The 56,562-nt window shown below is 68.6% G+C and carries 52 protein-coding genes and 1 pseudogene (1 of these 53 only partly in view); 18 read left to right on the forward strand and 35 right to left on the reverse strand.

Annotated features, from left to right (window positions below):
* On the forward strand, positions 1–257 hold a 257-nt coding region (locus ACWFR4_RS22920), incomplete at its 5' end, for a galactose oxidase early set domain-containing protein (RefSeq protein ID WP_453654225.1).
* Positions 258–317: 60 nt separating this feature from the next.
* Here ACWFR4_RS22920 and ACWFR4_RS22925 read toward each other — a convergent pair.
* The 11 genes from ACWFR4_RS22925 to ACWFR4_RS22975 all read right to left on the reverse strand — a co-directional run bounded on the left by ACWFR4_RS22925 (position 318) and on the right by ACWFR4_RS22975 (position 11,432).
* The gene (locus tag ACWFR4_RS22925) at positions 318–1,364 is read right to left on the reverse strand and encodes a glycoside hydrolase family 6 protein (RefSeq protein ID WP_453654227.1); all 1,047 of its coding nucleotides are present in this window, start codon (positions 1,362–1,364) and stop codon (positions 318–320) included.
* A gap of 355 nt (positions 1,365–1,719) precedes the next feature.
* Positions 1,720–2,394 (reverse strand): class F sortase, encoded by a 675-nt coding sequence (locus ACWFR4_RS22930; protein ID WP_453457087.1) that lies wholly within the window; start codon positions 2,392–2,394, stop codon positions 1,720–1,722.
* Positions 2,395–2,407: 13 nt separating this feature from the next.
* The gene (locus ACWFR4_RS22935) at positions 2,408–2,971 is read right to left on the reverse strand and encodes a hypothetical protein (RefSeq protein WP_453457090.1); all 564 of its coding nucleotides are present in this window, start codon (positions 2,969–2,971) and stop codon (positions 2,408–2,410) included.
* Between the two features lie 99 nt (positions 2,972–3,070).
* Entirely contained in the window at positions 3,071–3,850 is a 780-nt protein-coding gene (locus ACWFR4_RS22940; protein ID WP_453457092.1) for an HAD-IIA family hydrolase, read from the reverse strand.
* A 139-nt stretch (positions 3,851–3,989) separates the two neighbouring features.
* On the reverse strand, positions 3,990–5,051 hold the full coding sequence (locus ACWFR4_RS22945; RefSeq protein WP_453457095.1) for a 2-aminoethylphosphonate ABC transporter substrate-binding protein: 1,062 nt from the start codon (positions 5,049–5,051) through the stop codon (positions 3,990–3,992).
* A gap of 39 nt (positions 5,052–5,090) precedes the next feature.
* Positions 5,091–5,888, reverse strand: a complete 798-nt coding sequence (locus ACWFR4_RS22950) for an ABC transporter permease (RefSeq protein ID WP_453457098.1) — start codon at positions 5,886–5,888, stop codon at positions 5,091–5,093.
* The gene (locus tag ACWFR4_RS22955; RefSeq protein WP_453457100.1) at positions 5,875–6,747 is read right to left on the reverse strand and encodes a 2-aminoethylphosphonate ABC transporter permease subunit; all 873 of its coding nucleotides are present in this window, start codon (positions 6,745–6,747) and stop codon (positions 5,875–5,877) included. The genes ACWFR4_RS22950 and ACWFR4_RS22955 overlap by 14 nt, the downstream gene beginning before the upstream one ends.
* Positions 6,740–7,795 carry an ABC transporter ATP-binding protein gene (locus ACWFR4_RS22960; protein WP_453457102.1) on the reverse strand — a complete coding sequence of 352 codons (1,056 nt, stop codon included), beginning with the start codon at positions 7,793–7,795 and terminating at the stop codon, positions 6,740–6,742. The genes ACWFR4_RS22955 and ACWFR4_RS22960 overlap by 8 nt, the downstream gene beginning before the upstream one ends.
* A gap of 186 nt (positions 7,796–7,981) precedes the next feature.
* Positions 7,982–8,740 carry a GntR family transcriptional regulator gene (locus ACWFR4_RS22965; RefSeq protein WP_453654229.1) on the reverse strand — a complete coding sequence of 253 codons (759 nt, stop codon included), beginning with the start codon at positions 8,738–8,740 and terminating at the stop codon, positions 7,982–7,984.
* 109 nt (positions 8,741–8,849) lie between these two features.
* On the reverse strand, positions 8,850–9,950 hold the full coding sequence (locus tag ACWFR4_RS22970; RefSeq protein WP_453654231.1) for a hypothetical protein: 1,101 nt from the start codon (positions 9,948–9,950) through the stop codon (positions 8,850–8,852).
* A gap of 123 nt (positions 9,951–10,073) precedes the next feature.
* Positions 10,074–11,432, reverse strand: coding sequence for an ROK family transcriptional regulator (locus ACWFR4_RS22975; protein ID WP_453654233.1), 1,359 nt, complete (start codon positions 11,430–11,432; stop codon positions 10,074–10,076).
* On the opposite strand from ACWFR4_RS22975, the gene ACWFR4_RS22980 reads away from it, so the two are divergent.
* Positions 11,419–12,528: a Gfo/Idh/MocA family oxidoreductase gene (locus ACWFR4_RS22980; protein WP_453457111.1), complete on the forward strand. Its 1,110-nt coding sequence runs from the start codon at positions 11,419–11,421 to the stop codon at positions 12,526–12,528. The genes ACWFR4_RS22975 and ACWFR4_RS22980 overlap by 14 nt on opposite strands.
* The gene (locus ACWFR4_RS22985; RefSeq protein ID WP_453654235.1) at positions 12,525–12,989 is read left to right on the forward strand and encodes a heme-degrading domain-containing protein; all 465 of its coding nucleotides are present in this window, start codon (positions 12,525–12,527) and stop codon (positions 12,987–12,989) included. The genes ACWFR4_RS22980 and ACWFR4_RS22985 overlap by 4 nt, the downstream gene beginning before the upstream one ends.
* 108 nt (positions 12,990–13,097) lie before the next feature.
* Here the strand turns inward: ACWFR4_RS22985 and ACWFR4_RS22990 are convergent, their stop codons facing one another.
* From ACWFR4_RS22990 to ACWFR4_RS23005, 4 genes are all read right to left on the reverse strand, one after another.
* Positions 13,098–13,955, reverse strand: coding sequence for a fumarylacetoacetate hydrolase family protein (locus tag ACWFR4_RS22990; protein ID WP_329435043.1), 858 nt, complete (start codon positions 13,953–13,955; stop codon positions 13,098–13,100).
* A gap of 114 nt (positions 13,956–14,069) precedes the next feature.
* Positions 14,070–14,843, reverse strand: a complete 774-nt coding sequence (locus ACWFR4_RS22995) for a YidC/Oxa1 family membrane protein insertase (RefSeq protein WP_453457117.1) — start codon at positions 14,841–14,843, stop codon at positions 14,070–14,072.
* Between the two features lie 106 nt (positions 14,844–14,949).
* On the reverse strand, positions 14,950–15,261 hold the full coding sequence (locus tag ACWFR4_RS23000; protein WP_453457120.1) for a DUF6412 domain-containing protein: 312 nt from the start codon (positions 15,259–15,261) through the stop codon (positions 14,950–14,952).
* Positions 15,262–15,373: 112 nt separating this feature from the next.
* Complete coding sequence (locus ACWFR4_RS23005) at positions 15,374–16,171, reverse strand: class E sortase (protein ID WP_453654400.1); 798 nt, start codon at positions 16,169–16,171, stop codon at positions 15,374–15,376.
* Positions 16,172–16,499: 328 nt separating this feature from the next.
* Here ACWFR4_RS23005 and ACWFR4_RS23010 point away from each other — a divergent pair, with 328 nt between their 5' ends.
* From ACWFR4_RS23010 to ACWFR4_RS23045, 8 genes are all read left to right on the forward strand, one after another.
* Entirely contained in the window at positions 16,500–16,949 is a 450-nt protein-coding gene (locus tag ACWFR4_RS23010; protein WP_453457123.1) for a DUF3592 domain-containing protein, read from the forward strand.
* A gap of 40 nt (positions 16,950–16,989) precedes the next feature.
* Positions 16,990–18,036 carry an SEC-C metal-binding domain-containing protein gene (locus ACWFR4_RS23015; protein WP_453654237.1) on the forward strand — a complete coding sequence of 349 codons (1,047 nt, stop codon included), beginning with the start codon at positions 16,990–16,992 and terminating at the stop codon, positions 18,034–18,036.
* A 213-nt stretch (positions 18,037–18,249) separates the two neighbouring features.
* Complete coding sequence (locus tag ACWFR4_RS23020) at positions 18,250–19,806, forward strand: ATP-binding protein (protein WP_453654239.1); 1,557 nt, start codon at positions 18,250–18,252, stop codon at positions 19,804–19,806.
* 88 nt (positions 19,807–19,894) lie between these two features.
* Positions 19,895–22,873 carry a Z1 domain-containing protein gene (locus tag ACWFR4_RS23025; RefSeq protein ID WP_453654241.1) on the forward strand — a complete coding sequence of 993 codons (2,979 nt, stop codon included), beginning with the start codon at positions 19,895–19,897 and terminating at the stop codon, positions 22,871–22,873.
* 12 nt (positions 22,874–22,885) lie between these two features.
* A complete protein-coding gene (locus ACWFR4_RS23030; RefSeq protein ID WP_453654243.1) occupies positions 22,886–23,932 on the forward strand; it encodes a NaeI family type II restriction endonuclease in 1,047 nt (348 codons plus the stop codon).
* Between the two features lie 99 nt (positions 23,933–24,031).
* Complete coding sequence (locus tag ACWFR4_RS23035; protein WP_453654245.1) at positions 24,032–25,438, forward strand: PIN-like domain-containing protein; 1,407 nt, start codon at positions 24,032–24,034, stop codon at positions 25,436–25,438.
* Between the two features lie 37 nt (positions 25,439–25,475).
* Positions 25,476–26,081, forward strand: coding sequence for a hypothetical protein (locus ACWFR4_RS23040; protein WP_453654247.1), 606 nt, complete (start codon positions 25,476–25,478; stop codon positions 26,079–26,081).
* Positions 26,074–26,529 carry a very short patch repair endonuclease gene (locus ACWFR4_RS23045; RefSeq protein WP_453654249.1) on the forward strand — a complete coding sequence of 152 codons (456 nt, stop codon included), beginning with the start codon at positions 26,074–26,076 and terminating at the stop codon, positions 26,527–26,529. The genes ACWFR4_RS23040 and ACWFR4_RS23045 overlap by 8 nt, the downstream gene beginning before the upstream one ends.
* On the opposite strand, the gene ACWFR4_RS23050 is transcribed toward ACWFR4_RS23045, so the two are convergent.
* Positions 26,464–27,660: a DNA cytosine methyltransferase gene (locus tag ACWFR4_RS23050; protein WP_453654251.1), complete on the reverse strand. Its 1,197-nt coding sequence runs from the start codon at positions 27,658–27,660 to the stop codon at positions 26,464–26,466. The two genes, ACWFR4_RS23045 and ACWFR4_RS23050, sit on opposite strands and share 66 nt — an antisense overlap.
* Positions 27,657–28,403: a hypothetical protein gene (locus ACWFR4_RS23055; protein ID WP_453654404.1), complete on the reverse strand. Its 747-nt coding sequence runs from the start codon at positions 28,401–28,403 to the stop codon at positions 27,657–27,659. The genes ACWFR4_RS23050 and ACWFR4_RS23055 overlap by 4 nt, the downstream gene beginning before the upstream one ends.
* Between ACWFR4_RS23055 and ACWFR4_RS23060 the strand changes: the two are divergent.
* Positions 28,380–28,433: pseudogene (locus tag ACWFR4_RS23060) on the forward strand (hypothetical protein); the annotation flags it as partial. The gene ACWFR4_RS23055 and the pseudogene ACWFR4_RS23060 overlap by 24 nt on opposite strands.
* Before the next feature lie 157 nt (positions 28,434–28,590).
* Here the strand turns inward: ACWFR4_RS23060 and ACWFR4_RS23065 are convergent.
* Entirely contained in the window at positions 28,591–29,223 is a 633-nt protein-coding gene (locus ACWFR4_RS23065; RefSeq protein WP_453654253.1) for an ATP-binding protein, read from the reverse strand.
* 213 nt (positions 29,224–29,436) lie between these two features.
* Here ACWFR4_RS23065 and ACWFR4_RS23070 point away from each other — a divergent pair, with 213 nt between their 5' ends.
* Together ACWFR4_RS23070 and ACWFR4_RS23075 are read left to right on the forward strand one after the other, a co-directional pair.
* Entirely contained in the window at positions 29,437–30,303 is an 867-nt protein-coding gene (locus ACWFR4_RS23070; RefSeq protein WP_453654255.1) for a helix-turn-helix domain-containing protein, read from the forward strand.
* Positions 30,284–30,493: a DUF397 domain-containing protein gene (locus ACWFR4_RS23075; RefSeq protein WP_453654257.1), complete on the forward strand. Its 210-nt coding sequence runs from the start codon at positions 30,284–30,286 to the stop codon at positions 30,491–30,493. Before ACWFR4_RS23070 ends, ACWFR4_RS23075 begins: the two co-directional genes overlap by 20 nt.
* A 63-nt stretch (positions 30,494–30,556) precedes the next feature.
* On the opposite strand, the gene ACWFR4_RS23080 is transcribed toward ACWFR4_RS23075, so the two are convergent.
* From ACWFR4_RS23080 to ACWFR4_RS23125, 10 genes are all read right to left on the reverse strand, one after another.
* Positions 30,557–36,088 carry a DEAD/DEAH box helicase gene (locus ACWFR4_RS23080; RefSeq protein ID WP_453654259.1) on the reverse strand — a complete coding sequence of 1,844 codons (5,532 nt, stop codon included), beginning with the start codon at positions 36,086–36,088 and terminating at the stop codon, positions 30,557–30,559.
* Positions 36,089–36,102: 14 nt separating this feature from the next.
* The gene (locus ACWFR4_RS23085) at positions 36,103–37,068 is read right to left on the reverse strand and encodes a hypothetical protein (protein ID WP_453654261.1); all 966 of its coding nucleotides are present in this window, start codon (positions 37,066–37,068) and stop codon (positions 36,103–36,105) included.
* Positions 37,065–39,182, reverse strand: coding sequence for a hypothetical protein (locus ACWFR4_RS23090; RefSeq protein WP_453654263.1), 2,118 nt, complete (start codon positions 39,180–39,182; stop codon positions 37,065–37,067). The genes ACWFR4_RS23085 and ACWFR4_RS23090 overlap by 4 nt, the downstream gene beginning before the upstream one ends.
* 563 nt (positions 39,183–39,745) lie before the next feature.
* Positions 39,746–40,162: a DUF4440 domain-containing protein gene (locus ACWFR4_RS23095; RefSeq protein WP_453457163.1), complete on the reverse strand. Its 417-nt coding sequence runs from the start codon at positions 40,160–40,162 to the stop codon at positions 39,746–39,748.
* A gap of 168 nt (positions 40,163–40,330) precedes the next feature.
* Positions 40,331–41,032, reverse strand: a complete 702-nt coding sequence (locus ACWFR4_RS23100) for a contact-dependent growth inhibition system immunity protein (protein ID WP_453654265.1) — start codon at positions 41,030–41,032, stop codon at positions 40,331–40,333.
* Positions 41,033–41,066: 34 nt separating this feature from the next.
* The gene (locus ACWFR4_RS23105; RefSeq protein WP_327577744.1) at positions 41,067–41,375 is read right to left on the reverse strand and encodes an RNase A-like domain-containing protein; all 309 of its coding nucleotides are present in this window, start codon (positions 41,373–41,375) and stop codon (positions 41,067–41,069) included.
* A complete protein-coding gene (locus tag ACWFR4_RS23110; RefSeq protein WP_453654267.1) occupies positions 41,372–42,025 on the reverse strand; it encodes a hypothetical protein in 654 nt (217 codons plus the stop codon). The genes ACWFR4_RS23105 and ACWFR4_RS23110 overlap by 4 nt, the downstream gene beginning before the upstream one ends.
* A 14-nt stretch (positions 42,026–42,039) precedes the next feature.
* A complete protein-coding gene (locus ACWFR4_RS23115) occupies positions 42,040–43,755 on the reverse strand; it encodes an RNase A-like domain-containing protein (RefSeq protein ID WP_453457172.1) in 1,716 nt (571 codons plus the stop codon).
* A complete protein-coding gene (locus ACWFR4_RS23120; RefSeq protein ID WP_453654269.1) occupies positions 43,755–44,108 on the reverse strand; it encodes a WXG100 family type VII secretion target in 354 nt (117 codons plus the stop codon). The genes ACWFR4_RS23115 and ACWFR4_RS23120 overlap by 1 nt, the downstream gene beginning before the upstream one ends.
* Before the next feature lie 98 nt (positions 44,109–44,206).
* Positions 44,207–44,611, reverse strand: coding sequence for a WXG100 family type VII secretion target (locus ACWFR4_RS23125; RefSeq protein ID WP_453457178.1), 405 nt, complete (start codon positions 44,609–44,611; stop codon positions 44,207–44,209).
* Positions 44,612–44,814: 203 nt separating this feature from the next.
* Between ACWFR4_RS23125 and ACWFR4_RS23130 the strand changes: the two genes are divergently transcribed.
* A complete protein-coding gene (locus ACWFR4_RS23130) occupies positions 44,815–45,117 on the forward strand; it encodes a hypothetical protein (RefSeq protein ID WP_453654271.1) in 303 nt (100 codons plus the stop codon).
* 22 nt (positions 45,118–45,139) lie between these two features.
* On the opposite strand, the gene ACWFR4_RS23135 is transcribed toward ACWFR4_RS23130, so the two are convergent.
* Both ACWFR4_RS23135 and ACWFR4_RS23140 read right to left on the reverse strand, forming a co-directional pair.
* Positions 45,140–45,505, reverse strand: a complete 366-nt coding sequence (locus tag ACWFR4_RS23135; RefSeq protein WP_372562548.1) for a VOC family protein — start codon at positions 45,503–45,505, stop codon at positions 45,140–45,142.
* A gap of 127 nt (positions 45,506–45,632) precedes the next feature.
* Positions 45,633–46,667, reverse strand: a complete 1,035-nt coding sequence (locus ACWFR4_RS23140) for a GlxA family transcriptional regulator (RefSeq protein WP_453654273.1) — start codon at positions 46,665–46,667, stop codon at positions 45,633–45,635.
* A gap of 71 nt (positions 46,668–46,738) precedes the next feature.
* On the opposite strand from ACWFR4_RS23140, the gene ACWFR4_RS23145 reads away from it, so the two are divergent.
* Positions 46,739–48,016, forward strand: a complete 1,278-nt coding sequence (locus tag ACWFR4_RS23145) for an MFS transporter (RefSeq protein ID WP_453654275.1) — start codon at positions 46,739–46,741, stop codon at positions 48,014–48,016.
* Here the strand turns inward: ACWFR4_RS23145 and ACWFR4_RS23150 are convergent.
* A complete protein-coding gene (locus tag ACWFR4_RS23150) occupies positions 47,946–49,274 on the reverse strand; it encodes a DUF445 domain-containing protein (protein ID WP_453457231.1) in 1,329 nt (442 codons plus the stop codon). The genes ACWFR4_RS23145 and ACWFR4_RS23150 overlap by 71 nt on opposite strands.
* A gap of 290 nt (positions 49,275–49,564) precedes the next feature.
* Between ACWFR4_RS23150 and ACWFR4_RS23155 the strand changes: the two genes are divergently transcribed.
* A complete protein-coding gene (locus ACWFR4_RS23155; RefSeq protein WP_453457187.1) occupies positions 49,565–50,887 on the forward strand; it encodes an SGNH/GDSL hydrolase family protein in 1,323 nt (440 codons plus the stop codon).
* A gap of 11 nt (positions 50,888–50,898) precedes the next feature.
* On the opposite strand, the gene ACWFR4_RS23160 is transcribed toward ACWFR4_RS23155, so the two are convergent.
* The 4 genes from ACWFR4_RS23160 to ACWFR4_RS23175 are packed head-to-tail and all read right to left on the reverse strand — an operon-like array spanning position 50,899 to position 54,364.
* Complete coding sequence (locus ACWFR4_RS23160) at positions 50,899–51,735, reverse strand: DUF1707 SHOCT-like domain-containing protein (protein ID WP_453654277.1); 837 nt, start codon at positions 51,733–51,735, stop codon at positions 50,899–50,901.
* A gap of 9 nt (positions 51,736–51,744) precedes the next feature.
* Positions 51,745–52,734 (reverse strand): ABC transporter ATP-binding protein, encoded by a 990-nt coding sequence (locus tag ACWFR4_RS23165; protein WP_453457192.1) that lies wholly within the window; start codon positions 52,732–52,734, stop codon positions 51,745–51,747.
* Between the two features lie 6 nt (positions 52,735–52,740).
* Positions 52,741–53,505, reverse strand: coding sequence for an ABC transporter permease (locus tag ACWFR4_RS23170; RefSeq protein WP_453457234.1), 765 nt, complete (start codon positions 53,503–53,505; stop codon positions 52,741–52,743).
* Between the two features lie 40 nt (positions 53,506–53,545).
* Positions 53,546–54,364 carry an ABC transporter permease gene (locus ACWFR4_RS23175; protein ID WP_453457195.1) on the reverse strand — a complete coding sequence of 273 codons (819 nt, stop codon included), beginning with the start codon at positions 54,362–54,364 and terminating at the stop codon, positions 53,546–53,548.
* A gap of 195 nt (positions 54,365–54,559) precedes the next feature.
* Here ACWFR4_RS23175 and ACWFR4_RS23180 point away from each other — a divergent pair, with 195 nt between their 5' ends.
* Positions 54,560–56,562, forward strand: the 5' portion of a protein-coding gene (locus ACWFR4_RS23180; RefSeq protein WP_453654279.1) for a transglycosylase domain-containing protein. It continues 274 nt past the right edge of the window; 2,003 of the gene's 2,277 nt are visible here — the first part of the coding sequence; its start codon is at positions 54,560–54,562; its stop codon lies off the right edge, out of view.

Genomic DNA, 56,562 nt, shown 5'->3' on the forward strand with positions numbered 1-56,562 from the left:
ACCGCGGCGGCACGGCGACGTACAGGTCGGACCACGCGACGGCGATCAGGACGGCCCGGCTGATCAGGCCGAGCGCGTCCACCCACGTCACGGACGTCGACCAGACATCGATCGCCCTCGACCTGAAGAAGTCGAAGGACAGCGTCACGGTGACCGTCCCGAACAACCGCAGTCTGGTCGAATCGGGCTGGTACATGCTGTTCGTGACGGACGATCAGGGGACGCCCAGCAAGGCGCAGTGGGTGCACGTGCCGTAGGGGCAAGCACGTAGGGGTGCGCGGCCACTGGCCCCGCACCCCCTACGGCACTCCTACTCGCTATTTGCTCCACCTGGTTGCCTTGGCAAGATCGATGGCGTACTCGGGCCACCAGGCCCCCGCCTTCGGGCCCCCCTTGCAGTCGCCGTCCGACTCCCCGGGCCGCTTGACCCACAGGTACGCCTTGACCAGGGGGTCGCCCGTCCTGGTGCCGGGCACCTCGCCCAGCGCCCTCCCGGGAGGATTGCACCAGCGCTGGTCCGGGTCGCCGCCCGTGTAGGGCCCCTTCCCGTTGCGGCTGGTGTCGATGACGAACGGCTTGTTGCCGACCTTCGCCGAGAGCTCCTTGCCGTACCTCACGGAGTCCGCGGTGGTGTAGAAGTTCGACACGTTGACCGAGAAGCCGTCGGCCTGGTCGATGCCGGACCACTGGAGCGGCTGGAAGATCTGGTCGGGCTTGCCCCAGCCGGCGTTGCCTGCGTCGAGGTAAACCGTCGTGTTCTTCAGCGACTTGAGCTTGCCGACGGCACCCTTGAGGAGGTCGTAGCGCTCCTCGTGGAACTCCTCCGGCGTGCAGTTGTCCACCATGTGCTGCACGGCGTCCGGCTCCAGGATCACCGTCGCGTGCCGGTCGCCGATGCCCTTGGCGACGCTGTCGATGAACGCCCGGTACTGGTTCCCGTCGGCCGCGCCGCCCTTGGAGAACTGGCCGCAGTCGCGGTGCGGGATGTTGTAGAGCACGAGCAGGGCGTCCCGGTCGGCCTTGTCGGCCGCCTCGGTGTAACCCCGGGCCTGGTCCTCGGCGTTCTCCGGGAGGATCCACTCGCCGCTCGGCTGCTCGGCGATCTTCCGGATCTGCTCGGCGTCGTCCTTCTTGCCGGTCTTCTCGTAGGCGGCGACCTGCTTGGCGGCGCTGCCGTCCGGGTTGACCCAGTACGGGTCGGACCCCTTCGGCTGCTGCTTCACGGGTGACGGTGAGCCGTTCTTGTCCTTGCCGTCCCCGGAGGAACATCCGGACACCAGCAGCGCCGCCCCCACGGCCGCCGCTCCCGCCCTCACCCCCCAGGCGCCGACACCGCGTACGCGGCCTGCGTCCTTGCGGTACATCCACTCCCCCTTGGGTGCCCTGTACGGCTCTCAATCCTGGCATACGGGCCGCCACGACCACGAGGGCGGACAGGGTTCGTCAAATACCTGTTACAGCCCCCGCGTTCGGTGTTCACCGGGGGTGCGAGCACATCCGGACTTGGCGTCGAACAGCCTCTAGGCCGCGTCGCCCATCCGCTCTAGAGTCGTCGTGAGCGGCACGAGCCCCGGCCTGCATCACCTCTCCGGGAGGGCAGGTCTCTCCTGACCTCCCGCGCCGACGCCGGGTTACTCCCGCAGCCCGAGCGCGCGCGGTCGAGGACCAGCCCGGCCGGCGCCTCCCCGGGGGGAGCGGGCCGCCGGCCGGGCCAGGTTGTCAGCGCGCGGGCGCGTCGGTCACGCCGGTGAGGTACGCGGACACGACGACGTTGGCGGTGTAGGTGTGCGACGCCCGGTCGAAGGAGCCGCCGCACGTGATCAGCCGCAGCTCGGCCCGGCCGGACTGCCCCTGGCCGTACGCCTTTTGCGCGTCGAACCGGTCGCGGCTGAAGACCTGCACGTCGTCGACGGTGAACTCGGCGACGGAGCCGTCGTCCCGCGCGACCCGCACCTTGTCGCCCGGCTTGGCCGAGCTGAGGTGGTAGAACACGGCGGGCCTGGTGTCCGTGTCGACGTGCCCGACGAGCAGGGCCGTGCCGCGCTCGCCCGGCTTCACGCCGCCGCCGTACCAGCCGACGACACCTGCCTGCGAGAACGGCGGCGGGTCGATCGCGCCGCGCCCGTCGAGGCCGCGGGCCGTCACCGGCGCCTCGATCTTCAGTGCGGAGACATCGATGTGCTGCGGCTCCGCGCCGGCCATCGGCTTGTGCGCGGGCGGCAGTTCGATGCCGAGGGGCCGTCCGACGGCGGCCGCGTCGCCCGTCGTGGGCGCGGACAGGCCGTGGATATCGGCGACTTCGCGGCCCCACAGCCACAGGCCGAGCAGCAGTACGGCCCAGGCCACTCCGGTCACGAGCCGCCCGTTGCCGTGCGGTCGTTCGCCGTCAGCCATGATCGGCCCCCGCTCAGCCGGAGCGGCGCCGGCGGACGCTGCGCAGGGCCACGGCGACGGCCGCGACCGCCGCGAGCACCAGGCCGAGCACCGTGTGCCGGGTGCCGGGGCCTTCCTCGCGCAGACCGTCGGTGATCTCGGTGGTGTGGGCCGCGGTGAGCTGCGCGGTACCGCCGCCGCCCGCGTGCACGGGTGCGGTGGGGACCGGCATGGGCCGGCCCTCCTGGAGGACCTGGACGCTGCCCTTGACCCTGCCGCTTACGCCGTCGCAGGTCACGTTGATCTCGTAGGTCCCGGGCGTCGCGGACGAGCGGATGCGGGCCTGGCTGGTCAGCGTGGGCTGGTCCGCGGACGGGGCGAGATCGCCGGGCGTCTCGAAGGCGTCCGAGTAGGCCCTGCCCTTGGATTCCTTGCAACCGGAGACCCTGAGGTCTACCTGGGTCCCGGGGGCGGGGGCGAACGGGGTGACGGTTATGGACCCGGTGGATCCGTCGGATCCCCCGCCTTCCGCGTGGGCGGCGGCGACGGGCAGTGTCACCAGAACGGCGGCCGCCCCTATGGCACGGAGAGCAAACATCTCTCTACGCATTGTGAACCTCCTGTATTGGAAGGGTCACGCGCGCAGGCCCGATCCGCATCCCGGGGGCGCCGGAAAAGGCCGCCCCCGGGAGCGGGATCAGACGAGTTCGACCAGGTCAGCGATGGAATTGACGACCTCGGAAGGCCGGAAGGGATAGCGGTCGACGTCGGCCCTGCCGGTGAGCCCCGTCAGGACGAGGAAGGTCTTCATCCCCGCCTCGAGGCCCGCGAGGACGTCGGTGTCCATGCGGTCGCCGATCATGGCGCTGCTCTCCGAGTGCGCCCCGATCGCGTTCAGGCCGGTGCGCATCATCAGCGGGTTCGGCTTGCCCGCGAAGTAGGGCTGCTTGCCGGTCGCCTTGGTGATCAGCGCGGCGACGGCGCCGGTGGCGGGCAGCGGGCCCTCGGTGGAGGGGCCGGTCTCGTCCGGGTTGGTGCAGATGAACCGGGCGCCGTTGTTGATCAGGCGGACGGCCTTCGTCATGGCCTCGAACGAGTAGGTGCGCGTCTCGCCGAGAACCACGTAATCGGGGTCGTGGTCGGTGAGGACGTACCCGATGTCGTGCAGCGCCGTCGTCAGACCGGCCTCGCCGATGACGTACGCCGTGCCGCCGGGGCGCTGGTCGTCGAGGAACTTGGCAGTGGCCAGGGCCGACGTCCAGATGTTCTCGACCGGCACCTCCAGGCCCATGCGGGTCAGCCGGGCCTGGAGGTCGCGGGCGGTGTAGATCGAGTTGTTCGTCAGCACCAGGAAGGGCTTGCCCGACTCGCGGAGCCTCTTGACGAAGGCATCGGCGCCGGGGATCGGCACGCCCTCGTGGATGAGCACACCGTCCATGTCGGTGAGCCACGATTCGATGGGCTTGCGCTCTGCCATGTGCCGGTCTCCTGCCATACAAGAAAACACTGGGGTCAAGAAATAGCTGGGCGCCGGGACCACTCTGTGCCGACGCCCCCAAGCCTAATCAGCACCGGCTGATCTCGACCCCGCCGAGCCTGCGGAAGCGGTCCGCAGGTCAGCTGCCCGTCGCCGACTTCCAGTCCTCCACGTACGTCTGGAGGTTCTTGTCGATGTCGTTCCAGTCGGGCTCGAAGATCTCGACGCCGTCCATCACCTTGGCGAGGGCGATGGCGTTCTCGCCGGTCGCCTTGACATCCTTGCGCGCGGAGAAGCCGCCGCCGATGGAGCTGACCTGCTGCTGCGCCTTGGTGGACAGCATGAAGTCGAGGAGCTTCTTGCCGTTCTCGCTGTGCGGGGCGTTCTTCACGAGGCCGCCGGCGTAGGGCAGGGCGAACGAGGTCGGCTTGCCACCGGCCTTCTTCGGGAACCAGATGCCGAGGTTCGGCATGGTCTTGGACTGAGCGAAGCTCATCTGCACATCGCCGTTGGCGACGAGGAGTTCGCCCTTGTCGACCTTGGGGGCGAGCTTGCCGGTGGAGGCGGACGGACCGACGTTGTTGGCCTGGAGCTTCTTCAGATAGTCCATGGCGGGCTTCTTGCCGCCGAAGTCGTGCATGGCCTTGACGACGACGGCGGTGCCGTCGCCGGCGACGCCGGGCGTGGAGTACTGGAGCTTGTTCTTGTACTTGCCGTCGAGCAGCTCGTCCCACGTGGTGGGCGCCGTCTTCAGGTCCTTCTTGTTGTAGACGAAGCCGAAGTAGTTGTTGACGACGGAGGTCCAGGTGCCGTCGGCGGCCTTGTCGGCCCCGTCGACCTGGTCGGCGCCCTGGGGCGTGTACTTCTGCAGGAGGCCCTTGCCGTCGGCCTGCTGGATGAACGGCGGGAGCGTCACGATGACGTCGGCCTGGGTGTTCGACTTCTCGCGGGCGGCGCGCTGCACCATCTCGCCGGAGCCGCCCTCGACGTACTCGACCTTGATGCCGGTCTTCTTCGTGAAGTCCTTGAAGACCTGGTCGTACCAGCCGTCGCCGTTCTCGCCCTTGAGGCCGTCCGCGCTGTACACGGTGACGGTCTTGTCGTCGGAGGCGGCGGAGCTGCCGCCGCAGGCGGAGAGGGTGGCGGCGAGGGCGATGCTTCCGGTGACGGCGGCGATCGGCTTGAGCGTGTTTCTGCGCATGGCGAGGTGAACTCCTTGCAGCGATGGGGGAATCGAGAGTCAGCGGTACGAGGCTTTGGTGCGGATCCGCGAGACGAGCAGCAGGACGAGCAGCGTCGCCGCCATGAGGATCACGGAGATCGCCGATCCGGTGAACAGGGAGCCGCGGTCGGTGATCGCGTAGATCTGCACGGGCAGCGGCATCCAGTCCGGCGGGTAGAGCATCATCGTGGCGCTCAGCTCGCCCATGGACAGGGCGAAGCAGAGTCCCGCGGCCGCGTTCAGCGACGGCAGCAGGAGGGGCAGCTTCACCTTCCACAGGACGTACGAGGGGCGGGCGCCGAGCGACGCGGCGGCCTGTTCGTACGCGGGGTCAAGTCGTACGATCGCGGCCGAAACCGACTGATAGGCGAACGCCGTGACAAGAATCGTGTGCGCCAGGATTACGATCCAGCGGGTGCCGTTGAGCACCATCGGCGGCTTGGAGAACGCGACGAGCACGGCGAGGCCGACCACGACGGACGGTACGGCGACCGGCAGCATGAACAGGGCGTCGAGCACCCTGCGGCCGCCCTTCTTGAGCGCGGCGGCCGCGAGCGCGGCCCACGTGCCGATCAGGAGGGCGAGGAGGCTCGCGCTGACGGCGGTGACCAGGCTGGTGGTGAGCGCCTGGAGGGACGCGCCGCTGGTGGCGGCCTGGTAGTGACCGCCGGTGAATCCGGTCGGAAGGGCGCTCGACCAGCTCGTGGCGAACGACGCGGCGACGATGACGAGCAGCGGCAGCGCGAAGAGAGGCAGGAAGAGGGCGAAGAACAGGACCCAGGTGGCCCACTTGCCCTTACGGCTATGCACCAGCACGGCGGCTCACCACCCGGTAGAGGCCGTAGAGGCCCACGGAGATCAGGACGTTGACGACGGCGACCACGCACGCGCCCGGGTAGTCGGACTCGAGGATCGCCTTGCTGTACACGAGCATCGGGAGCGTGGTGACGCCCTTGGCGCCGGTGAAGAGCACGATCCCGAACTCGTTGAGGCACATGACGAGGACGAGGCTGCCGCCGGCGGCGAGCGCGGGCAGCGCCTCGGGCAGGATGACCTGCCGCACGATGCGGGCGGGCCTCGCGCCCAGGGAGGACGCCACCTCCAGCTGCGCGGTCTCGATCTGCGAGAACGCGGCGAGCAGCGGCCGCATCACGAACGGCGTGAAGTACGTGATCTCGGCGAGGAGCACGCCCCACGGGGTGGTCAGGAACTGGAAGGGCCCGGAGGCGGCGCCCGTGACGTCCGTCCACAGTCCGTTGGCCATGCCCACGGATCCGTAGACGAAGAGCAGCGCGAGGGTGATCAGGAAGGACGGGAAGGAGAGGAACACGTCGATGAACTTGGCGACGGCCTTCCCGCCGGGGAACGGGACGAACGCGATGACGAGCGCGAGCGCGAACCCGAGCACGAGGCATCCGACGGTCGCCCCCAGCGCCAGCCACACCGTCGTCCCGAGTGCCTCCCGGAACGCGGACGAGGCGAAGACGTCGGCGTACGGCTCGAGGGAGGTGCCGCCGGTGTCGGGCTGTACGGACTGCTGCACGACGAGGGCGAGCGGGTAGAGGAACACGAGGGCGAGCACGGCGACGGGCGGCAGCGCCCACACCCATTTCGGCATCCCCCTGCGGGGGTTCGCCTCCTTGCTCACCGGCGTGCTCAGTGTGGCGCTAGCCATCCTTGCTCACCCCGGCCGAGAGCAGCACCGCGTCCTCGGGCGCGAAGTGCACGGTGACCTCGTCGCCGAGCGCGGGCGGGGTGCGCAGTTCGCGCAGGTCGGCCTTGAGCCGGTGCCCGTCCACGTCGACGTACAGGCGGTGGGTGGAGCCGCGCCACTGGACCTCGGACACGGAGCCGGTGAGGGCGTTGGGCCCGTCGCCGAGTCCGACGAGGTGCGGGCGCACACACAGCGTGGCGGACACCCCGGAGGCGACGTCGCCGGTGGGCACCTTCAGCCGGGCGCCGGCGAAGGACACCGACCCCGAACCCACCTGTACGGGAAGGAGGTTGGCGTTGCCCACGAAGGACGCGGTGAACTCGGTGCGGGGCCTGCGGTACAGCTCCTGCGGGGTCCCGCAGTCCTGGAGCCGCGCCTTGTCCATGACCGCGATCCGGTCGGCGAGGGTGAGTGCCTCGACCTGGTCGTGGGTGACGTAGAGGATCGACACGTCGGGCAACTCGCGGTGCAGGCGGGCGAGTTCGGCCAGCATGCCGGAGCGCAGTTGCGCGTCGAGCGCGGACAGCGGCTCGTCGAGGAGCAGGACGCCCGGGCGGATGGCGAGGGCGCGCGCGATGGCGACGCGCTGCTGCTGTCCGCCGGACAGCTCGCGCGGGTAGCGCTTCGCGTAGGAGGCCATGCCGGTCATTTCCAGGGCCTCGGTGACCCGGGCGGGGATCTCGGCCCTGGCGACCTTCTGCGCCTTCAGGCCGAAGGCGACGTTGTCCTCCACGCGCAGGTGCGGGAACAGGGCGTACTGCTGGACGACCATGCCGATGCCGCGCCGGTGGGGCGGCAGGTCCGTGACGTCGCGGTCGCCGATCAGGACGCGGCCCGACGCGGGCCGCACGAATCCGGCGACGGCGCGCAGGGCCGTCGTCTTGCCGGAGCCGGACGGGCCGAGCAGCGCCATGACCTCGCCGGGCTCGACCGTCAGGTCGAGGGAGTGGAGGACGGTGTTCGCGCCGTAGGCGACGGACACCTTGTCGAAGCGGATGCCGCTGGCCATCAGCTCTCAGCTCCCAGGCGCACGGCGGGTACGGGGTCGGTCTTCTCTCTCACGGCGGCCACGCTCCTCGGGATGGATGACCCGTACCGGTCCGCACGGCAACGGGACGGTGAACGGCCACCCAAGGTTGGCCTAGACCCGTTATGTTCCCGTTACCATCGTGAGTCAACTGCCGCCTCCGGGCGGTCAGTTGCCCAAACGCGTGGTGAACGAGAACCGGTCCCCGCGGTAAAGCGTCCGCACCCGTTCCGTGGGCCGGCCCCCCGTGTCGTACGAGACACGGTGGATGAGAAGCATCGGCAGGGCGGGCGGCGTGCCGATCAGAAGGGCCTCGCGCGGGGTGGCCAGCACGGTCTCGATGCGCTCGTCGGCGGACCCGAACTCGATCCCGAGCCGCTCGTGCACATACGTGTAGAAGGACGAGTCCGGGTCGAAGTCGACGTCCAGGCGCGGCATCCGCGCCACGGCGACATAGGTGCTCTCCAGGCCGACGCGCTCGTCGTCGGCGAGCAGCACACGCTCCATGTGCCACACCGGCTCGCCCCGCTCGACCGCGATCTCGCCGGCGAGGGCGGGCGGGCACGGGAAGCGGTCGAGGCCGATGAGCGTGCGCCCCGGGCGGCGGCCCTGGCGGCGCACGCCCTCGGTGTAACTGGCCATCGACAGCGGCTGCTCGAGCTTGGGTCCGGCCACGACCGTCGCCCGCCCCTGCCGGCGCAGGCGCCCTTCGAGCAGCAGCTCGCGCAGCGCCTGGCGCACGGTCTCGCGCGCCACTTCGAAGCGGAGCGCCAGATCCCGTTCGGTGGGCAGCGGCTCGCCCTCGCCCAGCTCGTCGAGGAGAGCGGAGACATGGGCCTTGACCGCGTAGTACTTCGGGATGCGGCCGTGCTCGGGGATGCCGGCGCGTACGGGTGCGCCAGGTGCCTGGTCGTTCGGGTAATCCACCCAGGGATGTTCGCAGACGTTTGTTAACGGGGTGTCGGAGGCGGGCCGGGAGTGCGGTGCGCGGGGCGGGCGGCGTGGCCGGAATCCGCCCCTCACCCGCGGTCGCTCCTCACCCGCGGTCGGTGCGCAGCCTCCGGGAGCCCGCCACGAGGGCCGCGCCGCCGACGAGCAGCGCGGCGGACGCGACGCCGAGTCCGCGCAGGGAGCGCGGCCCGGTCCGTGCGAGTTCGCCGGGCGTGAGGAAGCCGCCGCCGTGGTCGCCCTCGGTGCCTGTGTCTGTGTCTGTGCCTGTACCTGTACCGGGGGTGGTGCCTGTACCGGGATCTGTGCCTGTAGCGGGGCCTGGACTTGCACTGGGGCCCGCACTTTTACTGGGGCCCGCACTCTTGCTGGCGCCCGCACTTTTGCTGGGGCCCACACTTTTGCTGGGGCCCGCACTCTTGCTGGGGCCCGCACTTTTGCTGGGGCCGGCGCCTGAGTCTCTGCCGGTGGTGGTGCCGGTCCCGTCCGTGGGCCGGCCGCTCGCGGTGCCGCTGTCGCGGCCTGGCTCCAGCAGGCCGTCATCCCCTGCGCCGGGTTCGTCGCGCTGCTCGCCGGGGGGCCGTCCGGACTGCTCGCCGCCGCCGTCCTTCTCCTCGTCGGTCAGCGTGAACCGGTAGTCGCCCGACTCCCCCACCCAGTCGCCGTCGTCGTCCCGGCGCTGCACGACGGCCGCGTTGGCGACGACGCTGTTCGGCACGGCGTCTGAGGTGAAGGTGAGCCGGGCCCGGACGGTGACAGTCTTGCCCGGGCCCACCCGGAAGCCGGGGAAGCCGTCGTCGAAGACGCCGATGTTCTCGTCCCGGTCGGTCCGTTCGAAGCGGACGGGGTGGTGGCGCTTGCCGTCGGAGAACTCCAGCTGGATCTGCCGGGTCACCAGCGTCCGCTTCTTGTCGATGAGTACGAGGACGGGGTGGATGTCGGCGCACTCGACGTCGGTCTTGTTCGTCAGGTCGATGGACCAGGTCCGGAAACCGCCGCCGGGGTGGTAGGTGGTGGGGCCGCCGTGGATCCGGGTGCTGATCGGGAAGTCGGCGGGGTGCTGGGCGACACAGGTGGGCTCGCGCGGGTCGGACCCGGACCCGACCGGGTCGGCCGCGAGGGCGGGACCGCCGGTCGCCACGGAGGTCAGGGCCACGGCAGTGACGGCGAGCGGGATACGCGGTCGCATGGGGAGCCTTTGCTGATCGCGGGTCGGGAAGGGTACGGCCGCCGCGACCATGTCACGCGCGCCGCGCCCAGTACGGGACCGGCAGAGCCCCGTACGGCCCGATGCACGAGCGATTCCGCTCGATCAGCTCAGATTTCTGTCATTCCGGTTGGCCCGGAAGTGACCGTGCGCCCGGCCGAACAAGGGTGCGAGGACCAGTTGGGCTGCGCCCTCGACCACCACACTCTCCGACCCTGGCGCGCGCAGGACCGGGATCTCCACCGTGCCACCGCGCCGCGCCCGCTCCCCGAGGACGGCCCGCACCCCTTCGACGAAGCGCTCCTCGGCGGCCGCGACCGTGCGTCCGCCGAGCAGGACGAGGTCGATGTCGAGGAGGCCGACCATGTTCGCCGTGCCCTCGCCGAGCACGCGCGCGGCCTCGTCGAAGGAACCGGCGGCGACCGCCGCGAGGCACAGCGCCTCGATGCAGCCGCGATTGCCGCAGCCGCAGAGCGGGCCGTCCAGCTGGATCACCTGGTGGCCGAATTCGCCCGCTCCGGTGCGCGGCCCGCGGTAGGGCGCGCCGCCCAGGACGAGTCCGGCGCCGAGTCCCGTACCGAGGTGGAGATACGCGAACGAGTCGCCGCACCCGGCGAGCGCGAGGCCGAGCGCGGCCGCGTTGGTGTCCTTGTCCACGACCACGGGGAGCCCGAGCCGCGCCGCGAGCGCGTCCCGCAGCGGGAACCCGTCCCACTCGGGGAACCCGGTGACGCGGTGCAGCACTCCGGAGGAGTGGTCGAGGGGACCGGGCAGAGCGACGCCCACGCCGAGGACGCGGGGGGCGGGGGGTTCCGGATGTACGGGCTCCTGCGCGTCGAGGTGGCCCGGGTCACCGGCATCCGCGTCCCCGGCGCCCGCGTCCGCTCCTGCTCCTGCTCCTGCTCCTGCTCCTGCTCCTCCTCCCGCGCCCGCGCCCGCGCCCGCGCCCGCGCCCGCGCCCGCGCCCGCGCCCGCATCAGTGAGCAGGGCCTCCACCTCGCTCGCCGCCGCCTCCACCACCGCGTCGCCGCCCGCGCCGAAGGCCAGCGGGGAGCGGCGTTCGGCGACGACCGCGCCCGCGAGGTCGACCAGGACCGCCGTCAGTTCGTCGCGGTCCAGGTGCAGCCCGACCGCGTACCCCGCGTCCGGCACGAGGCGCAGGACGGTGCGCGGCTTGCCGCCCGTCGAGGCGCGCCGGCCGGTGTCCGTGACCAGGCCCTGTTCCCTGAGCCGCGCCGTGATCTTGCTGACGCCCTGCGGGGTGAGCCCGGTGCGCTCGGCCAGTTCGAGCCTGCTGATGCCCTCGTCACCCGCCGTGCGCAGCAGATCGAGTACGAGTGCGGCGTTATGGCCTCGCAGCACCGCCAGATTGACCCCGGAGTAAGCCCTGTTCACTCCCCCATTGTCCTCTCCGCTTGCACTTTGGCAACACCGTTGCTTAAGTGGATGCATGACTGAAGGCATGACATCAGGTTCGGCTGGGACCACCGGCTCCCCCCTCCGCGTCGGTCTCGTCGGCTACGGCCTGGCGGGCTCCGTCTTCCACGCCCCGCTGATCGCCGCGACCGACGGCCTCGTGCTCGACACGGTCGTCACCTCGAACCCGGAGCGCCAGGCGCAGGCCCGCGCCTCCTTCGGTGACGGCATCCGCTGCGCGGCCACCCCCGACGAGCTGTGGGCGCGGGCCGACGAGCTCGACCTGATCGTCATCGCCTCCCCGAACAAGACGCACGTACCGATCGCGACGGCCGCCCTCAAGGCGGGCCTCCCGGTCGTCGTCGACAAGCCCATCGCCGGCACCGCGGCCGAGGCGCGCGAGCTCGCGGCCCTCGCCGAGGAGCGCGGCCTGCTGCTCTCGGTCTTCCAGAACCGCCGCTGGGACAACGACTTCCTCACGCTGCAGAACCTCGTCGCGGACGGCGAGCTCGGCGACGTCTGGCGCTTCGAGTCGCGCTTCGAGCGCTGGCGGCCGCAGCCCAAGGGCGGCTGGCGTGAGTCCGGCGACCCGGAAGAGATCGGAGGTCTCCTCTACGATCTCGGCAGCCACGTCGTCGACCAGGCCCTCGTCCTGTTCGGCCCCGCCGTCTCGGTCTACGCGGAGTCCGACGTGCGGCGCGCGGGCGCGGCGGCCGACGACGACACGTTCATCGCGATCACGCACGCCAACGGCGTCCGCTCCCACCTGTACGTCTCCGCGACCACGGCCCAGCTCGGCCCGCGCTTCCGCGTCCTCGGCTCGCAGGCCGGCTACGTGAAGTACGGCCTCGACCCGCAGGAGGCGGTGCTGCGCGAGGGCACGATCCCGGCGGCCGGCGAGCCCTGGGGCGTGGAGCCCGAGTCGATGTGGGGCCGGATCGGTTCCGGTGAGTCGCCGCTGACCGGCGGCGGCCGTGCCGTCGAGACGCTCCCCGGCGCCTACCCCGCGTACTACGCGGCCGTCGCCGCCGCCCTGCGCGGCACCGGCGAGAACCCGGTCACCGCCGAGCAGGCCGCGGCCGCGCTCGACGTCCTGGAGGCGGCCCGCCGCTCGGCCCGCGACGGTGTGACGGTGGCCCTGTGAGCACGCCGACGGTCGAGGAGATAGAGGAGCAGGAACGGCGCCTGGTCCTGCCGAAGTTCACTTACGAGGACGCCTGGGAGCTGGGCTCGCTGCTCGTCGAGCTGGCCAGGGAGCGCAAGGCGCCGGTGGCGATCGACATCACGCGCGGCGGCCAGCAGCTCTTCCACGCGGCGCTGCCGGGATCGACCCCGGACAACGACGCCTGGATCGCCCGCAAGCGCCGCGTCGTGGAGCGCTACGCCTGCTCGTCGCTGCTGGTCGGTACCCGTTTCCGGGCGAAGGGCACGACGTTCGAGGACTCGTCCAGGCTCGACCCGGACACGTACGCGGCGCACGGCGGCGCATTCCCGCTCGCCGTCGAGGGCGCGGGAGTCATCGGAGCGGTGGTGGTCTCCGGCCTCCCCCAGCTGGAGGACCACGCACTGGTGGTCAAGGCCCTGGACCTCTTCATCACGGGCTAGACGCACGCCCCGTGAGGGGCGCGGGGAACTGCGCGACCAGCCACAACGGACCGGCGACCGACAAACCGGCCACCGGCCCCCGCGGTTCCCCCGCCCCCGCGCGGAGCGCTACGCGTCCTTGAGTTCCTGGCGCTGACGCCCCAGACCCTCGATCTCCAGCTCCACCACGTCCCCGGCCCGCAGATACGGCTTCGGCTCGGGCTGCCCCATCGCCACACCCGCCGGCGTCCCCGTGTTGATCACGTCGCCCGGGTACAGGGTCATGAACTGGCTGACGTACCGGACCACCTCGGCGACCGGGAAGATCTGGTCGGCCGTGGAGCCGTTCTGCTTCAGCTCGCCGTTCACCCACAGTTTCAGGCCGAGCGCCTGCGGGTCCGCGACCTCGTCCGCCGTCACGAGCCAGGGGCCGAGCGGGTTGAACGTCTCGCAGTTCTTGCCCTTGTCCCAGGTGCCGCCGCGCTCGATCTGGAACTCGCGCTCGGACACGTCGTGCGCCACCGCGTACCCGGCGACGTGCGCGAGGGCCTCCTCGTGCGACTCCAGGTAGCGCGCCGTACGCCCGATGACGATCGCCAGCTCGACCTCCCAGTCCGTCTTCACGGACTTGCGCGGTACGAGCACGGTGTCGTCGGGGCCGACCACCGTGTCCGCCGCCTTGAAGAAGACGACGGGCTCCGACGGCGGCTCGGCGCCGGTCTCGGCGGCGTGGTCGTGGTAGTTCAGGCCGATGCACACGACCTTGCCGATCCGCGCGACCGGCGGGCCGACCCGCAGGCCGTCCGCGTCGAGCACGGGCAGCTCACCGGACTCGGCGGCGGCCCGTACTCGCCCCAGCGCCGCGTCGTCGGCGAGCAGCTCCCCGTCGATGTCGGGGACGACTCCGCCCAGGTCACGCAGGACACCTTCGGCATCGAGCAGGGCCGGGCGCTCCGCCCCGGCGGTACCGACTCGCAGCAGCTTCATGGTTGAGACTCCTTGATCGAGGAGGGACCCCTCGACGGGTGCAGCCATCGGAGGACTGGTCGATCGTCCAAGGTCCTTGTCCAGTCCGCAATACCTCGTTCACGGACTGGACCTTTACGCGGCAGTAGCAAGCGCCGCGGCGGAGGGCATGTCGCGGTAGAGGACGGCCCGCTCGACGGCGCTCCACGTCGTGCTCGTCACCACGTACAGGGCGGCGGCGAGCGGCACGAAGCCCACCGTGAACAGCGTCATGAACGACATCAGCGGCATGATCTTCGTCATCGAGGCCATCGCGCCCGCGCCCGGCGCCTGCGGCCCGTCCGCGGTGGCCGGCAGCATCGGCTGGGCGGCCATCTGACGCTTCGTACGGGCGTAGTTGAAGCTCGCCACCGTCGCGACGATCGCGAACAGGACCAGATAGACGACGCCCTGCGCGCCGAAGAGGCCACCGTCCGCGAGCGCGTCCTTGAAGCGCCCGCCCAGCGGCGCGGCACCGAGGGTGTGGCCGAGCAGGGCGTTGGGCTCGCCGCCGATGCTGCCGTTCGAGAACAGGTGGTAGAGCAGGAAGAACGCGGGGATCTGGAAGAGGCTCGGCAGGCAGCCGGACAGCGGCGAGACCTTCTCCTCCTTGTGCAGCTCCATGATCGCCTTCTGGAGCTTCTCGGGGCTCTTCTTGTGCTTCTTGCGCAGCTCGGCGATGCGCGGCTGGAGCTTGGCGCGCTGGCGCTGCCCGCGGGCCGAGGCACGGGACAGGGGGTGCACGAGAAGGCGTACGAACGCGGTGAACAGGACGATCGCCGCCGCGGTCGCCGAGGCGTGGAAGATCGGGTCGAGCAGGTCGGCGATGTGCTCGACCAGGCTGGCGAAGACAGACATGAACGTCGACATGGGTGAGCCCTCCGGGGGTCCCGTCGTGCCGGAATCGGAAGGCCGCCGGGAAGGGCGGCCGATCGGCGTGACGACCCGTAGGGGGACTGCGGGTGGAGCGGGTCCCCTACGCGGCCGTCAGGAGGGGACGGCCGGGTGCTCGGGGGCGGCTGCGCCCGCGGGCGTCCGGATCGCGCTGCGGCAGGAACGCGGTGCGTTGCTCACGGTCGCGCATCGCGGTGCGGACCCGGGTGCGGGGCACGGCGGGGGCGCTGCGCGCGGCGAGGAGGGAGCAGACGGCGAGTGCGGAGCCCGCGGCGGCGGTCGCGGCGAACGCGACGGCGGCGGTGAGGCTGCCGGTGTCGACGAGAACGGTCTCGACGAGGAGGAACAGGAGCAGGGCGGCGGGCCTCAGGGCTGTGGCCCAGGTGCGCGTCATGTCCGGCGTCCCTCCTTCCCGCTGTTCGGTCCGTGCCCACGTGCTGTGGCGTTCTGCCCGTTATACAGGATGCGCCCCGATCGGATGAAGGGGCGCCTTCTCGGCCACCCGCTCACCGCGGCCGCATCGACCGCAGTTTCCCCCACACCGCGAGCCGGTACCTGGACGTGTACTCGGGCGTGCACGTGGTGAGCGTGATGTAGTACCCCGGCTCGCTGTACCCGGCACCCCGCACGACCTCGCTGCGCGGCACACCCGCGATGACACCGCCGTCGCGCGCGGAGGTCTGCGCGAGGGTCTTGTCGACGACGTACGTGTACACGGCGCCGCGGGTACGGACCTGGACCTCGTCGCCCTTGCGCAGCCGGTTGATGTACCGGAAGGGCTCCCCATGGGTGTTGCGGTGCCCGGCGAGCGCGAAGTTCCCGGGCCTGCCGGGCTGGGCGGTGGCGGGGTAGTGGCCGACGTAGCCCTTGTTGAGGACGTTCTGCTTCCCGACGCCCTCGGCGACGGGGACGGTGAGGCCGAGGCGGGGGATGGTGAGGACGGCGTAGGCCTGGTCCCAGCGGGGCGTTTCCCGGGAGGCGGAGGTGGAGTCGGCGGATGTCCGGGCCCCGGACCCGCTCCCGGCCCCCTCGCCGCCCGACGAGCCGCCCGGGGTGGCGTCACCGGCCGGATCCGAGGCGCCTCCCTCGCCCCCGTCACCCCGCCCGTCCGAGGGGGTGGCCGCCCACTCGTGCTCCAGCGCCCGCACCTTGCGCTCGGCACCGGCTCTGGCCTCGCGGTTCGTCCACCACAGCTGATGGACGACGAGAAGAAGAAGGACGACTCCGAGGGTGACGGTGACCTCGGCACCGGTCCACAGGGTGCGACGCAGGGCCGAGGGGCGGGGCCCCTGCGGGCGGCCCAGGGCCGAGGGGCGGCGACCGAACGCACGGCGTCCCGCGCGCAGGGTCGAAAGGGGCCACCCGGACGCACGGCGTCCCGCGCGCGGCCCCTGCCGCACGACGACCGGCTGACGCTCCCGCTCCCGTTCCCGATCCCGACCCCGGTCCCGTTCGCGATCCCGTCGCCACTCCCGCTTCCGCTCGCGCACGGCCGCAAGATAGGCCCTGCCTCCGCAACTCACCAGTGAACTGACCGGCCGGCTGTCTGTGGGACCGGCCGGCCGGACCCTGCACGCGACGACTCCTCCCCACCCCGACCGCCCGACCGGCCCGCCCCTAAGCTCACGCCCCATGGGTCCCCTCTGGCTGCTCGCGCTGATCCCCTTCGTCTCAGGCCTCGTCCTGACCACCTCGCAGGTGCTGCAACTCATCACCGAGACGCTCCGGCGCAGCACCGGCACGGTCGTCGACGCGACGGTGACGGGCCATGTCGCGTCGAACGAGGCGTCGTACGCGGTGCTGCACCCGGTGGTCAGCTGGACGGCGCCCGACGGCACGGCACACGAACAGGCGCTGCCCGACGAGGTGGGCCCCCACGCGCTCCCCGAGGGCCGCCGCGTACGCATACGCGTCGACCCGGCGCACCCCGCGCTGGCGGCCCTGGACACCGACGGCCGCTACCGCTCGTGCGTGGCCTGGCTGTGGACGGGGATGGTCCTGTGGGCGGGCACGCTGACGGTGGTGGTCTGGCGCATGGCGTACGTATTGAACGAAAGCAACGGCTACGCGAGCCTGTGGTGACCTGGCGCCGGTGACGGTGGTCGGCAGTACGGTGTCACCCATGCGCCCCGACACGCCTGCTACGCCCGCCGAGCCTGTAGACCCTGTCAACCACATCGCCGAAGCCGAGCGCCTGGAGCGCATCGCCGGCCTGTACCCGGAGGACGCCGAGCAGCTGCTCCTCCAGGCCGCGGCGCACTACGAACTGGCGGACGCCCGCCAACGCGCGGCCTCGCTGTACGACGGCCTCCTCGCCGGACCGCCGCCCGAGCTGGAGCAGCCGCACCTGGTGAAGGCCCTGATGGCCGCGAACCTGTGGGAGTACGGCCATGAGGCGGAGGCCCGCGCGATCATCACGGGCATCCGGACGGCGGCCCCCAAGGACCCGGCCGCATACGTGATCGTGGCGGAGGCCCTGGAGTCGCACGACGAACTGGAAGCGGCGCACGAGTCCTTCACGGAGGCCCTGACGCTGCTCCTGCCGGAGGCGGAGCGCGCGAACCCGCCGTACGAGACGCACTCGCTGCTCCTGGGCCGCCACCGCGTACGCCGCCTGATCGGCGCGGAGCATGACGAGTGGGACGCGCTCGCCGACCGCATCAACAAGGCCGAGGTGACCCTGGACGAACTCCACGACCCGAACCGGACGTGGGCGCTCGGCTCGGACAACCCGGCGGAGCTGAGGGCCGAAATCCTGCGCCTGCGAGCGGAGTTGGGCTCGTACCGGCAGGCACTGTCCCGCCCGTTCCCGGTGGCGGTGCTCCACTGGCCGTCGACAGAGCTGACGGAACTGCTGACCGCGTACCCCTCCCTCTCCGCCGAATACCCGTCCCACGAAGAGCACTTGTCGACCATAGAGTCCTCCCTCCGCGAACTCTCGGCCTCGGGCACACCGAACCTCGGCATCGTCGCGGGCACGATCCCGTCATACGAGGCGTTCGCGGCGTCGGAGTCCTCGTCCCCCACAGACGCGTCGCTGCTACCGCAGTACGCCACCACACTCGCGGCCCGAGGCCGGGCGATCCCGTGGCCCCCGGAGCGGGGCGCGGAGTGCTGGTGCGGGTCGGGGCGGGGGTATGGGGAGTGTCATGGGGTGAATGAGAACTGACCTGACTGCGGACTGAGGGGAGTTGGGCGGTCCGGGTCTTCGCGAAGGCAGGCGGAAGGGCGGGAACTGGACCTCCGCCGGGGGGATTCCGCCAGTCTTCGGACCCTCGCCACACTATGTCCGACCTTTGCAGTACCGTCACACTTACCGATTCAGCTGTCGGGCTGCTTCGTCCCCCCACGCAGGCCCCGACCTGTGTGCACGAGGATGAACATGCCCTACGAATCCGGTGCTGCGTGGCAGTACGACGTACCCACGACGGGCAGCACACACCTGCCGCCGGACTCCGGTTACGGCAAGGCCCTGTCCAATCAGGGTTACGGCTTCGAGGTCGCCGTCGCCGACCTGATCGACAACTCGATCGACGCGAAGGCCGACCAGATCGTCGTGCACTTCCTGCGCGACGCCGACCGCATCCTGACGCTCCTCATCATCGACAACGGCCGGGGCATGGACGACGACGCCCTCGACGGAGCGATGACCGTGGGCCGGCGGCGCGAGTACGGCGAGGACGCCCTCGGCATGTACGGCACGGGACTGAAGGCGGCGTCCCTGTCCCACGCGTCCTCGCTCACCGTGGTCAGCCGCACCCGGCGCAGCCGCGCCGCCGGCCGCCGCCTCACCGCCGAGGGGGTCGAGGACGGCTTCCGCTGCGACACCGTCGACCCGCGTTACGCACAGGACCTCGTCGACCGCTACGACGGAATCATCGAGTGGCAGGGCACGGTGGTGCGCTGGGACCAGGTGCGCGCGTTCGAGACGGTCGCGCGCGGCCAGAGCGACCAGTTCCTCTCGAAGGCGATATCCCGGCTGGAGACCCATCTCGGCCTGTACCTGCACCGGTTCCTTCAGCGCGGCCTGAAGCTGGACATCGCGGTGTGGGACGTGGGCAGCGCGGGGAGCGGCCTCGGCGAGGAGCTCGACCACATCGCGGTGGAGGCCCTGGATCCGTTCGGCTACAAGGTGCCGGGGCGCAAGGGCTATCCGCGGAAGTTCTCGGCCCCGGTGGAGGGGGTCGGCGAGGTCGGACTCACCACGCACATCTGGCCGGCGAAGTCGAAGCAGGCGGGATTCCGCCAGATCGGGGCGCTCGCCGAGCGGCAGGGTTTCTACTTCTACCGCAACGACCGCCTCGTACAGGCGGGCGGCTGGAACGGCCTGCGCAACCCGGAGAGTCACCTCGTCCTGGCGCGCGTGGCGGTCGACCTGCCCGCCGGCACCAACAACGTGTTCAGCCTCGACGTGAAGAAGGAAGGCGTCACCGTGACGCCCGCATTCACGCTGGGCGTGGAGAAGGCGCTCGACCCGGCCGGCACCACATTCCCCACGTACCAGGCCGACGCGGAGGCGGCCTACCGGGACGGCGCCAAGCGGTCCGAGATCGTACGCAAGCCCGTGACGCCGCCGGGCAAGGGTCTCGACCCCAGGGTCAAGCGGGTCGTGAGGGAGGAACTCCCGGAGAAGCCGGGCGAGGACCCCATCGAGTTCACCTGGCGCACGCTCCCCGACGACCGCTTCTTCGAGCTGGACCGGGAGACGAACGTCATCGTCCTGAACAAGACGTTCCGCGACGACTTCAACGACGGCCGCCGCGGCGGCGCGAACGACGCCCCGGTCACCAAGACTCTCCTGTACCTGCTCCTGGAGGACTGCTTCGGCCTCGGCCGCTGGGAGAAGACGCGGCAGGACCGGATCGACTACTGGAACACGATCCTGCTGGCGTCGGTGGGCGCGCAGCGGGAGAGGCGGGTGCGGGGCGAGACGGCCTGAGGGCCCCTCCCCCCTTCCTCCTCTCCTCCTCTTCCCGCCTCGCCCGACACCGTCCCCGCGCCTACCGACCGCAGAAGGGCCGCCCGCAATGAGCGACGACGACGTGAACATCCTCCTGGAGATCCACACCTCCGCTCTGGCCGGAATGGTCAACAGCCCCCGCCACTTCGCCCGTTGGGCCGCGCTCGCCGCCGACGAGGACCATCCCGACGCCGACCTGACCGAGGAGACGTTCCGCGCGCGTCTCGTCGGCGGGGACGAGGCGCTGCTCGCACTGTGGAGCCGCCACCTCAACGACTGGGACTTCGCCGAGTCCCCGCTCTGGTCCCCGGAGACCGCGCCGCGCACACCCGCGCGCCGTGCGGCGGTGTACGAGCGGCTGCGCCTCGGCGAGGACCTGCGCAAGGTCCTGGACGAGGCCGTACGCGTGTCGGTGATCGCCGGGCCCACCGTGATCACGCGGGAGTTCACGCCCTGGTACACGCAGGAGCGCGCGGCGGCCCGCACCTTCTACTGGCGGTCGTACGAGCGCAAGCTGCGCGACAAAGGCTGGTCGGACGCGGCGATCGCGAGCCTGGACGGGGCGAGCCGCGCGGTCGTCGAGCGCCTGTCCAACCCGGAACAGCCCGCCGCCCGCCAGGCGAAGGGCCTGGTCGTCGGCTACGTACAGTCCGGGAAGACCGCGAACTTCACGGGTGTGGCGGCCAAGGCGATCGACGCGGGCTACCGCCTGGTCATCGTCCTCGGCGGCACACTCAACTTGCTGCGCGCACAGACCCAGCGCCGCATCGACATGGAGCTGATCGGCCAGGAGAACATCCTGGGCGGCGCGGACCCGTCGGACGTCGACTCGCTGGTCGGCATCGACTATGTGGGCGACGACGCCGAGTGGGACGACTTCGTGAGCCACGGGGGCCGCCCGTCGACGCGCGGCTCCTTCGACATCGACCGGCTCACCACGCGCGACAAGGACTACAAGAGCCTCGCAACGGGGATCCGCGCTCTCGAGTACGACAAGCGCGAGCGGACGCTCCCGCTCCACGACCCGTCGAACCTGCACCACGCGGCGGCGCGCGTGATGGTCGTGAAGAAGAACAAGTCGGTCCTGACCAAGCTGGTCAAGGACCTCAAGCAGATCCACGGCATCCTCGGCGAACTCCCCGCGCTGATCATCGACGACGAGTCGGACCAGGCGTCGGTGAACACGTCCAACCCGAAGAAGTGGGAACAGGGCCGCACCGAGCGTACGGCGATCAACAGCCTCATATCCCAGCTGCTCACGCTCCTCCCGCGCGCCCAGTACGTCGGCTACACAGCCACGCCCTTCGCCAACGTCTTCGTGGACCCCAGTGACGGCGAGGACATCTTCCCCAGCGACTTCCTGATCTCGCTCCCGCGCCCCACCGGCTACATGGGCGTACAGGACTTCCACGACCTGGACTCACCCGTGGAGGACGGAGAGCGCACGGTCGCCAACTCCCAGGAGAAGGCGCATGTCCGGGGCATCTACGACTCCACGGGCGACCGCTTGCAGGAGGCGATGGACGCGTTCGTCCTGTCCGGAGCCCTGAAGCTGTACCGCCTGGCCGCGGGCGTCCCGGAGAAGAACTTCCGGCACCACACGATGCTCGTCCACGAGTCGGTGAAGATGGACGACCACGCGAAGCTGGCGCTGCGCATCAACACCATGTGGCACGAGGCCCCGCAGACGTCCGCGCCCGGCCACGCCCGCCTGGCGGCGCTGTGGGAGTCGGACTTCGCCCCGGTGAGTGAGGCCCGCGCCGACGGCCTCCCCTGCCCCGCCTCGTACGACGAGCTGCGCCAGCACGTCAGCCGTGCCCGCCAGTTGATCGGATCCACCGGCACCCCGGTGATCGTCGTCAACGGCGACTCGGACCGCTACTTCGACCAGCTGGACCTGGATTTCGACAGCTCGAACGTCTGGAAGATCCTCGTGGGCGGCACGAAGCTGTCCCGCGGCTTCACGGTCGAGGGCCTCACGATCACGTACTACCGCCGCACGACGCAGCAGGCGGACACCCTGATGCAGATGGGCCGCTGGTTCGGCTTCCGCCCCGGCTACCGCGACCTGGTCCGCCTGTACATCGGCCGGGAGGAAGCGTACGGGCGTGACAAGTCGGCGGACCTGTACGAGGCGTTCGAGGCGGTGTGCCGGGATGAGGAACTCTTCCGCACCCAACTCGCCCGCTACGCGGAACTGGTCGACGGCCGCCCCCAGTTGACCCCGTCCCAGGTCCCACCCCTGGTCTCCCAACACCTCCCGTGGCTGAAGCCGGCTGCCGCCAACAAGATGTTCAATGCGGAGCTAGTGGAGGTGCGGTCGCCGGGAAGGCCGATCGAACCTGCCTCATACCCGTTGGCCTCCGTCTCCATCCGCCGCAACACCGAGCGCTGGCGTCCACTGCTGGATTCCTTCGGTCCTACGTTGACGACCCTCACAAACCCGCCGGACAACACCAGTTCCCTGACCCGCAGCTTTACCGCACTGACTGCATCAGTAAGTCACTCCAAGCTAGTGGGCGTGCTGAGCCAGCTCGAATGGGAGCACCAAGACCACTTCCGTCCGCACCTGGCGTACCTCACGCAGCTGGACGGCACGCTGGCCAAGGTCGACGACTGGCTGCTCATCGCCCCGCAGCTGACCAAAGCCAGCCGGATTGAAGGGACGATTCTCGGTTCGTCGCCGTTCTCCCTGGCCCGCCGCAGCCGCCAGGCCGGAAAGACAGCCTTCGGTCGCATCGCGAACATGGAGCACCGCATAGCCGCCCAGCGCCTCGTTCACTCAGGAGGCACACTCCTCAACCCTGCCTTGAACGTCGGCCCCACCACCGGTGTAGCCCTTCTCTATCCCGTTGTCGAAGGACGCACAGAGGCCGACACCCGTGCGGCTGCACCCCACGGTGAGGCCGACCCCTCGAAGGTGATCATGGCGTTCACCCTGATTCCTCCCGCCTCCGCTATCGACTCGTCTCGACGGCTCGTCCGATTCCGAGCCAAGGACTCGCTTCACGCCAACGACGTTATCGTTGCGGCAAGTTCAGACTGATCAAGGAGTCACTTGCTTCCCATCGACGCATCCGCGGCGGGCAACATCGCATCCGGTGAACCCCTGCCCAGTGACAGCGAACTCAGAGTCGTCCGCGAACTCCTGCTGCAGCTGGACCCGGACGGCCGCCGGTTCGCCACCGTCCTCCGGGAGACGATCGACCAACTCCTCAACGGCGAAGCGACAGGGCGTTACGACTGGAAAACGCTCTACAAAACCGAGAAGACCCACGCGGGGACACTGGTCGAGATCAACCTGCAGCGGGAATTTGCCTTCACAGACGGCCTGCTGATGGACTACCAGGTCGCAGGAATCGAAGTGGACTGCAAGTTTTCACAGCGGTTCGGAATGTGGATGATCCCACCCGAAGCGCAAGGTCACCTGTGCCTGGTTGTGTGGGCTGACGATTACTTGAGCCAGTGGAGCGCCGGCCTGATCCGCATAAGGAGTGAATGGCTCAACGGCGGCACCAACAGGGACATGAAGTACACGGTCAAGGCCAGACATCGCGACAAGATCGTCTGGCTCTGGAAGGAGGCTGCCCTTCCAGAGAATGTCCTGCTCCACCTCGACGAGGCCACACGGGAACGCATCCTGATCCCGGGCAGGAATAAGGGGCAAGCGCGCGTCCGCGAACTGTTCCGATCCGTGCACGGAAAGCGGATCGGGCGCGGCGTGGTGCGGACTGCCGCTCAGCAACTCGACTACATGGCACGGGTACGCGAAGGAGACCCGGGTCGCGCACGTCCGGCTTTGCGCCCGGAGGGAATCATCATCCTCGGTGACTATCAGTCGCATCAAGAGGTCGCCGACGCCCTTGGCGGTCCGGTGCCGGGCGAGGGAGAGTTCGTCGCGCACCGCGTCGTGCGAGCCCGGCCAGAACACGGTGACCGGCCACAAGCTGTGATCGACGGGGAGTACTGGGTTGTAGCCCAGCCTGGAGAAGCTTCTCATGCAGCCCCGCGGCTCCCGGAGGCCCAGAAGAGCCGGGCCAAAGCACCAGGGAATGAGCGGCGGACTGCTTCCGGGCCTGGTTGGATCCCGTCTCAGGGGTCCTGAGAATGTCTCAACGGACCGCCCCTGCCGCACTTCGCCGCCATACCGTGGGTGGCCTCACCGTCTAAAGCACCCACTTCCGAGACAGAGGAGTCGCAATCCGTGACTGGCCCGGAGGGCGAGTACCCGTTGATCAGGCAGTACCGGGACTGGATTCAGAACAGCCCCTCCGAGGACGGACCTGAGCGAGCACAGTTCTTTACACAAGGGATCGTCGTACTCGATACGAACGTACTGCTCAGCCTCTACGAGTACACCCCTGCTGCCCGTGAGCAGGTCCTGACCGCCCTCCAGAGTGTGCAGCAGCGGCTGTGGCTCCCGCATCAGGTCGGTCTTGAGTTCGTCCAGAACCGCCACCGCGTCATCATCGGCAGAAAGAAGGCCCTGGAAGACGCTTCCAAGGCCCTCCAGAAGAAGCTGGGAGAGGCACGTACGGCGATCCTGGACGCCCGGAAGCAGGTCCAGGGCCTGTTGATCAAGTACGCGCAAGATGTCAGCGCCAAGCAGGCACTTGAGTCTGAGATATCGGATCAGACGGTCAAGGCACTGCTTGACGACTGGAGTAAGACACTCGGCGATCACGTCCAGCAGCTCAAGGCGTATGACCTGGCCATTTCATCAGTGAACAGAGGTGACCCTGTTCTCTCCCAAGTAGCTGCACTGTTCGGCGACAAGGTCGCGGCACCGCCAGACGCAGCCGAGATCCGACGCCGCGTTGATGAAGCGGCGACGTACAGATTCCCTAACGAGATCCCGCCAGGGTTCGCGGATGCAGGGAAGGGAACTCCTCTGGCATCATCCGGTGACTTCCTTCTCTGGGAGGAGACGATCGAGCACATGGCCGGGTCGGCCGACCGCTCTCAGCTGCTGTTCGTCTCTAACGACACGAAGGACGACTGGTATCAGCCGGCCGGCAACGGACGGGGTTCGCGTCCCTGGCCCGCTCTGGCCAGTGAACTGAGGGCGCGCACTGGCGCTGAGCTCCGTATCGAGACTCCAGGAGATTTCTATCGAGGCGTGAACCGCTTCCTGGATGCGGAGATCGCTGAGGAGACGTACGCAGAGATCGACCGCGCGGCGGAGAATCTCGTCGAGGTCGTCATTACAGAGCAGGAAGCCGCCCATGCTCAGCCCCGGCCAGACCTCGTTGCAGCCGCCTTTGATGCTGCAGGCCTGGACGAATCCATGCTGGACAGCATCAGCAATACGGCTGATCGGCTTCTGTTCACGTGGTGGCTGATCGGCGTCACAGCACAACTGGACAAGCGCCCGCGTTCCGACGACGAGCCAGATGTGTCTGTAGCACCGGCGACTCGTTCAGATCTGCAGCCCGATCCGGACTGGCTGCCTGGGCGGCGCCTCCATTTGGGCGAGTGGCCTTACCGAAGTTCATCGTGGATCGCCCCGTGGTTCGCCCAGGCAGTTAACCGTGCGTCCCGCCACGACCGGCAGATCATTCAGCAGCTCGCAGCCCGGCAGTTGGACTACGAACGGCTGGACCAGGACTAGCAGACACCGGCACCCCCTGACCAGCGCGGAGACACTGATGACCAGCCAGCAACCGCCCAAGGACGAGTGGCAGCAGCTCAGGCCAGACGCCGAGCACGCCCTGACCAATCTCCTCTCTGAGATCTCAGCCCATAAGGACGACCCTCAGTCGCTGTTCGAGGCCTACACGTATGCCAAGGACATCACCGCCCGCGCCATACAGTTCCGGATGCTGACGCATCTTCCGGCAGAGAACCGGCAGTTCAGGGCCCTTCGCACGCAGATTGAGCAGCGGATGCATTCCCTTTATGACAACACGGTCCCGGAAAGGCTCCTCACCGTTCCATACGGCAGCAAGACGCACGAACGCCTCTTCTCCCTGCTTCAGCAGAGTCTAGCCAGGGCGGTGCCGGCAGCTATGCTGCGCATCGTGACCGGCGATGACGTGCATACCGAGCGGAGGGCACGCGAACTCCGCGAGCTCGGGCTCGATGTCGCCTGGTATGCCCGGGGAGGGATCAGTGCCTATGAACTCCACTCCCTCGACCTGGACTTCGACATGATCCCGGCAATGGTCAGGAACAAGGTGCGACAGACCAAGTCACTCAGTGCAGATCAGAAGGTGCACATCTTGAAGAACGCAGGAATTTCTGAGGATGGATAGCGACACCCACTGGGAGCCACCAGAGGGTTCTTGGGCGTCATCCGCGGCTCGGCGCCGGAACATGCAGGCGATCCGGAGCCGGGACACCAAGCCGGAGCTGCTGGTACGACGGCTCCTGCACGCTCAGGGACTGCGATACCGGGTAGCGGCCAAACCACTTCCCGGACTTCGCCGGACGGCGGACATTGTCTTCCGCCCGGCGAAGCTGGCCGTGTTCATCGATGGCTGCTACTGGCATGGCTGCCCGGAGCACTACGCCCCGCCGAAGACCAATCCCGGCTACTGGACCGACAAGGTCACGCGGAACGTGGCGCGTGACCGGGACACCGATGAGCGTCTCCGTGAGGCCGGGTGGACCGTTCTTCGCTTCTGGGAGCACGAGTCACCGGACGACTGCGCTCTCGAGATCGCTACGGCGATCAGCCGACTGCGACGGGACAGGCGCTGAGGGGGCAGCAAGTGGGAACAGCAGCTCGCCGGCCCGTTCCCCCGCCTCAGAATCCTTCGTCGGCGCCAGATCAACGCCTCCTGCTTCCCGGGCTGCCCTGAGCGCGGAGATGATCTGCCTCCCGACGGCCTCCGCGACAGGCGGCGGGAAGGCGTTCCCAACCTGGCGGTAGGCAGCAGTCTTCCGTCCGGTGAACTTCCAGTCCTCAGGAAAGCCCTGGATGATTGCGGCTTGCTTCACCGTGAGCTTCGGCCCCGCCTCGGCGAAGAGATCACGCCCCGGATCCGCAATTTTCTCCGGTTCGTTAGCAACTCCGAGCCCGCACACGCCCAATTCACCCCAGGCTTTCTTTGCACGCGTCGGCCCCAGGTCGGCTCCACCATGCTTTTTCGAACCGCCCACAAGCGTCGGAGCAACCCCCTTCAATGCATCCTTGAGCCAGTCCTCGAACGCCTGGTCCGCCCGCGGGTCATCAACAGCGTCGAAGCGCGCCCTCATGGTCTCCTTGAGTGCCTTGCCCACCGTCACCAGAGGTCGCTTCTCCGGCTCCGACCAGAGGAAGTGCTTGATGTATTTTTCCTGCATCGCCACCAGAATGGCGCGCGGACGGAGCTGCGGAACTCCGTAATCCTTGGCCTCCAGAAGTTTCCAGTAACACTTCCGGTAGCCCATCGATTCAAGCTCTTTGAGGATGTATTCCTCGCGGTATTCCGTAAATTTCCGGTCCAGCAGGCCCTTCACGTTCTCGATCATCACAGCCTTGGGCTTCAGCTCGTCGACGAGCGCGAGCATGTCCGGGAACAGATCCCGGTCGTCCTCTCGCCCTAGCTGCTTCCCGGCAACCGAGAACGGGGGGCACGGAACTCCGCCGGCCAGCAGGTCCAGGTCCCCCGGCTCCAGCCCGAGCTCTTCCCTCAGATCACGCGGCTTGAGTTGCGTCAGGTCAGCCTGCTTGACCTTGCAACCCTCCCATTCCGCATTACCGGAGATGTTCTGCTCAAGGGTGGCAATCGCGTTCGTATCGATCTCAATCAGTGCGAGATGCTTGAACAGCGCATTGTGCAGACCTAGCGCCTGCCCACCCGCCCCAGCGCAGATCTCAACCGACGTGAACTCTCTAGTGCCGGTCATGCACCCTCCTTCCAGACGTACCCGACTGGCACCGATTGCCACCAGCCATCACAGAGGGTGACAGACCCCACTGACAAAGCGACCGCCCCCCAGTGTCGCGCATGTATCGAGACGCTCCGAACGGCCCGCACGCGACAACGAACACTCATACGATATTGCTCGTGCCGAGAAGCCCTGCATGGACCCGTGATGAGTTGCTCCTCGCCTGCGCACTCGTGGTCGAGAACGACTGGCAGGAACTCCGCGAGCGCGACCCCCGCGTGGCGGATCTCTCCGACTTGCTCCGGTCTCTGCCGATCCACGAAGGCGCAGCACAGACCATTCCGAAGTTCAGGTCCATCGGCAGCGTCAGCCGTAAGACCTCGGATCTGGCCTCGAACAAGCCCGGCTACACCGGCGCTCCCACAAAAGGCGGCCGTCTCGACAAGGAGGTGATCGCCGCCTTCATGGACCGGCAGTCCGACATGCTGCAGGCCGCCACAGCCCTGCGCCAGGCCATGAGCACAGGCGAGCTGCACACGCTGCCCCAGGATCCGGACGAACTCGACGAGAACGGGAACGCCGCCGTCGAGGGTCGCCTCCTTGCCCGCTGGGCGCTCCACCGAGAGCGCGACCGGAAGCTCCGCGCCCGGAAGATAGCTCAGGCAGAGAGGCTTGGGCAGCCCTTGCAGTGCGAAGTCTGCGCATTCGACTTCGCTCGGTTCTACGGCCGCCTTGGCATGGGCTATATCGAAGTCCACCATGTGCTGCCCCTTCACATTTCCGGGCCCCGCGAGACCAGGCTGGATGACCTGGCATTCCTGTGCGCCAACTGTCACCGCATGTGTCACAAGAGCCGTTCCGGGGAATCCTGGCGCACACCTGCCACCCTGCGGGCCGAGATAGCTCAGTCCGCACAGCCCACTGAGGACCCGGCCGCGACCTGCGAGGTCATGCGGCATCCAGATCCGCTTCGTAATGGCGCTGTGCGCGATCAAGGACGTCGTCGGGGTCGCAGTCCTGAGCTGCAAGCCAATGAAGCAAGTCAACGATCAGCCCGGCCGCCGCTTCCTCCCGCGCCGGGGAATGGGCGAGCAGCGGCAACTCAACGCGTCCCGCCAGCTCCCTATACGCGCCGATTACCGCATTGGCCCGCTGAATACGGGTACACACCCCGTCTGGCGCGAGCGCCAGCTCGCACCAGACGGCCTTCCCCGAAGCCGTCATAAGGGTCCCCCAGTCGCGCGCCATGGCGGACAGCAGGTGGAGGCCGCGGCCGCATTCTGATGCGCACCCCGGCTCGCCGAGGACCGGGACCTCATAGCTCGTGTCATGGATCTCCACACGGATCCCCGCAGCAAGGAACTCAAGGACGAGGGTCGCGGCGCTTCCCACGCCGACGTGCTTGCTCACGTTCGTTGCGAGTTCGGTCACCGCGAGCTCCGCCTCGTCCGCGAGACCGGACAGCCCCCAGGGGCTCAGCTCCGCCCGCACAGCCCGCCGGAGGCTGCACAGCACTCCAGGAGACGCGTTGAACGGCAGCACATATCGGTGCAGAGTCTGAGCGCTGTCACGACTGGTCATGTCGTAGTCCCTCCTCGGCCACATCAGTGCTGCGCCTGCCGTATCCGTACGACTGCACTGCGTAGCGCTTAGACGCGAGTATGGCATCGAGAAGTCTCACTGTGTAACTTCTCACGAGAATCCATCGAGTGAATCCAGTGGTGGGTCAACTCGCGGCCGATCTAGCCTCGTTGAGGCCGTCTGCAGCGTCCGGCACTACCGGAAGGAATCCTCATGTCAGCGAGGGCCACAACCCGCCGCCGCCACCTCGGCGCGACGATGCGCAAGTTGCGTGCCCGCAAGGGAATGACATTGGAGGAGGCCGGCGGGCTCGTCGGCGTTTCCAAGGCCACGGTGAGCCGGTATGAGGCGACCGAAGGACCGGTCAAGTGGCTTGTGATCGACGCACTCTGCCGCGAGTACGGAGCAAGCGATGCTGAACGCAAGGCCGTCGTCGCCCTGGCCAAGGATGCGAAGCAGCAGGGGTGGTGGAGCTCATTCGCAGACCACATCCCCGAGACAATGAACCTGTTGCTCACCCTCGAAGACGAGGCCGTGCGAGAGGACCACTTCTCCTGTGTGTACGTGCCGGGTCTGCTCCAGACCCGGAGTTACACCACCGCGCTTCAGCAGGCCAACGAGATGCGCCGCTCGCCAGAGGAGATCGAACGCCTCGTGGATATCCGCATGCGACGTCAGGAGATCCTCGCACGCCCCAAGGCGCCGCACCTCTGGGCCATCCTTGATGAATCCGTCATCCGCCGCGTGATGGGCTCCCCCGCGATCATGCGGGAGCAGCTCAGCCATCTGCTCAGCTCAAGCGAGTCGGGGAACATCACCCTGCAGGTCCTGCCCTTTTCACGAGGAGCGCACTGCGCTGCCCTCGGAAGCTTCGTCATCCTCGGGGGCGCGGAGCCCTCGCTGGACGTGGTGTACGTCGACCTCCACGTCGGCTCCGTCTTCATGGAGAAGGAAGCGGAACTGGATCGCTACCGGCTTGCGTTCGAATACCTGCGCGCACAAGCGTTGGACATCGAAGCATCACGGAAGCTGATCAGCCGCGCCAAGGAGGACTTGAAGGATGCCGAGAACGAACACTGAAGTTCCAGACCCTGCCTGGTTTAAGTCGTCGTACAGCGGCGGCAACGAGACCGAGTGCGTCGAGACCGCCTTCGTCGGGGACAGCGCAGGCATACGTGACAGCAAGCGGCCGCAGGGGCACCAAGTCCTGGTTCATTCAGGGGTCTGGGCCGAATTTGTCGTCGCTGTACGTAACCGGCAACTCGGCTGACCCACCGGGTAAAACGGCCCTGCTGCAACCCGAGTTGCAGCAGGGCACTGTCCTCCGTCCTGCCTACCGGTCCAGAAACTCACCCAGCTGAACAGTGACGCGGGACGGCACTCGCTCCAGCAGGAAATCATCAACGAAGACGACCTCCACATCCCATCCCTGCTGAGCGATCTCGTCGCCGACCTGGGTGATCCGCTCGCTTTCCAGATCCTCTCCCACCATCTCGAAGGGGCTCTTCACTGCGACGGCGACCGATTCATCGAAGATCGCCACAGGGTGGCTGTCGAGCTCCACCACAGGCGCGGCGTCGGGCGTATCAGCGACCCAGTTCTCCAGGAGAATGCGCGCATTCTCGCGGTCCACATCCACCTTCCTGCCTTGCAGGGCTCCCAAGAGGTCAGCCGCCAGCCGCCAGTCAAGAAGCGGGTGGTAGGCCATGTTCGTGTAGTCGCGCAAGCACTCATAGCAGGAGCCCCGGCACTCCTCCCCGTGGCTTCCCTCGGTGAACTTGGCCAGCATGGCGTCAGTGGCTGTCATTAGCCGACGGAAGGTTTCAGGCTCCGCCAAGTGTGTGCAGTAGCCGGCTCCGTTGTCGAGGGTGTCGGAGAGGAAGGCAAACACCCTGGCACCCACGTCCTTGGTCACCGCTCCATGGATGCCGGCGGCAATCTCGGTCGGCTGGATGTCGAGCAGCGCCCCCGCGGCCTTCCGCAGGAGCGCTGCCAGGGAATACCACGCTGCCTTGCGGCCCGTGCGGTCGTCCGGAAAGCCGGTGAGTTGCGGAACCGGTGACAGGTCAAGCCGGTAGCCGTGTTCACGGACGACTGGCTCACGCGGGCCGAACAGGAAGAGGTCGGTCCGCTGGGTGGCTCCGAGAGCCACGCTGACCGCCTGGTCCTCGTGCACCTTGATCAGCGACGTCCCCTGGATAGCGCCGATCTCAGCGTAGGCGCCGGACCACAGGTTGGTGGCCTGCACGGGAGCGAACCTGAAGAGGCTGCCGCCGTTGTCATTCACCGCGTACCTGCGCCCCTTGCCGGCGTGGACGGCAATTGTCGCCGGGCCAACCTCGCACTCCACCGCTTCGGTCTCCAGGTTCGTTCCAGTCCGGGGTGCAAGCGAGCGGGCCCGCCAGGAGAAGTTCCCGTCGAAGTCCCGCTTAAAGGGAAGCTTTGGAGGGGCGAAAAATCCTTCAGGTTCGCGGAGTTCGATGTGTCCGTACATTCCGTCGCCTGAAGTGCAGGCGGGACAGGACAGCGGCTCGTCGCTGTCCGTCGGCGAGACTCCTTCCTCCACATGGGAACATGCGCGGCAGATCCCGATGTGCCGCCCTGGCCCCAGCGGATTCCGGACAGCTTGGGCCTCGGATCCTGCAGGACGGTAGTTCGCGACGCCTACAGACGTATAGACCGCTCCGTCCTTCACAGTCTCCGCACCCGGGGCGAACTGCGAGACGGCGATAGGCAGGCCACGGTCGACGACATTCGCAGGCGGCCACGGATAGGCCTTGCGGGGCTTGCGCGTGTAGAAGTAGCGGACGCTGGTGGGGAAGCCGAACATGGGCAACACACCTTCTTCGGCAAGCCGTTGGCTCAGGTCCCCGTGGCCGTGCTCGGCGTTTGCAATGCGCTCGATGTCGCTGATGAGGCTGCTCTGGACCCAGCGGGCAGCGTGTTGCGCCTGCCCGGGGTCCTTTGTGTGAGCCGCGAGGGCTTCGGCGATTCCGGCGATCTCCCGGTGGTGGCGGTCAACCCAACTGCTGATGAGCTGCTTCACACGTACCCAGTCGCCGACCGTTCCGTACTGTCCGTGCACATTGCGCGTCGGGTCCAGAATCTCCCCGTCCGCTGCAGCACCGCCCACCGCCGCGAAAGCCCGGCGTAGGACTTCAGCAGCGAGAACGCGCTGATAGATATCGCGCATATCTGTCGAGAGGTACGGCTTGGGTGTCTCGTCGTTGGTGATCCGCTCCGGCGCCTGGAAGTAGTACTCATCGTGGCTTCGGCCCCGGCACACCGTCAGCGCGAGCGCCACAGGCGCGGTGCGGCGTCCGGCTCGGCCCACCCGCTGTTGGTAGTTGAAACGGGTGGGCGGCATGTTTGCCATCAGCACGATGGCCAGCGAGCCGATGTCCACCCCGGCTTCCATGGTCGTGGTGACCGAGAGGACATCGACGCTGTCAGGCCCTTCGGTCTCAGTGCCCTCCAGAAAGATGTCCTGGAAGCGAGCCTGCCGCGACTGGGCTGCGAGACGGTCCGTCTGGCCCGTCAGTTCCGCGCAGTTGAGGCGGAACCTGCCCTTGCCTTCCGCGGCCTGCCAGGCGTAGTAGTCGTCGTCCGACCTCGTCACCGGCACGTGCTCTGCCGGAAGCGGCTGCCCGCACCTGGGCTTGGTGCAGACACCGGCTCCCCGGTGCAGATGCTTGCGTTTGCACTTTATGCAGACCCACATGTGCGGACCAGCGGGCCGGAGGCTGACCTTCTCCGGGTTGATGCAGTATTCAGTTACGGCATCGCCCCAGGCGCGCTCCGTCCGGCTGCGTATGCCATCAAAGTCCTGGCCCGTGTGCCTAGCCACCGACTCCCAGAAGATCCGCAGCGGGGCGGGCGGTTCAACCAGTCCACGACGCAGCACCTGGAAGCGGCGCAGGTGGCCGAGCACACGCAGGCTGGACCGTACAAGCGCAGTGTCCGAGGCGGGGTCGGCATCAATGAGCGATGCGTCGGAGGAAAGGCTCAGCCAGCCGAGGCCCAGCGACTCGAAGTCCCGGCCGGCACTGCCGAAGAGGCCGCCCAGCATCTCCTCGCGCAGCGACTCCTGGATGCGCTTCAGGAGATCTTCCTGGCGCAGCTCAAGCCCAAGCCGCGGCTCAACCGAATTCCTGCTCCAGTCGTATAGGGAAGCCCAGGCAAGGTCAGGAGAGCCGCTCTGCCACTCCACCCGCTCCAGACTCTCCTTGGGGCCGCCGGGGTTCACACCAAGGGCAAGGAGGGCTTCCTCCATTTCGACGGAATGAGCTTTCAGGCTGGGGTACTTGCCGAGATGCGCGAGGAGTTCCGCCTCGCGCGCTGGATCAGGGACTCCGTCGATCGGGTCGGCATTCCAGATCTCCCTGAGCTCAGCCACAGCATCCTTGTCGCGCGAGCGCAGACGGGCGAGCGCTTCGGTGGCAAGCTGCGTATCGACCGGCCCCTGGAGCTTGAAGTACCTCCGCACGATTTCCGCGTCGTCGGCTGGGTCCCCCTGCCCGCCCACGAGCTCGGAGAGCAGCAGCCTGAGAAGGTCCTGGTAGTGGCGGAGGCCGAGGCCAGCGGCGATCTTGGCGGCATCCTGTCGGCTGTCCGAGAAGACGACTGCCTTCTTCTGGTCCAGCGCCGACAGCACGCTGGTCGTCAGCACCTGGTTGACCTTCTCGAAACCGGTTCGCATGGACCGAACGGGCGTCCTCATGCGCCTGCGGTCGCTCAGGGTCAGCACTCCGGACTTGATCCTGGGCACCTCCCAGTCGTCACCGCAGGCCGGGCACTGGGTCGGAGCGGCGGGCAGCTGCTCGAGACTGAGCGCCTGCTTTCCGTTCCGGGACTGCGGAACTCTCGTGTGGAAAGACCACCCCGTCGCCTCTTGCCGGTCGCGGGTATTGGCCAGATGGCCCGTGCGAGGACTGAACTTGCTGCGCTTGAACTTGAATTCGGCGCTTCGCGCACCTCCATCCGTCGACGACCTGGTCCAGGTGAAGTCAGTTCCCTCGATCACGGGCTCCCGCGTGCGCGGCCAGTACACGACATAGTTCGCTGCGCTCGCCCCCAGCGAAGCGCCCTCGGCCCGCGCATCGAGGTCCGGCAGGTCATGCAGCAACCCGCCGTCAAAGCTCTTGGCTGTGATCGCTTTAGCCGGTGCGTAGCCGCCGAGCATCACGTCTCCGCAGTTCTGGCAGTAGAGGAGCTCCAGAACTCGGGACGTACAGCTGCTGCACCGAGAGGTCGGGCGCGCGAAGAGTCTGCCCACCGTCCGGTCGTCGCCATCGGTCCGCTCTACGCCGGAGCAGTCCGGATCCGAACAAGCCCAGATTCCAGGGATGTTCCGGAAGAAGAGGTGCCCGCGAAGCTTGGGGAGCGGGCCTGCAAGTTCTTCGTCTGCGGTCCGCAAGGCCGTGAGGAGTCCGCAGAATGCCGCCGTCCGGGACTTTTTGTCGACGTCCGGGAAGAGCAGCTCAGCCGCGTCCTCGTCCAGCCGCGCCACGAGATTCCCGTTGTCATGAAGGGCCTTTACGAGAGCCCCGTGCGCGCCGGTTTCCCGGAGCACCTGCGCAGACTCCGTAGGAGAGGACGACTCCCCGACCCCGCTCAGCCTCTCCGCGTGCTCCGAGATATCGGCGGCTGCCGCCATCGGGAGATCGAGCTCACCCCCTAGCAGCGCGAATCGGTCCTGGGGAACTCCAAAAAACTCCTCCAGGAACTGGCCGTCCCGCTGCGGGTCAAGCGAAGCGGATGCCGCAAGGATCCGGAATTGCTCCGGCCGCTGGTCGAGACCCAGGCGGCTGCGCAAGTTGCGCAGCAGGTATGCGACTTCAGTCCCAGCTGTGCCGCGGTACATGTGCAGCTCGTCGATGATCAGAGTAAATTTCGCCGTGCGATCATCCTGCAGCCACTGCCTGGTCTGCTCGAAGATCGGGTCCTCATCGGGCCGCTGGAGCATGATGTTCAGCATCGAGTAGTTCGTGATCATGATGTCCGGCGGAGATTCGATCATGTCCCACCGCGACCGCATCTCAGCACCGTCGACGCGAGGCACGAAGTACTGGCTGTCTCCGTCTCCCGAAATCTCTCTGGCCCGCTCCGACCGCTTCTCGGTCTCCTTCAACAGGGCCTGGAGCTTCTTCACCGCCTGCTTGTTGCTCCGCTCCCCCGTGACCGGAGTAGCCCCCGTGTACCGGCCGAAGTAAAAGCGGTGTCCGTTGCGGTGCTTAGCAGACCACTGCCTCGCCGCATCGCTGTCGAGTGCCTTGCGCAGGCGGGTCATCTGGTCATCGACCAGCGCATTCATGGGGTATAGCACCAGCGCGCGCACCGCTGCCTTGTGTCCGGTTTCGCCGCGTCGCTGCGGAACGTAGGAGCCGTCCTGGCCGGACCACCACTTCCCGGGACTGGCCGGCGCTCCTCTCATCCAGGCCGGGGATTCACGTACGAGCTCAGCAAGGACAGGCGCCATGAACGCTTCGGTCTTGCCGGAGCCGGTGCCGGCAGTGATGACGACATCCTTGCCGTCCCGAACCGCAGCGACCAAGGACTGATGCTGGTGAGAGTGCATCTTTTCGATGCCTTCCATCAGTCCGGCACTAATCAGTCCGGCCAACTCCCAGGGCGCTCCGGCCGCTGCCACCGAACCTGCGATGTCTACGCCGCAGGACTTGTACTGCGGACGGATCTCAATCAGAGGCCTCCGCCAAGCCCCGCCGTCCACATCAAGGAGGTCCCGGCGCTCACGCATGAGCTGCTTGTTCGCCAAGCCGAAGGGAGTGTCGTAGTAACGGAACAACGCATCCCGCAGCTGCTCAAACGATCCGTTAATGTCGAGGGAATTGTCATCTCGAGACACTCGCACTGCCTTCCTCAGTCATCCCTGCCACCCAGCTCCTGCTTGAGCGACTTAGCAATGCACTCGGCGACAGCGCGAGGAACATTGCGGTAGGTGATCGTTCTGTACTTCGCCCCGAATTCAGGTGGCAGCGCTGTGCACATGACCGCGATGCGCCGCTGGAGGTCTGGCAGCGGCTTCCCCCAGTCGACAATCAGCCGTCCGAAGCGCCCACGCCCCCGTCCTTCCTCCTGGAACCAGCGGAGATTCCTGCGCGGTTCAACCCCCAGGCGGTCAAGCTCCAGGTAGACACCGCGCTCCTGGGAAACCGACCACCAGGAACCCTCCCGAAGGAGCTGGCACACCATGCTGTTGTCAACGCGTCTGAAGCGGTAAAGCCCGTCCTTCTCCCAGCGCTTGACCTGAACGAACGCCGGCTGGCCCAGGCTCAGGTCGTACATCTCCACCCCGGTGCCAGATGCCGGAGGCGCCGCCTGCGGACCGGGGGCTAGCGGGGGAAGCCACGCAGCCGCCTGGATGGCGAAACAGTCGGAGTACTCAACTCCCAGATCCGTTGCCGTCTTTGTCAGAGCCGTCGAGTCTTCGTACTGAAGAAGCCACGTGTCCGGCACTGGAATGTCGGTCTCTGGCAGCGCGCTGGGAACCCTGATCAGCACGATGTCTTCCGACTCTGCCTGGACCACACTCTCCTCGAACCGGGCCGTCCGGCTTCCCACAAGCGCGGCAAGGCCATCTGCAGACGGCAGTCTGGTCAGGACTGCAGGGGCTGCGCTCCAGCGCCCGGAACGCCAGTCCACGTCGAGGTGGCCCAGCGACTGGCAGTCCCTGATCCACCTGCCCGCTGCCCCGTACGAAATGGGGAGGTCCGCACTGCGGGACAGCCAGGTGGCGCCTCGTTTCAAGTCAATGAGGCGCCCAGCACCCAGCTCACTGACCCAACGCAGCAGTAGTCCGCCGACATCCGTCTTCGAACCGGTCACTTCAGCACTCCTCTCGCCGCCGTGACGTACGCCTCCCACACCGGTCCGATTCCTGCTGAAGCCGCGGACAGCACCGCCTCCGCCCAGCCCTTGTCGCCGGCCGCTGGAGAGGGACTAGGCGCATTACCGTCCCAGTTCACGTACTTCACCGAGGTCCGGCGCGGCCAGTACTGGATGGCCCAGACATACTCTTCCGGTATCGGGACCTCGGCGCAGTAGCCGTACACCTTGTCTGGCAGCCGCTCCTCCAGCCAGTCCGGGATATCGGGCAAATCGACCGTTTGTAACTCGCCCTGCGCACCAATCAGCACAAGCTCGCTCACGCGGCGCGGGACCATCAGAGTTCTCGGCGTCTTAAGCTTCCCGGGCACGCTTGCACCCCTGATCGCCTGCACCTCGGGTCCCGCTTCCGCCGCTTCGGGATCCGCCGCCGCGCCACAGCGATGCCCGACACTGCCTGCACTGGGAGACTGCTGCTCGCACAGCGCTGAACTGACGGTGAAGGTCGCCTTGCCCTCATCAGGCGTGCTCACCTCGTACGTCCCATCTGCGAACGGCATGAGTCTCGCAGGGAAGGGCCTGAGTACCTTGCGCAGAGGAAAGTCGTGGACGTGGGTGCCGCCGTCACCGCTCAGCGTGACCTGCAGAGTGACCTCACTCTGGGATATATCGCGGGGCAGCAGCCAGTCGGGGACGCCCCCCTGCAGATAGTGGTGGCGGCCGAGCTCTCGGCCGATCCGAAGCCCGCCCTCAAGGCCGATACCGCGTCGCGTCGACGGCACGAAGTGTGCAGCATGCGGCACGCTGCCTCGGAGCAGATCCGCCGGAGTAAGGGCCGCCTTTAGGTCGACGTTGTTAATCAACGTCCAGCCAGGGAGTGGTGCCTTGTGCTCGCGAAGCCTTCCACCGTCCGCGATGTTGCCGAGCACAGCCCGCAGTTGCCCGAGTTCACCGTTCGGCACCAGGAGAGTGTGGGGTTCTCCCGGACTGAAAGAACCGACACTCACGAAGTCGCCGCTGTATTCGTCCTCCGTGAAGAAGATGAGCGGCTGCGCGGACCACTCCAAGTAGATCTTGTCGCCTTCGAGAACAACGCCGTGCGTCAACTGGTGGGCAGTGACGTCAAGTCTCTCGAGACCCGCATAGAAGCCGCCGTACGGGTCCGACAACTCGTACTCTGCCCCTGATCCCTCGCTGTGCACTGTCGTCGCCGAAACGCCACCCACCGCCTCTGCCGCCCAACGCAGCTGACGAGGCCGCCTGGTCAGCACAAGTCGCAATGCAGACGCGCACCGCGCTTGCGACTCCCTCTCATACAGCGTGCCGTCCCAGAACTCGACGAGTCGTTCCAGCAACTTGGCCAGAACCATTCGCTTGTCTGCTGCTTCTGTCCCGGGCCCAGCCCCGTGCAGCACTTTGAGTAGCGGACGGGACAGCCCACGCCCACTCACCGCGGTCCACAGCCTCAGGCGCCGGATGATCTCCTGCCCAGGAAACTCATCCGGACTACCGGGCCTGACGCCTGTAGCCGCAAAGAAGGCCGTCAGGATCCGGCGGTCCTGCTCCCGCACAAGGGCCTGGGACATCGGGTAGCCAATGCGGGTCAGGTGCCTGTCGCCGGAGATGGTGCTGTATCCCGCTTCGCCCCCACGCAACTCGAGCCAGGCGTCCAGCGTTTCCCACATGGCAGCAACCGGCCTGGAATGGGCGCGCAGATTATCCCGCTCCCGCAAACCGACGCGGAACACCTCAGCCAGACGTCCGTAATAGTTGGAGGAAGAAATCTCCCCTTCTGTCGCCATTTTTGAGGCGGCAAGTACGCTGACAGCGAGCAACGGCAAGACCGGAGGAGCATGGCGCTGGTCTCCGCCCCTCCAAGATCGGCACCACCATTCCAGGCGGCCGAACATCCCCGTTGGCCTGTCCCAGTACAGCTGCTCGCTTACCGCATCGGCCAGCTCAACCAGCAGGCCGTTGTCGTGCATGAGCGAACTCTCAGTAGGCTCATCGACATAGAACACCGCCACGTGCCCCGACATGTGCGGCCCGTAGAACTCCCGCTCAAGCACGGTCTGCCACTGGTCGTACGCTGAATTCGACCGTCCAGCAGGCACGCTCTCCCCTCCTCACCCGACGCATCCCTGGACCTCAGGCGGGCGTTACCCTCGCGCATGACGGCGTCGCTATTAAGGGCTTCGCAACCGCACGGCCCTGCATATGCCTATCATCCGCGAAGACGTCGTCGCCGTACGCTCCGATGCACCAATAAGTCCACGCCAGTTGGAAGGTAGCCACTCGCCTCGCCTGCCCAGGAGGACCGGCGAGCATGCCGCGGCGGTGCCGCCTAAGCGCCGGCGCGGTCAGCAGTGCGGGCCGCTGATCACAAACCTGTGGGAGCTACGGCAGAAGGCGACCGCGGACAAGCTGTGGCGGACGTTGACACCGGAGTAAATGCGCTAGGGCACGGCATGACCGATGGACTGGTGTCGCGGCAGCGAACGTGATCCGCCGAGCCTCCGATGCGTGGCTGATCGTTCGGCTGCGGGCTAGTGGGGGCTGACTAGACGGCAGCAACAGGGGCAGCAGGCTGAGCTCGTGGATCAGGCGTTGGCGTTGTGTGTCGTTCAACCAACTGCCGTGGCCACGGCTAGGTTCCTGCCGCACCGCGCAGCGTCCGTCAGGGCTGGTCGTACCAAGTGAACGAGGCGATGCGCCAGCCCTCCGGCGTGCGGACGAACTGGATGGACTTCGTGCCGCCGCCCTCGAACGGCTCGCCGTTCATGACGCCTGACTTGCGGTACTCGCCGAAGCGCGCTGCGATGTCGCCCGCGATCTGCGTGTGTTCGGAGGTCTCCCACTCGGAGAACTCCACCAGTCGGCCGTCCGACAGGAGCTTGCGGCGCGGCTCGATGAACTCGTCCACCGTGTACGCCGTGGTCGCCGGGCCCGTGCTCACGATCAGCGCGCCCGGGATCGTCAGCCGACGGATCCGGTCGACGTCCGCCTCGCCGCCGTCCCTGTTGTCGAACGCACCGAAGAATTCGGCCGTGATCTCATCTATCTCGGCCTTGGTGGTCTTGGTTGTGTTGGGCATGGCCGGGAACGTAGCACCCCCGTCGCAGGCCACGAATCGTCCTTGTGGGCGGCTTTCAGTGCCTCTCAATGCCCTTACGTTGCCCAGGCGTTGAGGGCCGACAGACTCAGGCGAGACGGGTACCTGTGCCCGCGTCCCGGCCACCGGCGGCTGAGTTCGGGCGAAGCCCTATCCGCCCGCAGGCCCCCGCCCCTCCCCGTAATCCGCCACGAAGCCTCCCCCGCCCACCTGCTCCGCCACCCGCGCCAGCCATCCGCTCGGGGAATACGGGGTCTCCGGGTCGACCTCCATGCCCAGTTCCGTCAGCGCCAGCGCGTAGTCGGATTCGTCCAGGGGCAGGGCCAGCAGTTCGTGGAGTTCTCCCGCCAGGCGGGCCTTGAGGTGGGGGTCGGTGGTGGTGATGTAGTCCGTGGTCGCCGCGTCGTGGTCCGCGAACTCGTCCGGCATGTCCTGGGAGAACCAGCTACCGAGGAACTGCGCCGCCTCCGGGAACCGGGCGCGCCACTCCCAGTGGGTCAACGGGGCCGAGGGCGGCGGGACTTCGCCTTCCTCGATGCTGTGCTTGATGTGGTCGGCGAGGAGGCTCAGCCACTCCTGGATGTCGCCCTCGGGCAGGCCGACGTCGGGGACGGAGTAGAACTCACCCAGGCGCAGGCGCACTCGGCCCGGAGGGTTACGGGAGTACTCGCGCAGCTGCGTTTCGGCGGCGGCCAGCGCCCAGGGACGCGTGTGCCAGGTGTGGCGCAGGTAGGCGGTGAGGGCGGCACTCGGCTTGTCCTCGGTGTCGTCGGCGGGCTGGCCGGCGTAGGCGCGCATCACCTGGTCCAACTCGCCGTAACGTCGGTCGTGTTCGAGGGGTTTCATGGGCACGGCTGCGGCGTCCTCTACGGGGTGATACGGCTGGCTACAGGTAGACCGGGAACGTGGCGTGCACGGCGAATCCGTGCCGGCTCGCGTCGTCCCGCTTGAGGATCACGCGCGCGGCCCGTACGTCGACGGGGTCGCGGCCCGCCAGCATCATCGCCTGGAGCAGGACCCGGCCGACCGGGTCCGGGCGGGACGGCCACGCGGCCTCGATGGCGAGGCGGGAGCGGGTCGACTGCGCGAGCCAGCGGTGGATGAGCTGTTCGTTGGCCGTGACCACTTGCTGCGTGGCCCACTGCGCGGTCTCGCGGTCGGGGTAGGTGGCGGAGCGGGTCGGGTGTGCGGTCATGAGTGCTCTCGCTGCATGTGCTCGTTGACGGTGGCGATGAGTTCCTGGAGCCGGTCGCGGGTGGCCCAGGACAGGCGCGACTTGAGCCCGTCCGGGCCCGGGAAGAGGACCAGCGCGCGCTGCGCCTCGGTGGTGTAGGCCGCGGCGCCCTCAGCGCAATAGGGGTGTTCGTTCGTCACCGCCGACCGGACCGTGTCCGCGAATTCCTGATCCCCTTCGTCCATGAGGATCGCGTCGAATCCGAAGAGGTAGGGGAAGGTCAGCTGGAATTCCCAGCCCGCCATCGGGAGTTCGCCGTATTCGGGCGAGGGCTCGCGGTCGAGGATTCGTACGATCTCGGCGAGCATACGCAGATACTCCGCCGGATTCACGTCGCCGGCGGCTCGCTCCGTCTTTTTCCGGAACTCCGGCGGGAAGGGGGCCAGCCCTTCACCGTTCTCCACGGAATCCGCCGTGAATTCAAGTACCCCGGAAGCCGTGTACACGGAACAGTTCCAGTTCGCGATCCAGTTACCGCGGACGGTGCGGATGTATCGCCGGATCTCGTCGTCCAGTGACAGCTCGCCTTTGGACTCCTGCGCCTTGATGGCGACGTCGAGGAGTCGCGGCGCCGGGCCGTCCGAGAACAGTGAGGCAGGGAAGGACTGCACGTTGACCACCTCTCCTAGGGTCCCTTGTGCGGCATGGCAGTGAGCACGATGAAGGGCGGGTGAAGGCCTTCCTTGTAGATCAGGCGGACCTGCACCCAGCTCTTGTCGTCGGCTTTGGCACTCATGCCGTCAGCATCATAGTCGTCACGCGAGACGCTGCGACCCGTGGACTGACCCGCGAATTCCTTGTAGATCGGAGGCTGGATCTCCGATTTGTTCGGGTCGTAGTTCGGATTGTTCTGGATCTTCTTCTCGACGCTCTCGATCCACTTGTCGATGCGGTCGGCGTTGTTGATGTCCTCGATCGCCGCAGTGGTGAATTTCTGGGCGGACGCGAGGTCCTTGAACGTCGAAGCGGCGGGTGCACTGGCCTGATCGCGCAACCGCATTCTCAGCTGATCGTCGGTGAGGCCGACATGCTTGTCGATCGGATGACTGCCGTACAGGCCTTCCTGATTCGCCAGGTCCAGCGGATAGAACATGTTGTCCGGGTCCTGGCCCGGAACGGTGAAGTGGTGCTCTTTTTTGTAGTCGTTCAGCGAGCGCGCGCCGAAGGCCTCCGCGCGGGCCTCCTCCGCCGCGTACGTCGGAGCGGCGCGGTGCGCCTCGTCCAACGCTTCCATGAGCGCGTCGAGTCGGGGCCAGAGCGCGTTCACGCGGCGGTTGTACTCCTCCACGACGCGGTTGAGCGCGGCCGTGTCGATGTTGAGCGTGATCTCGACGCTCACCTCCGCGGCGCCCTTGGCGAGGCCCTTGAGGAATCGGCCTACCCCCTTCGCGCCCTCCTTGAGGTCCTTGAGGTCGACGCCGTCACTGAGGTCGATGTCGCCGACGGCCTTCTTGACCGCGTCCAGATAGATGTCCCAGACCTCGCCGTTCACGTACACCGCGGCCTCGGCGAACTCGCGCAGCAGGTCGCTGATCTTCATCGCGGTGTCGAACAGGACGGACATGACCGGGTGGCTCGGCTTCTGGTTGGCGGCCGAGTCGTGCTTCCACTCGTAGCTCGCCGTCTGCTTGCCCCAGGCCGTGGTGCCCCACAGCGAGCTGCAGAACTGGCGCATGGCGTCGTGCCATTCGCTGTTGCTCTGCTGGGTGATGCTGTACATCTGGCCCGTCAGATTGCCCTCGGCCCAGGACAGCGCCTTCGTCATGTCCGCCCAGGACTGCGACAGCGAGTTGAGGTAGTGCTGCTGCGGATACGGGTAGACCTCGGCGACCTTGCCCCAGCGGAAGGCGTGTTCGAGCAGCGGGCGGATGAGGTGCCAGACGACGTCGGGAATGCACTCCAGGAGCGAGCGGATGAAGTCGTCTCCGCCGTCGTCGTCGCCCCACTTCAGGTCGGGGACCGATCCGTAGTCCGGGGCCTTGTCGATGACGACGGGCGGGGGCTGCGTCTGGGGCTTGGTCTTGCCCGAGGCGTCGTTGGCGGCCTCCGCCTTGGAGTAATTGTTCGCGGTGGTGGCGAAGCCGACCGCGGCGCCTCCGATACTGACGACGGCCTTGGCCCACACCTCCAGGTAGCGGTTGCCGGCCTTGAGGTAGGACGCGGCGAAGGCCTGCGGGGCGGTGCCGTAACCGCCCGCGTCGGGGTACTCCTTCAGCTCCTTGATCAGGTTCTTGGCGGCCTTGTCGAACGGCGTCTGCTCGCCCGCGAACCCGCCCGCGACCTGGTGCAGGGTGGAGGGCTTGACGTCGATGGTGCCGCTGCTCGGCGCCGGCGTCCCCATCAGGCCGCGCCCCAGCCGCGCAGGACAGCCCGGTGCGCCGCCGCGTAGTTGATGTGGCCCGTCGTCACGACCTCGTGCAGCCACTTCTGGGCCGCCTGGAGATCCTGCGCCGAGTGGTCCCACTCGTCGAGCTTGTCGACGAACATCTCCCGGGCCTCGCCCTGCCAGGACAGGACGACCGGCTCGACGCGGTCGTAGAGGTCGTCGATCCTGCCGTTGAGCTGCTTGAGGATGTCCTCGAGCTCCACCGCGAGGTGGTGGAGGGTGGTGAAGGTGACCGATATGTGGTCGTCGGCGTCGCTGGGCGGCACGGATCCCCCTTGTCGCTGTGCGCGTCTGCGGCTACGAGTCATGGCTACGGCTGCATCCGCGTACGGGCTCGTGGTCTACGGCTGCGTACGGATGCGGCGGCGAACGGTGAACGTGCGGATGACCGGGTGGACCGGCCGGATCAGAAGCTGTCCAGGCCGCTGCGCGGCCGTGACGGCGGTGCGGCCGGGTCGACGTTCGGCGTGGACAGCTTGTCCGCCTCGCCCGCCACGTCGACGTTGACCTGGATCCGGCGGAACTGGTCGAGCTTGTCCAGTTCGAGTTGCGTGAAGCCGTCGCGGCTCATGCGGACCGCCTGCTCCAGGACCTTCATCACCTCGCGGATCCGTACGGCGTCCTCGGCCGCCGCCCGGTGAAAGCCCCGGTACGCCGTCGACGCCGGGCCGCTCCAGCCCGCCTCGATGCTGTCGACGATCGTGTCCATGCGCTTCACCTGGGTGTCCAGGTGGTCCTGCATGTCGTCCAGGTCGTCCGCGAGCTTGGTCAGCTTCTCGGGCGGAACCCGTAGATCTTTTGGATCGCCCATCACGCCGCTCCCCCGGTCACATGTGGCGCTCAACCCCCGTTGATCGCACAGGAATTCTAGTGCACGGCGGGCCATATACGACGGCACACAGGATCCCTGTACGCAGGGAACCGAACCTGCCCGCAGGTGCCGCAATCCCGCGCGTTAGCCTCGAATCGGTCCCGGTCCACCCGGGCCGCACATGACGGAGAAGCGAGGCAGTGATGGCGAAGGTACCGGCGGCCGCAGTGGCCGCAAGCGGGATTGTCGGCGGGTACACCGTGGCGCGGTTCACCAAGAAGCGGCAGCTCGGCGGCGTGGTGCTGGCCGCCGCCGGCGTCGCGGCCGGGGCTCAGTGGCGGCAGGCCGCCGGGGGCAGGGTCGCCGCCGTGCTCGGTGGTGCCTACGTCGCCGCGTTCGCCGGGTCACACCCGCTCGCCAAGAAGCTCGGCGCCTGGCCCGCCGTGTTCACGGTCGCCGGGGGCGTCGCCGCCGCGTCGTACGTGCTGGCCGACCGGCGCGCCTAGACCCTGATCCGGACGGAAGGCCCTAGCTCGGCCGCCGGTGCCCCAGTACGTTCACCACTCGCCCCTCCGGGTCCCGTACGAAGAAGCGGCGTACGCCCCACTCCTCGTCGCGGAGGTCGTGAACGATCTCGGCGCCTGATGCCCGTACCTGCGCGTAGACCGCGTCCACGTCCTCGACCTCCACGCTGAGGTCCGGGACCACGGGCGCGGTCGCCTCGTGGGTGAGGAAGCTGACCTGGGCGCAAGGGTTGGAGGGGGACGCGAGCGTCATCACCCACCCTTGGTTCATGACCTCCTCGAAGCCGAGCAGGCCGTAGAAGTCGCGGTTCTCGGCCATCGACTCCTGCGACTTCGTCGTGAGGTCCGGGACGATCCTGCGGATGGTCATCGGGAGCTCCCGTGCGGTGGGGTCATGTCGGGGCGGTACGTGGACTTGTCGGGGCGGTACGCGGACTACCGGTCATCCTTGCCGAACGTGCGCCCGACCGCTGCCGCGATGAGCACCGTACGCATGCTCATGTCCGTACCCACCCGCCTTCCCGCCCGTTCCCCCTGAACGTCGACCTGTACGCCCCCGGCGACACCCCCAGCCCCGCCTGGAAGTGCGCCCTGAGCGACGCGCCCGTGCCGAAGCCCGCCTCCGTCGCGATGCGGTCGACCGTGTGGTCGGTCTGTTCCAGGAGTTCGCGCGCGCGGTCCACCCGGCGCTGGGTCAGCCACTGGATGGGGGTGAGGCCGGTCTCCTCCCGGAAGCGGCGGCTGTACGTGCGCACGGACATGGCGTCGTGTGCGGCCAGTTCGGCGAGGGTGAGGGGCTCGGCGAGGCGGGTGAGGGCCCACGCGCGTGACGCGGACGTGGACGTCAACCCCTCTGATTCCACGGGGCGTTGGATGTACTGCGCCTGGCCGCCCTCCCGGTGCGGGGGCACCACCGTGCGGCGCGCCACCTCCGCCGCGACGGCCGCGCCGTGGTCGCGGCGGATCATGTGGAGGCACAGGTCGATGCCCGCCGCCTCTCCCGCGGACGTGAGGATCCGGCCCTCGTCGACGTACAGGACGCCGGGGTCCACCGTCACGGACGGGAACGTGCGCGCGAAGAGATCGGCCGACAACCAGTGCGTCGTCGCGCGCCGGCCGTCCAGGAGTCCGGCGGCGGCGAGGACGAACGAGCCCGTGCAGATGGAGGCGATCCGGCGGGGGGCCGATGCGTCCTCCGGTCCGCGCAGGGCCTCCGCCAGCTCCTCGGGCAGGCCGCCCGGCCGCAGGCCCTCGTCCGTCTCGTGCGACGCCGGTACGAGGACCGTGTCCGCGGCCGCCACCGTCGCCAGGCCGTGCTCCGCGTAGATCGGGAAGTCCGCGTCCGTACGGATCCTGCCGGGGCGCGGGGCGCAGGTGCGGACGTCGTAGAGCGGCTCGCCCGTGGCGGACCTCGCCGTGCCGAACAGCTGGTGGACCAGGCCGAGTTCCATGGGCAGGACGCCGTCGCGGACGAGGACGGCGACGGTCCGGCGACCGCCGTGCGCCGGGGTCGCGGGCCTTACGGGAGTCATGGCCAGATTCTTTCACCTCGTGGCCATCTGGCCAGTCGTGGCGTCGGGTGCATCCGTCACAGGGTGAAGTCATGAGGCCGTATCGCAAGAATCCCCGGTCCCCCTGGACCGTCGCCGCCGGTGCCGCGCTCGCCATCGTCACGGCCGGTGCGTTCAGCACGCTCGCCGGTCTGCTCGTCGGGCCTCTGCATGAGGATCTCGGCTGGTCACGGGCGTGCGTCGGGCTCGGCTCGCTCGTGAACATGGTCGTGTACGGGGCGAGTGCCCCCTTCGCCGCGGCGCTCATGGACCGGTTCGGGATGCGGCGCGTCGCCGTCGGCGCCCTGTGTCTCGTCGGGGCCGGGGCCGGGCTCGCCACGACCATGACCGCGCCCTGGCAGTTCGTCCTGTACTGGGGCGTGCTGGTGGGCCTGGGGACGGGGGCGACGGCCACGACGTTCGCCGCGACCGTCACCGAGCGGTGGTTCGTCGCGCGGCGCGGGCTCGTCACCGGGCTGCTCACGGCGGCGAGCGTGGTGGGGCAGTTCGTGTTCCTGCCCGTGCTGTCGTGGGTGATCGACGCGTACTCGTGGCGGGCCGCCGCCGCGGCTCTCGCGCTCGCCGCGGCCGGCGCGCTGCCCGTGGTGTGGGCCGCGGTGCGCGATCCGCGGAAAGAGCCGGCCCTGAGAGAGGACGCCGCGCGGCGCGCCCTGCGTACGCTCGCCCGCGCCGCCCGCACCGGCCCGTTCTGGCTGCTCGCCGGGACCTTCGCCGTCTGCGGCGCCTCGACCAACGGGGTGATGTGGACGCACTTCGCGCCCGCGGCCCACGACCACGGGATGCCGGTGACCGTCGCCGCGTCGCTGCTCTCCCTCATCGGGATCTTCAATGTCGCGGGGACGGTGGCGTCCGGATGGCTGACGGACCGCGCCGATCCGCGCCGCCTGCTCGCCGTGTACTACGCCCTGCGCGGCCTCACCCTCCTCGCGCTGCCGCTGCTCCTGACGTCGGCCGTGGACGCGCCGCTCGTCGCGTTCACCGTCGTCTTCGGTCTGCTCGACGTGGCGACCGTCCCGCCGACGATCGCGCTGTGCCGCGCCCACTACGGGGCAGACGCGCCGGTCGTGTTCGGCTGGGTGAGCGCCGCGCACCAGGTCGGGGCGGGGGCCGTGGCGTTCGCGGGCGGGATGGCGCGGGACGCCTTCGGCTCGTACGACCCGGTGTGGGTGGGCGCGGGCGCGCTGTGCGCGGGGGCGGCGCTCCTCGCGCTGACCCTACGGAGGCCGCGGGGGCGGCGCGTCACGCCCCCAGCGCCCGCGACACCGCGTAGATCGCGAGCCCTGCCAGCGAGCCCACCACCGTGCCGTTGATCCGGATGAACTGCAGGTCACGGCCGATGTGCGCCTCGATCTTCTTCGAGGTGTGCTCGGCGTCCCAGCCCGCCACGGTGTCCGTGATCAGCGAGGTGATCTCCTTGCGGTACGTCGTCACGACGTACGTGGCCGCGCCCTCGACCCAGCCGTCGACCTTGTCCTGGAGGCGGCGGTCGGTCGCCATCCGGGAGCCGAGGGAGAGCAGCGAGGCCCGTACGCGCAGCCGCAGCTCGCTGCGCTCGTCCTCCGCCGCCGCGACGATCATGGCGCGGACCGCGGACCAGGCGGAGGCGATCAGGTCCTGGACCTCGGGACGGGCGATGATCTCGGACTTCAGGCGCTCGACGCGGGCCCGCGTGTCCGTGTCGGACTGGAGGTCGGAGGCGAAGTCGCCGAGGAAGCGGTCGAGGGCACCGCGGGCCGGGTGCCCGGGCATGTCGCGCATCTCGGTGACGAAGCGCAGGAGTTCCTTGTAGACGCGGTCGCCGATCTTCTTGTCGACGAACCGCGGGGTCCAGCCGGGGGCGCCGCCCTGCACCGCGTCCATCACGGAGTCCCCGTGCCGCACCAGCCAGTCGTGGGCCCGTGCGCAGACGAGGTCCACGGCCCGCTTGTGGCCGCCGTCGGCGACGACCCTCTCCAGCAGCTTGCCGATGCCGGGCGCGACCTCCTGGGCGTCGGCGCGGCGCGTGATGGCCTCGCCGACGACGGCCTGGACGTCCGAGTCGCGCAGCACGGTGAGGGCTCCGCGCAGGGCGGTGGCGAGCTCGGCCGTCACCCGGTCGGCGTGCTCCGGTTGGGCCAGCCAGGTGCCGAGCCGGCCGCCGATACCGACGGCGCGCAGCCGCTTCCGTACGACGTCGGAGGAGAGGAAGTTCTCCCCGACGAACTCGCCGAGCGAGACGCCCAGCTGGTCCTTCTTGGTCGGGATGATCGCCGTGTGCGGGATGGGCAGGCCGAGGGGGCGGCGGAAGAGCGCGGTGACCGCGAACCAGTCGGCGAGGGCACCGACCATGCCCGCTTCGGCGGCGGCTGCCACGTAGCCCGCCCAGGCGCCGGCGCCGGAGTTCTGTCCCCACTTGGCGAGTACGTAGATGACGGCGACGAGCAGGAGCAGGCCGGTGGCGGTGGTCTTCATCCGCCGTACGCCGCGCTGCTTCTCCACGTCGGCGGGGCTGAAGGAGCCGGGGCCCGCGCCGAACGGGGCCGGTCGCGTCCCGAATGAGGAGCCGCCCGCACGGGCATGCTCACCCATGCCCGCTTCGCCCGTTTCCTCCGTGTCGCGCGCGGCCACCGCGCGCTTCCCGTCCTCCACTTCGTCCACTCAGCTCACTCCGCCCGTCACAAGTCCGCTCACCCGGCAGTCCCCCGTGTCATCCCTCTCACACATTGTCCCTACCTGACCGACTCCCGGAACGGACGACAAGTTCCCGGCGTCTCAAAAGGCGGAGGGGGGCAGTGTCGGCTTCCTCCCGGCCCATGACGCATCATGGGATCATCACATCGGAGCCTCGGGGCTCCCGCTGCCCGAGGAGACACCCCCGCATGACCAAGCGTCACGGTTATGCCCTGCTGGCCGCGCTCGCGGCCCTGGTCGTCGTGATTTCGGCCGCCATATACCTGGGCGTCTCCGGTGCCTACGACGGCTCGAACAGCACGGTCAGCGCCGGCCCCCGGCACCCGCAGAACTCGGCGGCCCCCGCCTCCACCGGCACCTGGTCGGGCAGTTGGTCGGCCTCCCCCGCGGGCGGCGAACCCGGTACCGAGACCGACGGCCTCGCGGGCCGCTCCGTGCGCAACGTCGTGCACACCAGCATCGGCGGCACCAGCGCCCGCATCACGTTCTCCAACCTCTACGGGCAGCAGCCGCTCAGCATCACGCACGCCTCGGTCGCCGTCGCCGCCGCGCCCAACAGCCCGGCCGCCGCGGTCGGCACGCTGCGCCGCCTCACCTTCGCCGGCAACACCTCGGTCGTCATCCCGGCCGGTTCCCAGGCCATGAGCGACGCCGTGCGGCTGCACGTCCCGCACGACGCGGACATGCTCGTCACGAGCTACTCGCCCACCCCGTCGGGCCCGGTCACCTACCACCCGCAGGCCCGCCAGATGTCGTACGTCGCCCAGGGCGACCGCGCGGAGGACGCGACCGGCGCCGCGTACACGCAGCAGACCCCGTACTGGCGTTACGTCACCGCGCTCGACGTGCTCAGCAACGAGTCGGACGGCACCGTCGTCGTGATCGGCGACTCCCTGACCGACGGCGTCACCTCGACGGTCGGCGCCAACCACCGCTGGACGGACGTCCTCGCCGCCCGGCTGCGCGACGAGAACGGCGCGGCCCGCTACGGCGTCGTCAACCAGGGCATCAGCGGCAACCGCATCCTGTCCGACGGCCTCGGCCGCCCCGCGAGCAACCCGAGCGGCCTCTCGCGCTTCGACCGGGACGTCCTCGACCGGTCCGGCGTCAAGGCCGTCGTGATCGCGCTCGGCATCAACGACATCCTCCGCAACCCGCACCAGAACGACCCCGACAAGATCGTCGAGGGGCTGCGGGAGCTGACCCGGCAGGCGCACACGCGCGGCCTGCGCGTGGTCGGCGCGACGCTCATGCCGTTCCAGGGCCACCGCGGCTACGAGCCCCGCCTCGACGGCGTCCGCCAGGCCGTGAACGCACAGATCCGCTCCGGCAAGGTCTTCGACGAGTTCGCCGACTTCGACAAGGCGCTGCGCGACCCCTACAACCCGCGCAAGCTCCTGCCCGGATACGACTCCGGCGACCACCTGCACCCGAGCGACTCCGGCTTCCGCAGGATGGCGGACACGTTCAACCTGACGACGCTGAAGGGGTCGACGCCGGCCGAGCTGTAGCGCGCCCCGGGCTACCGCTCACGCCTCTCGCGGCGCTCCTCCGCCCGCTCCCACTGGCGCTCGCGCCGCTCCTCGTGGCGTTCGTGCCGCAGGTGATGGCGTTCGGCGTGCCGCTCGTGGTGCCCCTCCAGCGCCTCACGGTGCGCCGCCCTGCGGTCCAGCTTGTCCTGGCGGCGCTCCTCCTTGAGGCGAAGACGCTCCTCACGCGACACCCTGCGGTCCACGCCGACGCCGCCCATCAGCGCGAACCCCCGCACGACGACCCGCGGCGAGCCCGGTGTGCCCTCGCCCGACGCCCGGTCGTCGACGCCACCCATGAAGCCGAAGCCCTTGACGGCGACGTCCAGCTCCGGCGGCACCTTGATCTGGATCCCGCCCATGATCGTGAAGCAGTTGATGACCACGTCGCGGGACGCGAACCGCGCCTCCCGCAGGTCGATCTCGCCACCGCCGAACATCGCGAACGCGGTGAACCTCTCGCCCACCGTCCAGCGCCCCTTGCGTCCGAACCCGCCGAAGAGCGCGAGCGCCCACGTGGACGTGGCCTCCCCGCCGATCCGCGCCCGCCAGTCGACCGCGCCCTCGGGCTGCGGCTCCTTCACGAAACTCACCGGGCTCCCCGGCGCCGCCGCGCCCGCCCCCGGCAGATCACGCGTGATCGGCGCCAACTCACCGTACGTACGCGCCGCGTACACGGCCTCGAGCCGCTCGTCGAACTCCTCCATGTCCAGGCGCCCCTCGGCGAGGGCGTCCCGCAGGGCCTCCGCGACCCGGTCCCGGTCGGCGTCGGAGGCCCGCAGCTCGGGCAGGTCGTTCGGCTCGGGGCGCTCAGGGCGTTCGTCCGTCATGGGGTCAGCCTACGAGGGTGCGGCCGTTCCTCCCAGGGATGGTTCCTCCCTGGCGTACATCCGGGCGATCACGGACTCGATGTCCGGCTCCCGCACCGACAGATCCGCCAGCGGATACTCGGCCGCGATCTGTGCGACCAGCGGCGCCGCCGACTGCGCGGCCGGGAACGCCAGCCACTGGCGCGGCCCGTCCACCTTCACCACCCGGGCGAACTCCACGTCCAGGGGCGGCAGTTCACGCTCGAGGTCGACGACGAGGGTCCGCTCGCTCTCCCCCACCTGATGCAGGCCGTCGAGCTGACCGTCGTACATGAGGCGCCCGTGGTCGATGACCATGACGCGCTTGCACAGCTGCTCGATGTCGGTCAGGTCGTGCGTGGTCAGCAGCACCGTCGTACCGCGTTCCTCGTTCAACTCCCGCAGGAATCCCCGCACTTTGACCTTGGAGACGACGTCGAGCCCGATGGTCGGCTCGTCGAGGTAGAGCACCTCGGGGTCGTGCAGGAGGGCTGCCGCGATGTCGCCGCGCATGCGCTGCCCGAGGGAGAGCTGCCGCACCGGCGTGTCCAACAGGCCGCCCAGTTCGAGGAGTTCGACGCACCGGTCGAGGTTCTCCCGGTAACGGGTGTCCGGGATGCGGTACATGCGGTGCATCAGCCGGTACGAGTCGATCAGCGGCAGGTCCCACCACAGCGTCGTACGCTGCCCGAACACCACGCCGATCCGCCGCGCCAGCCTCGTCCGCTCCCGGGACGGCTCGATGCCCGCGACCCGCAGCCGGCCCGCGCTCGGCGTGAGGATGCCGGTCAGCATCTTGATCGTGGTGGACTTGCCCGCGCCGTTCGGCCCGATGTAGCCGACCATCTCGCCGCGCGGCACGCCGAAGGTGAGCGAGTCGACGGCCCGCACCTGATGGCGCTCGCGCCGCAGCAGCCCCGTCTTCCTGCGCACGTCGAAGACCTTCTCCACGCCGTCGACCTCGATGAAGTCCTCAGCCATACGTCTTCAGCTCCCGGTGCTGCGGTACGAACGGACACCCGCGCGCCAGGCCAGACCCGCGAGCGCGCAGCTCCCGGCGGCCACCAGCGGCGGCGTGAAGGCGAGCCACCAGGGCAGGCCGACGGGGTAGGGGCGGCCGAGCACGTACAGCGCGGGCAGCCAGTTGACGAAGGCCAGCGGCACGACGAACGTCACGCCGATCACGAAGTCCCTGGCGAACACCGTCGGCGGGTACTGGAGCAGCGTCAGCCCGCCGAACGTGAACGCGCTCTGCGCCTCCGCCGCGTCCTGCGCCCAGAACTGGAACGCCGCCCCGGCCACGTACACCGCGCCGAAGATCGCCGCGCCGCTCAGCAGCATCACGGGCAGCAGAAGCAGCTTGGCGAGCGTCCAGTCGAGGTCCAGGCGCGTCAGCGACCAGCCGAGGACCAGGGCGCCTTGGAGGAAACGGCCGAGGCGCCGCAGGCCGAAGCGGTCCGCGGCGACCTGTACGAGCACCGGGGCGGGGCGCACCAGGAACGCGTCGAGGGAGCCGTCGCGCACCCGCAGCCCGAGGTCGTCGACGCTGCCGAGCAGAAGAGCGGTGATCCCGAAAGAGACGGAAGCGGTCCCGTACAGGAAGCCGGTCTCCGCGAAGCTGTAGCCGCCGATCGAGGTCGCCTGCGAGAACATCATCCAGATCACGACGAAGTCGAGGGCCGTGACAAGGAAGTTGGTGAGGACCGCGGCCGCGAACGACGTGCGGTAGACCAGGGTGGAGCGGATCCACATCGCGGCGATCAGGCCGTAGACCCGTACGCTCCCGCCGACGTCAGCCACCTTGGAGCACCACCTTGCGCGTCGCGGAGGACTGGAGGAGGCGGCCCGCGGCGAGCAGGACGACCGCCCAGCCGACCTGGAAGGCGTACGCCATGAGGACTTCGGCCGCGCCGGAGCGGGCGCCGAGGAGGATGTCCGCGGGCATCTGGAGGAGCGACGCCCATGGCAGCACCCGCGCGATGTCGCCGAGCGCGCCGGGCATCGCGTTCAGCGGCAGCAGCAGCCCCGTGAAGAACATCCCCACCAGACCGCCGAACTGCAGGACACCCGACCCGTCGAGCAGCCAGAACGCGCTCAGCGCCAGCACATAGCGGATCGCGAAGCTCACCACCACCGCCAGCACCACCGCCACCAGGAACTCCAGCCACACCACCGGATCTCCGGGCAGCGCGAGCGGAAAGGCGAGCGCGCCCACCGTCAGCGGCACCAGACCCCGGCTGAACAACTGGAACACGGCCCGCCCCAAGTCGCCGGCCAGGTACCACAGTTGGAGGTCCACGGGCCGGTACAGATCCACAGCGATGTCGCCGTTGCGGATCCGCGCCACCATGTCGACGGCGAACCCCGCGTTGAACATCGACAGAGCCTGCGCGAGCGCCTGCCCGATCCACACATACGTCAGCGCCTGCGCCTGGTCGTACCCGCCGAGCCCCGGCCGTTCGTCCCACAGCGCCAGGTACGTGTACGCCACGATGAACCCGAAGACGGTGTTCGTGAACACGCCCGCCGCGGTGGCCGACCGGTACGTCGCGTAGCGCCGGAACCCTCCGGCGGCGACGGCCGTGTACAGCCGGAAAGTTCCCACGGACACGTCCCCCGCACTCCCGTCTTCCGTTCCGGACCAAAGCGCAGGAGCCTAGCGGGAGCGGGGTGTACCGTGCCACGCATTTTCGGCTCCCTCGGCGCGTGCCACGCCCCGGCCGCACCACCCATCGATGCCAGAGTGTCCGGCAGGAAGTAAAGAGGCGTACGTGACGTACGGAGGGAAACAGGAGTTCCACAGGGCATGAGCGACGAGCCGCAGCAGCCGAAGGCCGCAGAGTCCGGGAAGGCCGGGAAGCCGGCGAAACGCGAACGCCCCCGGCGCACGGGCCGGCGCCGCCTGATCCCCACCTGGCGCATGACCCTCGGCACGATCCTCTGCTTCCTGCTCCTGTGCATCGGCCTGTTCGCCCTCGGCTACTACCTCGTCAAGATCCCGCCCGCCAACGCCACCGCCACCGCGCAGAGCAACGTCTACCTGTACGCCGACGGCAGCCAGCTCGCCCGCGACGGCGAGATCAACCGCGAGAACGTCTCCCTCTCCCAGATCCCCAGGAACGTCCAGCACGCCGTCCTTGCCGCCGAGGACCGTGACTTCTACAGCGAGTCCGCCATCGACCCCAAGGCGATGGTCCGCGCCGCCTGGAACACCCTCACCGGCAAAGGCAAGCAGTCCGGCTCGACGATCACCCAGCAGTACGTGAAGAACTACTACCTGGGCCAGGAACAGACCATCACCCGCAAGGTGAAGGAGTTCTTCATCTCGATCAAGCTGGACCGCGAGGAGAGCAAGGACCACATCCTCGAGGGCTACCTCAACACCAGCTACTTCGGCCGCAACGCCTACGGCATCCAGGCCGCCGCCCAGGCCTACTACGGCGTCGACGTCGAAGACCTCAGCACCGCGCAGGGCGCCTACCTCGCGGCCCTCCTCAACGCCCCCAGCTCGTACGACGTCATCGCCCACCCCGAGAACAAGGCGCAGGCCGTCGCCCGCTGGAACTACGTCCTCGACGGCATGGTCAAGGAACGCTGGCTCAGCGCCGCCGCACGCACGAAGATGACGTTCCCCATGCCCGACGACGCCAAGGGCCCCGCCGGGATGTCCGGCCAGCGCGGCTACCTCGTCCAGGCCGTCAAGGACTACCTCACGGACAACGACATCATCGACGAGGACACCCTGGCCGTCGGCGGCTACCGCATCACCACCACGATCCAGAAGAAGAAACAGGACGCCTTCGTCAAAGCCGTCGACGACCAGCTGATGTCCAAACTCGACAAGGAGAACCGACCGGCCGACCGCAACGTCCGCGCCGGCGGCGCCGCCATCGACCCCGCGACCGGCAAGGTCCTCGCGATGTACGGCGGCATCGACTACACGAAGCAGTACGTCAACAACGCCACGCGCCGCGACTATCAAGTCGGCTCCACGTTCAAGCCGTTCGTCCTCACCTCGGCCGTGGAGAACGCCTCCACCACCCAGGACGGCCGCACCATCACTCCGAACACCGTCTACGACGGCACCAACGCACGCCCCGTACAGGGCTGGAGCGGCGGCTACTACGCCCCCGAGAACGAGGACACCGTCGACTACGGCCCCATCACCGTCCGCACCGCCACCGACAGGTCCGTCAACGCGGTCTACGCGCAGATGGCCGTCGACGTCGGCTCCGACAAGGTCAAGCAGACCGCGATCGCCCTCGGCCTCCCCAAGAACACCCCCGACCTGACCGAGTCCCCCTCGATCGCGCTCGGCCCGTCCACGGCCAGCGTCCTCGACATGACCGAGGCGTACGCGACCCTCGCCAACCACGGCAGGCGCGCCACATACACCCTCGTCGCCGAGGTCAACAAGGACGGCGAGAAGGTCGACCTGCCCGAGCAGACCACCAGGCGCGCTGTCACCCGCGAGTCCGCCGACACGACGACGTCCGTCCTGCAGGGCGTCGTCGAGGGCGGCACCGGCACCGCCGCCCTCGCCGCGGACCGCCCCGCCGCCGGCAAGACCGGCACCGCAGAGGAGGACAGGGCGGCTTGGTTCGCGGGCTACACCCCCGACCTCGCCACCGTCGTCGCCGTCATGGGCCAGAACCCCGACACCGGCGCCCACACCCCGCTCTACGGGGCGCTGGGCCTGCCGCGCATCAACGGCGGCGGCTTCCCGGCGCAGATCTGGGCCCAGTTCACCAAGGCCGCGCTCCAGGGCAGCCCCGCCAAGGACTTCGACCTGGACCTGGAGTCCGGCGC

The sequence above is a fragment of the Streptomyces sp. NPDC055140 genome, from assembly GCF_053607285.1.

Coding starts and splice junctions, on each gene's coding strand:
- ACWFR4_RS22925 (WP_453654227.1), bottom strand. CDS start 1,364: ATGTACCGCAAGGACGCAGGCCGCGTACGCGGTGTCGGCGCCTGGGGG.
- ACWFR4_RS22930 (WP_453457087.1), bottom strand. CDS start 2,394: ATGGCTGACGGCGAACGACCGCACGGCAACGGGCGGCTCGTGACCGGA.
- ACWFR4_RS22935 (WP_453457090.1), bottom strand. CDS start 2,971: ATGTTTGCTCTCCGTGCCATAGGGGCGGCCGCCGTTCTGGTGACACTG.
- ACWFR4_RS22940 (WP_453457092.1), bottom strand. CDS start 3,850: ATGGCAGAGCGCAAGCCCATCGAATCGTGGCTCACCGACATGGACGGT.
- ACWFR4_RS22945 (WP_453457095.1), bottom strand. CDS start 5,051: ATGCGCAGAAACACGCTCAAGCCGATCGCCGCCGTCACCGGAAGCATC.
- ACWFR4_RS22955 (WP_453457100.1), bottom strand. CDS start 6,747: ATGGCTAGCGCCACACTGAGCACGCCGGTGAGCAAGGAGGCGAACCCC.
- ACWFR4_RS22960 (WP_453457102.1), bottom strand. CDS start 7,795: ATGGCCAGCGGCATCCGCTTCGACAAGGTGTCCGTCGCCTACGGCGCG.
- ACWFR4_RS22970 (WP_453654231.1), bottom strand. CDS start 9,950: ATGCGACCGCGTATCCCGCTCGCCGTCACTGCCGTGGCCCTGACCTCC.
- ACWFR4_RS22980 (WP_453457111.1), top strand. CDS start 11,419: ATGACTGAAGGCATGACATCAGGTTCGGCTGGGACCACCGGCTCCCCC.
- ACWFR4_RS22975 (WP_453654233.1), bottom strand. CDS start 11,432: ATGCCTTCAGTCATGCATCCACTTAAGCAACGGTGTTGCCAAAGTGCA.
- ACWFR4_RS22990 (WP_329435043.1), bottom strand. CDS start 13,955: ATGAAGCTGCTGCGAGTCGGTACCGCCGGGGCGGAGCGCCCGGCCCTG.
- ACWFR4_RS22995 (WP_453457117.1), bottom strand. CDS start 14,843: ATGTCGACGTTCATGTCTGTCTTCGCCAGCCTGGTCGAGCACATCGCC.
- ACWFR4_RS23000 (WP_453457120.1), bottom strand. CDS start 15,261: ATGACGCGCACCTGGGCCACAGCCCTGAGGCCCGCCGCCCTGCTCCTG.
- ACWFR4_RS23010 (WP_453457123.1), top strand. CDS start 16,500: ATGGGTCCCCTCTGGCTGCTCGCGCTGATCCCCTTCGTCTCAGGCCTC.
- ACWFR4_RS23015 (WP_453654237.1), top strand. CDS start 16,990: ATGCGCCCCGACACGCCTGCTACGCCCGCCGAGCCTGTAGACCCTGTC.
- ACWFR4_RS23020 (WP_453654239.1), top strand. CDS start 18,250: ATGCCCTACGAATCCGGTGCTGCGTGGCAGTACGACGTACCCACGACG.
- ACWFR4_RS23025 (WP_453654241.1), top strand. CDS start 19,895: ATGAGCGACGACGACGTGAACATCCTCCTGGAGATCCACACCTCCGCT.
- ACWFR4_RS23040 (WP_453654247.1), top strand. CDS start 25,476: ATGACCAGCCAGCAACCGCCCAAGGACGAGTGGCAGCAGCTCAGGCCA.
- ACWFR4_RS23045 (WP_453654249.1), top strand. CDS start 26,074: ATGGATAGCGACACCCACTGGGAGCCACCAGAGGGTTCTTGGGCGTCA.
- ACWFR4_RS23050 (WP_453654251.1), bottom strand. CDS start 27,660: ATGACCGGCACTAGAGAGTTCACGTCGGTTGAGATCTGCGCTGGGGCG.
- ACWFR4_RS23055 (WP_453654404.1), bottom strand. CDS start 28,403: ATGGTGGACTTCGATATAGCCCATGCCAAGGCGGCCGTAGAACCGAGC.
- ACWFR4_RS23065 (WP_453654253.1), bottom strand. CDS start 29,223: ATGACCAGTCGTGACAGCGCTCAGACTCTGCACCGATATGTGCTGCCG.
- ACWFR4_RS23070 (WP_453654255.1), top strand. CDS start 29,437: ATGTCAGCGAGGGCCACAACCCGCCGCCGCCACCTCGGCGCGACGATG.
- ACWFR4_RS23075 (WP_453654257.1), top strand. CDS start 30,284: ATGCCGAGAACGAACACTGAAGTTCCAGACCCTGCCTGGTTTAAGTCG.
- ACWFR4_RS23095 (WP_453457163.1), bottom strand. CDS start 40,162: ATGCCCAACACAACCAAGACCACCAAGGCCGAGATAGATGAGATCACG.
- ACWFR4_RS23105 (WP_327577744.1), bottom strand. CDS start 41,375: ATGACCGCACACCCGACCCGCTCCGCCACCTACCCCGACCGCGAGACC.
- ACWFR4_RS23115 (WP_453457172.1), bottom strand. CDS start 43,755: ATGGGGACGCCGGCGCCGAGCAGCGGCACCATCGACGTCAAGCCCTCC.
- ACWFR4_RS23120 (WP_453654269.1), bottom strand. CDS start 44,108: ATGACTCGTAGCCGCAGACGCGCACAGCGACAAGGGGGATCCGTGCCG.
- ACWFR4_RS23125 (WP_453457178.1), bottom strand. CDS start 44,611: ATGGGCGATCCAAAAGATCTACGGGTTCCGCCCGAGAAGCTGACCAAG.
- ACWFR4_RS23130 (WP_453654271.1), top strand. CDS start 44,815: ATGGCGAAGGTACCGGCGGCCGCAGTGGCCGCAAGCGGGATTGTCGGC.
- ACWFR4_RS23135 (WP_372562548.1), bottom strand. CDS start 45,505: ATGACCATCCGCAGGATCGTCCCGGACCTCACGACGAAGTCGCAGGAG.
- ACWFR4_RS23140 (WP_453654273.1), bottom strand. CDS start 46,667: ATGACTCCCGTAAGGCCCGCGACCCCGGCGCACGGCGGTCGCCGGACC.
- ACWFR4_RS23145 (WP_453654275.1), top strand. CDS start 46,739: ATGAGGCCGTATCGCAAGAATCCCCGGTCCCCCTGGACCGTCGCCGCC.
- ACWFR4_RS23150 (WP_453457231.1), bottom strand. CDS start 49,274: ATGGGTGAGCATGCCCGTGCGGGCGGCTCCTCATTCGGGACGCGACCG.
- ACWFR4_RS23155 (WP_453457187.1), top strand. CDS start 49,565: ATGACCAAGCGTCACGGTTATGCCCTGCTGGCCGCGCTCGCGGCCCTG.
- ACWFR4_RS23160 (WP_453654277.1), bottom strand. CDS start 51,735: ATGACGGACGAACGCCCTGAGCGCCCCGAGCCGAACGACCTGCCCGAG.
- ACWFR4_RS23165 (WP_453457192.1), bottom strand. CDS start 52,734: ATGGCTGAGGACTTCATCGAGGTCGACGGCGTGGAGAAGGTCTTCGAC.
- ACWFR4_RS23170 (WP_453457234.1), bottom strand. CDS start 53,505: ATGTGGATCCGCTCCACCCTGGTCTACCGCACGTCGTTCGCGGCCGCG.